The following is a 57,671-nucleotide window of genomic DNA, read 5'->3' as shown; positions in this document are numbered from 1 at the left end:
CCCAGTTCACCGACGGGGGTGGCGAAATCCATCTCGCGGCCTGCCTCATAGAAACGCCACTGCGCCAGCAGGGCTATCAGATCGGCTTCGGTGGTGGTGGTCGGCGGATAGAGGGCATTGTCGCGCAAGGTGCGGTTTAAGAAGGTGATGAACTGGGGAACGTAGAGGACGTGGCGAAAGCGGGCATGGACGTCCACCTGCGCCAGATCGACCCCGCCGATTACCACCTGCCCTTGGGCGGGTGAAAACACCCCGGCCATGATCTGCGCCAGGGTCGATTTACCGGAGCCGTTTGGCCCAACGATCACAGCGAAGGCCCCGGCGGGGATACCGACCGACACGCATTCGATGCCCGCGGTCGTACCCGCGTAGTGAAACGACACCTCCCGCAGTTCGACCGCCGCCGCGCCCAATCGAACGGGCACTACCTCACCCATCTCGACTTCACCGCGACATAAGCTCAAGACATCCCGAATATTCGCTATCGCCCCTGCGGATTGGCTCAGCAAAAACCCGATCCCACTGAGCGGCAAGGCCAGACGCAGGGCATAGGTTTCCAGCATGATGAAGGCCCCCACGCTCAGGCGTCCCGCCCCCACATCGCCCGCTCCGGCCACCAGAAGGCCCACCACACCCAGACCCAGCCATCCGTATTGGACAAGGGCCATCTGAACGAGTGAGCGCATCATCTTTACGTTGGCGACCGCCTTCTGCCCGATGCCGGCCCGAATCCCCCCCACCTCGGATGTCAGGGTGCCGTTGAGGACGATGCGACGGGCATTGCGCAGCACATCGCCCAGCCCTTGCGAAACGGCGCCGGCAGCCAGATTGGCGAGATGGGCGTGCGAGCGATGACGCACCGCGCCCCACCACGACAAGACCGCATATCCGGCCAGCGTGACAAAGAGACCGGCGGCGTAAGAGGCCGGGATCAGGCCGGCGATCACCCACAGACTGGCCAGAATTTGCAGAGCCAGCGGCAGACTGCGCCAGATCAGACCATCGACGACGACCAGCAGACTGAAGGGCAATCGCTCGATCAGGCCGAGGGTGCGACCACTGTCCCCGTCATGGCTGGCCGCTACGCGTGGCAATTCACCGGCCAGCGCGGCGGCGGCCAGATCAGCGCTCAGGGTGTCGATCACCCGTGTCGAATAGAGGAGACGTCCGGTCGAGAGAAGGCTGCCGCCCGCCCAGGCGCCGACGAAGACCAGTGCCAGCCCGAGGGTTACAGGGGATGACACAGGAGGTTGGCTCAGCGCATCAATAAGGGCTTTCAGGGCCAGGGGGCCAATGACGCCCAGAGCCACGGCCACACCTTCAAGGATCAGACCTATGATCAGATCGCGACGCACACCCGGACCCAGGGCATTGAGACGGCGCACCAATGCCCAGACGACACCTAAGTCCGACCGTTCAGCGCAAGAGGGAGGTGTAGCCGCCATCGATCATTTTCCTTGCATAGATCAGGAGCCGGCGCACCTGGGAGTGGAGGTAGTCGGAGCGACCGTTCCACTCCTCGCGGACGCGTTTTTCACCAAAGAGGGCTGCGCCGATCTCCCGATGACTGGCACCGGCGCACATGCCGTCATAGGCCTGAAGGGCGCGTGCCCATTTGACGGTGCCGGTCTCGGGCGGGAACAGGGCCCTGGGAAAACGCCCGAGACGATGCAGGGCGTCGAGCCGGGCCAGGGTTTTCAGCTTTGCGGAAAACGTCCGAAACCCCGTGACGTCGAAGTGCAGGAGTACAGGCCCTTCGGTCAATGTGCCCTGCGTCACATTCAGTTGCACCTGCCCGACCTCGTCGGCGAGGATCAGCCATTCATGGCCGAAGCCATCGCGGAGCAGATCGCGCTTTGCGGAAATCTGAGTCACGTCAAACGCACCGACGGTAGAGCGGGATACCTGTTCGGCCTGAACCTGAACGATGGAGGCGTCGAGATCCGGGGCCCAGAAGAGCCATTCGTGCTGTGGCGTGTCGGGCGCCCGCTCAGCATGAACAAATACCCCATGGCAAAAAGGTCATTCAAATCTCCCCGCAGGAGGGTGTGCGCCCCCTGCCCTTGCGTTGCCCAGTGATCGCCTATCGCCCACGAGGCCGTAGCCTGAAGACCGGGTTTGCGCTGCAGCCACAGCCAGGCCCAGCGGCGCTTGTCATAGGAGAGATACGGCCGGTACGCCGCCGTATCTCTCCAGGCCTCACTCGATGGGGAGAGGCCAGCCACATTTCCGTTTTTCATCGGCACGCTCCCCGCGAGCCTTCTGCTCGCGACACAGATTGCCCCTCGCGGGACAAAGCGCAGATCCCTATTCGGCCTGGCCTTGCGGCTCATCATCCACACTGGGCGGCGGTCTCCCAAAGGTCTCCCGGCGACCGACAAAGGCTTTGAGACAACAGACGAAGGCCTCGTCCAGAAGGTCTGCACAATCGGTCAGACCCGCTTGGCGCATATCGGCTCGCAGACGCCCCAGACTATCGATGCCTCGCGAAATCGCCTGATCGAGGCCGTCTTCGCCCGCGTTCCCACAACGCTCAGGCGACATGGTCTCGAAAGGGTCGAATGTCTGAGATCAGAAGATTGCGCAGGCCTGTGGCCGCATCGGCCTGATCACGCTGCCACGGTCGGATGGGGATGGCGGCCGCCTGTATGCGGGCATGTGCCCCAATGGCGCGGGGCGACCCTAATCGCTCAAGGGTGAGCCCCGCGCGCTCAAACACTGAGCGCAGGATCAGGGTCGGCATCAGCCCGATGATCTGATCGACGCCGTACGCGAGACCAAACTCGACATAGCCGACCGCCAGAGACTGGCAGATAACGCGACGCGTCTCAGCGGGCAGGCGACGGTCAATACAAAAGCGGGTCCCTTCCCACACTCGGGGTGCCGTAAAGATCGACTTGTCCTCGACCAGATCCGGGAAGTGATCGGCGAGCATACAACCGAGCCCGATGGGTGTGAGACGGCTGCATCCGAGGACGGTTCGGCCGTCTTGGGTGAAGACAAGGTAGTGGGCAGCCAGCGAGTCGTATTCATCGAACTCCATGCCGTCGATTGATTTGACTTCGTAGCTCTGGCGATCAATGAACTCGCGATGGCGCAATTGAAACTGGCTGAAAAACAGATCGCTGTGCGTGGATATTTCTTTGTAGGAAATGAGCTTTAGCATCCCCAAACCCTCCTTCTACGGATGGTTAATAGTTATCCACAGCCCTCCACCCGTTACCACTAGGCATATTCCCAGGGTTTCGCAGAAATGACAAAATCGCTCGCTCTTCAGCGCCCACTTCAAAGCTCGATATACCCACCCATCAGCCCCTTCATCGCTGCGGCGGTGCGGTTATTGACGCCGAACTTGCGGAAAATGTTCTGCACATGGAAATCGACCGATCCGGCCTTGATGCTCAGGCGATCAGCGATGATTTCGTTCGACAGGCCGTGGGCCAGGCGGAACAGGACCTCCTGCTCAGTCCGGGTGAGTGAGGCGGCGGCGGGGGAAAGCCTCAGTCCCGGGGGCACCAGGCGCTTATAGACGGCGTAAAAGTGATGGCAGTAGGCCGCAAGGACATCGAGGTTTTCCATCGGTCTGGCCTTTCTGACAGAGGTCGCCAGGGCGATGCCACCCCTCAGGGTCTTCGGGCCGGGGAACGGCACACCAATGCCATTGTATAATCCGCCCGCTTCGGCTTCGCGCAGGAATTGCCTTTGACGACGGGTGAGTTCCGCCTCATGCTCTATATCCGCCCACCGAAAGGGGCGCACGGAACCCACCGCCCATTTGACGACGGGATCGATACGCGCCAGGCCGTTATGGGCATAGTAGTCCTGCCAGACGGTAGGATAGGTGCTGATAAGGCCGAAGCCCTGCGCAGACGCGTCCAGATCCATGTCGCGCATGACGGAGAAATTCACCCGGTCGAAGCCAAGATGCGCCATGGCCTCGATGAAGACCACGAACAAGCGCTCAACGGAGCGGACGCGGCTTGTGTCGTCGATAAACTGCTCAAGGGAATACTGACCGTTTGCATAAAGCATGACCGTCTCCGTAGCCATTGGATGTCCAACGCAACTGTCCGGAGTGGCTTTTTCGGTCTCCCACGCCCCGGCGCACTACCGGCGGTACTGGCACAACGCTACCCGCTTTAATTGAAAATGAGAAGCGGATTCAAAAATAAACGCGAGGATTGCAATCGAGTGAGGATTTCGCGCTACAGATTGTTCGTCTGTGATGGCCAGCTGGCGCCTCTGGTTTAGGTTATTTCGGCCTAGTAAGGGCTTTGGTAAAAACCTACCTTTTACAACATCCTTCTTGCGCTCGGCTACAGACGAGAAGATTACCGCTTGCTACTGGCTGACTGCCTTCGCTTGTTCCTCCGGTGTCGCGACACGATGAGTAGCTGAGCTGGTGATCTGCCACGCCCCATCCTGCTTCGTGCAGACCATCACAAACCTGGTGATGCCCTCACATTGTCCGGTGGCTAACTCGCAAAACCGATGCTTGAACGCGTCAATCATCGTCGATCAGAAAATGACGGAGGGTTGGGTATCTGTTTCGACGGATATTAGGTTCTCGCTTTCTGTCTTTGCGTGATCGCTTGACAATAACTTCGGTATCTATCCAATTCTGCTTGCGATCAATCGGGACCGGTGGGGGCAATGTCCAGATTTACATTCTCTTCGAGCCAGTTGCCTGCCCGTCTATCTCCAGCCGCTCGCGCAAGGGCATGGGCTGAGAGCCTTATGGAGGGTGGATATAATGGCGAGGCGACAGTGCCGGACTGCGATGGTTTTTACGCAGCCACCGAACTGGTGGTGCCACCGCAACAAATGATCAGTCGGGCACGTGCGACAAGCCTGATACTCAAACGTGACATGCGCCACATAGTGGCAGACAACGACGATCGGTTGACCCTCTTCTTTAATATTGGGCAGTCGGATATGCGCACTGCGCAACTTGGGCGCGATATTGTTCTGAAGGCAAACGAAGGCGTATTTTTAACGCAAGATCACCCCCAAATCCTGGATGGCTCACACTCAGGAGAGGTCATAACCCTCATTCTGCCAAAAACACATTTTGAGTCCTGGGCCACACCTGTTCACGATAAAGTGGGCTACAGGCATGACTTCACGTCCCCCGTCTATCGCTTGCTTCTCGGATATAGCCGAATGTTGTCTGATGAAGCCGAGCACTTAGGCGCGGACCAAGTGCAGAGTGTCTCGCGCCATATCTGCGAGCTTACTGCGATGTGGGTGGGCGCCGTTGAAACCCAAATGCGTGACGACGCTCACACGGCGCAATATTTAGCGGTACGGCGCATCGTCCGCCGCCATTTGGCATTGCCCACCCTGACACTGCCACTGACAGCCCGCCTGCTGAATTTGTCTGAGAGACAGGTTCAGCACATACTCCAAATACAGGGCACGCATTTCAGCCGACTTGTGAGTGAAACGCGATGCGAACGGGCGCACTGTCTGCTCCAGGATCCCGCGTGCTTAAGTCTCACGGCTCAGACTATCGCCGCACTTTGCGGCTTTCAGGACTACGTGGTCTTTTTCCGGGCTTATAAGCGCCGCTATGAACAAAGTCCGGGCGATACACGGGCGCTCATTCGCACCAAGCGGATGACATGACTTTGCACGCGTTATTTTGTGCGTTTGACAATGGTCCGATCCCGAGGGGCAGCTAAAGTCAAATCCCATTCCCTCCAGTCGCTTCGGGCGAATTCGGAAGGGTCACGTGGACTACGGTCCACCTTTTTACAACACAGGCTTTGGCCCCAGCCCAAGTCCAGGCGTTCCGATAATGGCTAGCCCGTCAACCGACACATAAAGGGTTCATATGCGCACCATGTTCATAAATGCCGTATTCCTTACGGCTCTTACCGCCGCCCCGGTCAGCGCTGCGCCGGCGGCAGGGACCGGGAAACTGCCTATTATTGACATGCATATGCACGCGATGGCGGCTGACGAGGAAGGCCCGCCCCCATTGGCCATGTGCAGCCCGTTTGAGCAGATGCCACGATGGGATCAAACACAGGATTTTATGTCAAGCTTCATATCCTGGTTCAAACACCCGACCTGCAAAGACCCTGTTTGGTCACCTTTGACCGATGACGAGGTCATGACAAAGTCCATCGACATCATGAAGCGTAATAACATTATCGGCGTCGTGAGTGGGCGTGCGGTGATGGTTGCGAAGTGGCGTAAGCAAGCACCAGAACGTGTGCTCCCAAGCCTTATGCCAAACATGCCCCCGAAAAACAGCCTGACACAGGAGCTTGCCGCCGCCAAAGCGGCCGGTAACATTACGGTCGTCGGCGAGTTGGGTCCGCAATACGACGGTATAGCGCCGAACGATCCAAGACTGGAACCGATATGGGTAGCCGCTGAGGCAAATGACCTTCCGGTCTCAATACACATAGGCCCGGGCCCCATGGGCGTTGCCTATTTGCCGGGCTCTGGTTACCGCGCCAGCCTAAGCAATCCCCTTCTCATGGAAGACGTCCTTGTCAAACACCCGAAGCTACGGGTGAACATCATGCATGCCGGCTTTCCAATGCTGGATGATACCCTGGCTCTTTTATACGCCCACCCTCAAGTCTACGTGGATACGGGCGTGATCGTATACTCGCAACCCAGGCCCGCCTTCTACCGCTATCTACAGGCGCTGATCGATGGTGGCTTCGGCGACCGCGTTATGTTTGGCAGCGATCAGATGGTCTGGCCGGAAACTATCGAGCGAGGAATTGCCGTAATCAATGAGGCCCCTTTCCTCAGCGCCGGACAAAAACGCGACATTCTCTATAACAATGCCGCCCGTTTCCTAAGACTTGATGAGACGACGCGCCAGCGCCACATAAATATGGGGCACGAGCCCTAGAGCGCAATCCGATAAAGTGGAAACCACTTTTCGGAAAAATTGCGCGACAAAACAGAAATTTAGAGCGGGATGATGCTTCCACTTAAAATCATCCCGCTCTAGGCGCGACCGTAACCTAAGCCATGGGTGATTTGTGGTCACGAGCGACCGACGCAAGGCGAAACACACGGATGGCGTAAGAAGCGTCTGGAGACGATGGATAAGTTTCCCCAACCAAACCGTCGGCAGCTCATTCTGAGTTAAAGTCGGGCCACTGCCTCGGCATCTAACAACTGAAAAGTGACCGCGCGCGACGCCCCACTTCCTTAGCGAGGAAACCGGGTGACACAGCGGGACCGGAACAAACAATAATCACATCCTTACGCCTCGCCTCTCACAAAAGCCGTTACAGCAGTTTATCCACTATTGGTCAGCGGCTTTCGTTTGTTCCGCGGCCGTCGCGGCGCGATGGCCATAGCTGAGGACGCTGGTGATTTGCCATGCCCCATCCCGCTTCGCCCAGACCATCACGAACTTGGCTATGCCCTCACATTGACCGGTGGCCATCTCGCAAAACCGATGCTCCCCTTCCTCGATAGCACCATAGTCTTTGATGGGATAGACGTGGAAGCCTTCTGTTATCAGCTCCCGCTTCACCTTGCAGCATATGTATTTGCGAACCCCGTCTACCACGGCGTCGCGGTCAAACGTCGCCCCGCCCGTATCATGATAAAAGGCAACTTTGGGATCAAAATAGGCTGAGAAGGTCTCGAGGTCACAGTGGTTATAGGCGTCGAACACTTTCGCATCGAGCGCGCGGATTTCAGTGGTTAGCGGATCACTGGGCAGATCGGCGGGGGTCGCCAGTAAAGCCGCGGCGATGGCAATTGCAGTCGTCATAATGAGAGTCCTATCCGTTCATTTGACCGCGCAGAAAGTCGATCAGTTTAGGCTGGCTGCGCGTGCGCTCAAGAAGCGGCAGAATAAGGCGCCATCCATTATCGCTATTGGTGAGGATGACAATCCCATCCCCATTGGCCCGATCGATGGTCGCAAAGGTAAATGCACCCGCATCCTTACCCGTATGCAACAGGGTCGTACCGCCGGGAAACCCGAGGAGTTGCCACCCCAGGCCGAAGCCGATCCACGGCGGACAGGTGGCCGCTTTCGCACCGCCACACGTCTGGGGATACAGATCCGCCTGAGACCGGCTGCGTTCCGTGGCAACCGCCGAGGACAGGCCCTTGTCTTGCCATACAGCGATAAGAAAGCGCGCGTAATCGCTGGCGGTGGCGTGGACCAGATCAGCAGCGTTGTAATGGGTGACGGGTTCAACCGGTATGGTCCTGCCCATGTCATCATAAGGCGTGGCGACCGGGCCTGACACCCCCTGTGTAGATACATATCCCGACGAACGCATGTGGGCTGGCATAAAGAGCCAGCGCTGGGCGAGGGATTCGAATGACTGCCCTGTCCGATGCTCAGCATAGCGTGCCGCATACTGGTAGCCTTCGCCCGAATAGCCTGTCGTCGTCCCCGGGTCGTGATCAAAGGCAAGGCCCTTGGCATCGCGCCAGTTCGGTAATCCGGCGCGATGGCTCAACGCCATGCGAACCGTGAGGCTCTTCCGTCGAGGGTCGCTCGCTAAATCGGGATCGCTCCAGTACGCATCCATCGGCTCATCCAGCGAGAGTTTGCCCGCCGATACGAGTCGCAGGATGATCTCTGCGGTCAGGGGCTTGGTCAGCGAAGCCAGATTGTAGCGTGTGGCAACGGTCGCCGCATGGTTAGGTCCCGCCATACCCCAGGCCTCTGCCGCGACCAGGCGACCGTTACGGATCAGCGCAACCGATGCACTCTCCACACGGTGCTCGCGCAACGTCTGGATCATATCCGGTAAAGCGACGCCCGACCCGGCTTTCGCCAGTGAGGCATGTACCAATACGGAGACGGCACCGCAGAGAACCGTTCGTTTTGATAACGCAGCAACATTATCTTTCATACCTTACACCTACGCAGATTCTGGCGTGCTCACAGTACCGATTGAGCCATCCGGCTACATTTGCCGGCAATGAACCGCGGAGACGCCTTGGAGAGGCGAACCGCGATAAGAATTTCAATTGTCCCGTCAAAGACGCGAACAGGCTTTTAAGACGCCAGCTTTAACTTTCCTCATCTAATCCTTTTTGGGGAGCACCCAGGTCAGTTCATTGGTCGGGTCAAAAACGAACCTCAGTTTTCGCATCGTCGGCAACCCGACATTAGCTGTCCCTCCTTTTATGAACCGCACGACAGGACTATCGACCACCACCCCGCCAACACGGACAGGACCATCCGCGACGGCCTCATAAACCGGTTGCGTGCCAGCCGCAGAGGTGGCGATCCCTATTTTACGGAGCTCGCTTTTGAGTTTGATCTGGCTGGCGAGCGAGAGGGGCAACAGGAAAGCGCTGTCATTGCCGGTGTCGAGCGTCGCTTCAACTGAGGCACCGGGAAGGTCCAGTGTCACAACAGGAAGCCTCTCATCTTGTGAGTATGCATGGCCCGGATCTTTGGGTGATAATGGCGAGACGGGATCGACTATTCTCAGTTCTCCATGTGCCAGATCCATTTCGACGAGCTTACCGGGGAAGCTGTTGGGACCGAAAATGCCCACCTCGTCCTCATCCCTGAACTCAAAGACGGTCGCTGGCCCCTCCGCTATGGCATAGCCGCCTAAGGTTACGCCGGAAAGTCGGGTCGTATAACCGGGAACGGGTAAGCCAGTGCTTCCGTCAACCGAGTTTGAGGGGCCAACGTTCGGAACGCCGAGGTAGTCTGCGTAGGACTTGTAAAGCAGATTACCATTTGTTCCGGTGTCAAAGACCACAGGTGCCGGGTGGCCCCCATTGACGCGCATCATCAGCAAGGCCCGCCCGTCCGAGACGTACAACGGTATCCGGGCGGGTGGCGGGGTTGGGGTCGGGGAAGCACCTTGCGCAGAGGCAAAGCTAGACGTTAGGCTGCCCCAGGCCAGACATGAGAGCCAGAGCGCACACTTTAGAGTCGGCACGAACATTGAGATACCTTTCTAAGACACAATAGTCCGATTAGCACCATTACAACTGAATAGGTCAAATGAATATTTTGCAAGAAAGCCTCACCGAACTCGAAGGGGCCATCCTGTCGGAGATCCATCACCGGGCGGCTAGGACGGCCTTCAAGGTACGCATGGCCTTTCAGGACTCGCGGTCGCTGGAGTGGCGGGGGAGCGCCGGTGCTGTATACCCTGCTATCCGTCGCCTGACCGAACGCGGGCTTATTATGTCAGAGCCAACCGGTTCGGGCCGGCGGACCAGTCTTTTGTCTCTGACAGCCCTTGGGATCACGAGATTGGAAAACTGGATCTGTGACCTCCCCCGGGCCTCGAGCGTTGGCCTTGATCCCTTCCGCCTGCGTGCCGGGATGTGGTCCCAACTGACCCGCGCACGCCGGGAGGAAGCCCTCCCCCGATTGCGGCAAACCATAGAGGACGAAATCCAGTCTATGGAAACCTACATGCAAACCCTTGACCCGGTCGAACGCCCCCGAATTGAACTGGCGATCGAGCTGAACCTCACGCGGCTGCGTTGGCTCGATAAACATGAGCACACCGTGCCATGAAGGGCCTTGGGTTAAAGCGAAAGCACCGGCTGTGTTTCAGACCAGTCCTGGGACAGGAGCAAATGACACGGCTTAAATTTCCACTATCCGGTCATCGCTCAGCGCCTTCTTCAACTCACTCAGCAGGACCTCTTTGGTAAATGGCTTTGCCAAAGCACTCACGGCACCCCGGGATATCGCCTTTGCAAGAGTCTCAGGATTTTGAGCATACCCCGTCATGGCGATAATCGGTACATCGGGCCATGTGGCTCCAATGACCTTGATACCCGTGATCCCCCCGACACCCGGCATGATCAGATCGATAAGTATGGCGTCTACGCGTGTAATCTCCAGCCTGACCAGAGCGTCTTCAACAGAAGTGCTCTCGGCCACATAGAACCCCTCCTCTTCGAGATAACTACGATACATAATCCGAGCATAGGCATCGTCATCAATCACTAGAATCCGTTTGGCTGGCCCCTTACGTCGACTAATCCGCTCGGCCTCCTCGCAAATCTGATGCACATCATTGAAGTCAAAAGGTTTTGGGAGAAGGAAATCAACGTGTGAGCGGCGAGCCTTATTTAGCGCCTGGCTTCCCGCCATCGGCATGTCTCGTCTGCCGGCGGTCATGATCGCCATGGGGGCGTCCCTCGCCGCCTTTCGGTATAGGTCGAGGAAGTCAAGGGTATTCTCGTCTCCGATAAATACGTCTAGGACGACAAGGGCATACCGGCGACTGCTTAACTTATGAAGTGCCTCATGACGTGTATGGCTAAAATCCGCCTTAAAACCGTTTCTTTCAAAAAGCCCTGCAATAATAAGTGCTTGTGTTTTCGAGTCCTCGAGAATCAAAACGGTGTTTGGCATATCGACATCACGCTCCGTAACACTATGTAACGGACCGTAGAGCCATTTGGTGAGACGAGGCAAGGCGCAATTGCCGACGGCTGTTTTTGTATTCGGAGGCCAAATGCCGTGAGCGGCGTTCGTACTGCCAAATTGAGATTGTTATTGTCGCACCCATACGGCCTATTCGGATCCAAGGCCCTGCCTGCGGCAGATCAACTTTAAGCAGGCCGCACCTCACCGCTAAAGCGCGCTGAGGATTTTTCATTCCGTCTCATTTTTTTACCTTGTTTTCCCCGGGGATTGGGCTTACGAAAATAAAAGCAAAGTAATTAAATTGTTAAATATGCATTTGTTAAATTTTACAATAATAAAACGAAATATAATTTATTAATTGCAAATATTTTTTTAATACCGCTTAATAAATAATATTAGTTATTTATATTATAACATAATCTATTTTCACAATCCGCATGAATCGATATATGATAAACATTCAATCATCCGCATTTGGTTGAAAATTACGCTAGGGAAAGCCCGTTCAAGCTGTATCTGGAATCATGTGCGGGGCCTTTTTCGAGTGACTTGTGCGGGCAAGTTACCGCGTCGTGCAGGAACCCATATGACTGACTCTGTGAACTCTCAGCGCCTGAACTTTCACGGTCTGGATAGCAATATCCGGGATACGCTACGGGCAAATAAGGCGTTTATTCTCGGCGAGTTGCCTTCGGCCCTTGATGCCTTCTACGATCACGTGGCGCGGTTTGAAGAAACGGCAAAGTTTTTCAAGAACCGGCAACACATGATGCATGCCAAGGCCATGCAGCTCAAGCACTGGGAACTCATAACGAACGGCAAGTTCGGTACCGACTATCTCACTTCTGTCACCAAGATAGGAGAGGTACATAACAAGATAGGGCTAGAACCGCACTGGTATATCGGCGCTTACAATTTTCTTTTGTGCGCAATGATTGAAGCCGTGGCACGTCGTTACGCGCGGCGCCTGCCCGCTTTCCGCCTTCGCTCGCAGCCAACTCAAAATGCGCTGCAATTGCAGAAGGCGCTTGTAAAGGCCGTTATGCTGGACACGGACTACGCTATCTCAGTTTATCTCGATGCCGGCAAACGAGAACGGTCGGAGACTCTGGCCGCGCTGGCAAATACCTTTGAAGCTTCTGTCGGCGGAATCGTTGCCAATGTTAGCGAAAGCGCCTCCGGGCTCAGCGGAACCGCCGCTGAGCTTTCCGAGCGGTCCCAGCAGGTTTTACGGCAATCCGCGTCGGTAAGCAGTGTCTCAGAGCGCGCATCGAACGACGTGCAAACCGTTGCCGCTGCCTCAGAGGAATTGGCTGCCTCTATCGGCGAGATTTCCCGTCAAGTTGGTGACGCGGCGGTCATAGCCTCGCAGGCCATGGCAGAGGCAGCCACTACGGCCACACAAATTGAAACCCTATCGCATGCTGCGGATAGTATCGGCGAGATCGTCGGTATTATCAGCGGGATCGCTAGCCAAACCAATCTTCTCGCGCTCAATGCGACGATTGAAGCCGCGAGAGCTGGCGAGGCTGGAAAGGGTTTCGCGGTCGTTGCGACAGAAGTAAAATCGCTCGCGAACGAAACGGCGCGCGCCACTCAATCGATTGAGCGTCAGATATCAGAGATCCAGACCTCCACATCGCAGTCTGTCGACGCTATCCGAAACATTACGATTGTTATTGATCAGCTCAATCAGGTCGCATCAGCCATTGCCTCCTCTGTGTCCCAGCAACGGGCCGCCACGGACGAAATATCACGCAATATTTTGCTTGTTTCGAATGGTACACAGGAGGTCGCGATGAACATAGGCGTCGTCAATCAGGCCGCAAACAACACCTCTGAGGCTTCGGAATATGTGCTCAGGTCTGCGAACCATCTGGCACAGCAAGCGAGCAAGCTACAGTCCGAGGTTGAGTCTTTCTTAAAACAGGCACGGTCCTCTTGAGTTCAGCAAAGGTCTTTTCGCACATTTTTAAAAATAAAATGGAAAGGAGGCCTTGAATTCGTGATTCTAGGAACCATCTGCGCGCAACTGAAATCAATATATCTAAAAAATCCGACTTTCGGGGAAAGTGTGCTTTGTCCAACATCATCGGCGGCTCAAATAATATTATACCGCAATCGCTCATGTCGCGATATTTCAGCGGAAACATTCTTGTTGAGCAAGTAGAGATGCCTGACGACGATAATGCACTTATTGCGGATGTCGTCAGCTTTGGAAGCTTCGTGCTGGTCGAAGAGCGGTTACCGCCAATGATCTATAGACGATCACGGCGCCTGGCTGAGTCCTCCTCCCTGGATCATTATCTTTTGGTTTTCAGTCATAGCGAGAACGCAACGGTGAAATGCCTGATTGCGGATGGCGTATATAAAGCCTTCGAAACGGTTCCTCATTCGGTGCACCTTCTCTCCCTCTCCCATCCCTATTGGGCAACTTCGACGGGAGGGGCGCGATCCGTGCTGTATATCCGCAGAGATTTTTTCACCGCTTTGAGCGGGTCCCTGGACGGTCTGTTAGGCCAACCGATACGGTCCCCCTACCGAGACCTGCTTTTTGACGTGCTAAAATCACTCGTGGACGCGGCCAGAGGATCTGGCGCAACAGACCTAAAGCACTTCTTCTTTTTAATCAGAGATATATTATCAGCATATGCCGAAGACAATCGACGTGTGGGTGAGAGCAATTTCGTGAGCCCGACTTCTGTGAAGGCCACTATACGTGATTATCTGGTTCAGAATATTTCAGATAATCATCTGAGTTTTGGAACATTGGTTTCAAAATTTAAATTGTCCAAAACAACCCTCTACCGCCTGTTTGAGCCAGAGGGTGGCGTTACTAAATATGTCAATCAATTACGAGGCGTTATGGCGGCGCGCCGAATTCGCGACATGGGCCCCCACACACACCTTCATTTAGAAGCCAAAAAAATAGGGCTTCGCGACTCAAAGCAACTCTTAGAATTCAGCAATAAGTACTGCGACTGCCTTCTTGATAAAGATGCGTCATTTCAACCGGAACCAAAAGAAAAAGCACAAATTTCATTTCAGTTACTGATTAAAAAGTCTCTAGAATTTCCAGTCATTTAATAAAATAATTGGAGATACATTAAGATGATAAGAAAGCACGTGGACGAGATAGTGAAACCGGTTATCGTCGTGAAAGGCGGGAGCACCTCGGCTTCGCCTAGCCGGCATATCAGCCGCAACACGTTGGACGAGCGTACAGATGACGGCGTTCAGTCGGCCGATGCTCTGACTCGACCTTTTCAACTTATAGCCTGGGAGATTGGCGATCTTGTGTTTTGCCGCGGACAAAATCTCGGTCGGTCGTTCCAAAGGCACGTGAGGAGCCACACCACAGATCACTATTACCTCTACATGGTTTTACCCCCGCAGGATGTCCTCGAGTCCCGCCCTGAGGCTGAGACAGAAAGATTGGCACACGAAGCGTTCGGTTCCGTGTCCCTGCACTCCCTGCCGCATCCGATTCCTCACGAAATGACAGGTTCGGATGTCATTATTGTCTATATCCCCCGCCAGCGTTTTGGGGGGATAGCCGGGCAAATGGACGGTCTTGTCAATGGCGAGCTTGCCGCCGCGGGATCTGGCCTGTCGGCTTATCTCGGTATGATCGACCGTATCCTCCCTATACTGACAATGTCAGCCAGTCGTCATTTTGCTACCGCCCTCATCAAGCTGGTTACCCGAGTGGTCGCGGAAAAAGTTGCCCAGGGCTCATTCGCCAGATTCTCTGCCCTCGCGCTTAAACAGCGCGTTTACCAGTTTATAGAGGACAATCTCTCGAATCCCAGTTTAGGGCCGGGCTCCATTGCGAGGCAGATGGGACTATCTCGAGCGGCTCTTTACCGACTGTTTGATGTCGAGGCGGGTGTGTCAGCAACAATTGAAAACCATCGCGTGAAAGCGGCCGTGAGATTGATCCAGGATGGCGGAAAAGACCTCTCCATCGCTGTCGTTGCTACCAGGGTTGGCTACAAGAACGTAACCTCATTTTCGAGGGCCTTTTCCCGAAGAATGGGGATTACGGCATGCACGCTTAAAAAAAGGATCGATGACGAACGCAATCAATCAGATTGATTCAAGGACGCAGATCAGACTGCGCCGCATTTAGGCCGGCAGCTATGCGGCCATAGCCAAGCGTCGAATGACGCTCGTTCGACATAATCGAAGACCTCGACCCGGGCTCGGGTCTGTCAGGAATTTCGGGTGTGGGCGTCCGGTTGTCCTATCGCCATTGGGCCAACAATAAGGCGCTCAAATGAGAAATGTCGGCTTTTATACGCGATGGCGAGATTACGACAGCATTTCACTACTATTACATAAACAACACACTGATACCTTTAATCATTCATGTAGAGTTCAGCGCACGAAACGCATTCTGGGGAGGTCGAAAGGACCTAACCAAAAGGAGCCCCGTTATGAAACGCATCGTATCCGCTTCCATCCTGCTGATGATGGCAACCTCGCTGGCCACCGCCAATATGGCTGTCGCTCAGCCGCAACACAACGACAGCCGTACACAGGCTGCCCGCAAGGACGACCGTAGTGACCGCGATAATCGCGGCTGGCACACGAAGTCCGATTTCCGTAAAGGGGGACACGTCGCCTACATCGACTGGCAGCGTGGTCGCGCAGTCGATTACCGCAAAGTCCGGGGCCTGTCGAAGCCGCCCAAAGGCTACGAATGGCGCAAGGTTGATAACCGCTATGTCTTGGCTTCGGGCGCGACCGGTATCATCACCGCGATTATCCTGAGCCGCTAAGGTCCACCGATCCCAAAACAAGACCGCACTCTTTCAGGGAGCGCCATTTTTGTTGAACTGCTCCCCCGAAAATCGAGGCCATTTAAGACTGGAGTTTTCAGAAAGTAAGTGATGGGGTTGTCTAGATCGGTATGACTTTTGATGGAATCGTAATTCAAGCACCTCCCCTGATTTCAGGGGAGGTGGATTTGACGCCGCTCAGGTGTCAAAGACGGTGGGGTTAACTCCCCCTGCTTTAACCCCACCCGGCGCTGCGCGCCACCCTCCCCTGAAACGAAGTTCGGCGAAGCCAAATCAGGGGAGGCGCTAAAGGGCTAAACCGTTTCCACCTAAAATCATCCCGCTCTAATCGCAAGGCTGAGGTCAAATGCTGATCCGTGGTTGCGTCGTGGGTGTTGAGACCTGAATACATGCCCGTTATTTACACTCAACTGTGTTGTCAGGGCTAGCGAGTCTTTTTACGCGGCCCAAGTTGCTTCTCGATACGGGCACTTGGACACCCGAAGTTAGGTTAACTTTCAAAGTGCGGCCATCGCTTTCCACGCTATGGATAGCTGAATAGGATACCCAATGGCTTCTGTGGGTACGCAGTCCGAGATTGACTGGAACTTGCGACAGAACCATCTTCATGGTGGCTGCCTCAAAATAACTTGAATTGCTAGTATGAACTCTGACGTAGTTACCCTCGGCACTTATGTGCTGAATGGAGGTAAGCAGTATCCTTGAGTTTCCAACCACGACTGTTCTATTTTCATCGCTACTATTTTGCACCGGAGGAACAGACGCTTCATGTTTGGCCGTTTCATCGGTCTCGACGACCTCATCGATCGGTTTTAGTGCCAAAAAATTGTCCCGAGAGCGTATTTCGAGAAGAATTTTCGGGATAATAACAGACCACAAAAAAATGCTTACATGTACAATTATAACAATGTAGAAAACATATATAAATACACTTGATATGCTAAAAATATTTATTGACCTTTTTTGAAAGATCACCAAACAATATGTTGTCAACAGGCTCGCAAAAGCGCCGGTCAGATCAAAAATGATTGACGGAACTCTGCGCAAAATCCTACCGGCGACCGTCCAAGACAGCGCTATAAGCGTCATCCATGCTACAGACAGTCCGACAACGCTGGATAAGAAGTAAATGGCTACCCGCAGCCAAAGGGGCATGCCTTGTGTCCAGGGTTGTTGGTTCATCGCTACGGTTATCAGCGATAGCGCCGAATAGGTAAGAAGTATCCACGGGTGAAGAAATACGGATGTCACTTCCAGCCGTGACAGACTAACGGTCTTGCCGGTGATCAGGACAACGTCAAACCTACTCGACTGATTTGGTGTCTGCATCTCATGGCCAATTCTGAAAAAAGTCGCGATACGACAATTTGTCGAATACCGGAGATATCTCACTCCACAAGGTCATGCAACAAAATGACTTTTCCGGCGCCGCGAGATTCTGCAACAGGCAAGTGTCCACTAAAAAACCTGCGCGTTGGCGGAATTCGCGCCGAACCTATTATTGGGCCAAGTGGAAAACATTGGGTGCCCTTATTATGTCTGTTTATTGAGGTCATTGGATCCCAGCCAAGACATCGACATAACCCGGAGCGCCATAGTACTGGACGCCCGCGTGGACGCGGCCTTAAATCTACGCAGCTGCCATACCTCGCCGGCAAAGGTTCCTTTGTATCGATCCGGGAACCTTTCGAATAAACCATCAACCTCACCTATAAAATAAATAATAAATGAGTAATTACATAATGCTGTCAGCCCGCCCAGTGCGCATTGTATAAATGCCATTCCGCCAGTCGAATAGTTTGCGCGGCTTCGCCTTCATCGAACGACCCAGCGGCCGCATAGATCCTCTCCAACCCCTCAGCGAGAGCCTCTGATCCGATTGCTTCAAAAATGGCTCGGCGCTTCTCATCTGTTAGAAGGGAAACGCTGTATTCTAGGCAGTAGGGATCAACAACTTCGCGCAAGGGATAACGGCCAGGAGGCTCAACCGTCTGGTCGATAATGCAGTCGTCTAAAAGTATGAAGGTCACACGCCTCGCCTCCTCGCTTACTACCGCGTAACTACGCGCGCACCTTGCGCAGAAATCTGTCCACCTCTTCCCGAAGCGCGGTGCTCGTCCCGATTAGGTATGAAGAAGCCGACTGTAGCTCCTTTGCTGAGCCGAAAACCTCCTCGTTTGCGTTCGCGACGTCACCAATTTGGGTGACGACCTCTTGGGTGCCTGCCGCTGATTTTTGAATGTTTGCCGTGATATCACGTGTTGCGGCCCCCTGCTCCTCAACCGCTGCCGCGATTGCAGTGGCGATTCCGTCAAGGCCTCCAATTAGAGCGGATATCCGCTTCATGGCAGTCACTGCGGCCACCGTTGATTCCTGAATGCCATTGACCTGTTCCGAAATCGTGGAGGTCGCGGTTGCGGTCTGATTGGCAAGCTGTTTGACCTCAGACGCCACCACTGCGAAGCCTTTCCCAGCGTCTCCCGCTCTTGCCGCCTCTATGGTCGCATTTAACGCAAGCAAATTGGTTTTAGCGGCAATATTGTTGATAAGAGCCACCACGTCGCCGATTTTTTGTGCCGCAATTGACAGGTCTTCAATTTGAGACGACGTGCGATCGGCGTCCAACTTCGCGTTATTTGTCGCTGTGGATGCATCAGCGGCTTGTCTTGCAATCTCGCCTATAGCACCTGACAATTCCTCGGTAGATATGGCGATTGTGTTCACGCTATGAGATGTATTTTTTGATGTGCCAACAACATCACGAACACGATTTGCGGCCTTACTAGCATGCTCTTCAATCGCATCAGATGACTTGCTAATTTTATCGGCAGACTCCATAACACGATTACTCATAGCGGCCACGGATTGTTCGAAGTCCAGAGCAATCTTGGCAAGCATATCGCGACGGTCACTTTCACCAGCGGCGATGTATACACCTATCGCGAAATTCATATCCATCATCACCGCCCTGGTGATTGCGCTGGATAGAGCCTGCCTCTGCACTGCATTTAACTTATCCCGCTTCCAGGGTAGTGGGTTTGTCTCATTGATACTGCTGATAAGGTTGGTCAAAAGAAAACTGTAACCGCCAATGTACCATTTCGGCTGTAGTCCTATTTTATTGTGAACGTCTCCAATTTTATTCACAGAACTAAAATAGCTATCGTCGAATTTTCCATCAGTTATGATTTCCCAATGTTCAATCTGTTTTTGTTTTGCGTGAGCTATATGGTCATCAGAATTGAAGAAGGATCTGATTTCTGCAAATTTTTTCACATGATCGTAGAATTCATCTAGAACCGTAGGAAGCATGTGCATGATGTAAGATTTGTGCTCTCGAAGAACTTCTCCAACACCTGAGGAGATTTCAAAAAATGCCAGCTCAATAGCAACTGCCCTGGCATCGAATTTTGTTGCCTCACTCATGAAAATTCTCCTGTCGTTTTTTTTCTGTCGGGTTCGACTCACTTTTCAGGAGATTGATCTCAGTAGCTCGCCTTCTAAGCCATCTTAATATTTCAAACTGAACCATAAATTGGCTGAGCGGCACATCGAGCCATTCGTCCTTGACGACCTGAGCGCGAGAACTGACGAGAACGAAGGATTTTCGCTCACTGACCGTTCTCTTTTAGCTGGGGACGGCTCGTCCGGGGTGAATGGGCTGACGTTAATGACCCCTCGCACGACTCTGTGACCATGCGGTTGTGGATGTCTGAGGGCATCCTTCATTCTGACCCTAAAATGGCCATCGGCAGGGACAGTATGGAAAGCCCTCTAAAACCCAAAGTCGCCCCTTCTGCAAAAGCAAGTGAACTCCTGAAAGGGTCGGTTTACAAACCCGCCCTTTCGCCTGCGCCGCGATTCACGCGCCTGACGCCCGCCCAGAAGTCCAGAGGCCTGACACAACTCGTGACCGAACTCAGCGCCCCTAGCCGCGCATGCGGGTATCTTTGTTGAGACGAGACACCCATTTGACGAACGCATCCGCGTCTTCATTCGCGCCATGTCCGCCATCCCAGTACATCGCCGAATTGACTTTCCGCTTATTTGCCGAAAGGGCCGCTGCCAGATTTCCAACAATGGAGAGTGACGTGTCAGAGTCCTTCGTCCCGACGCGTATCCACCAATGCTGAGCTGTAGAAACATTCGGTTTTCCTATGAAAAACATGGGGTTCATTAGGTCAAGCAAAGCCGGGATATCGGCGTCAATCGCCGTTTTCCCGGTGTCATGCGTTTGACTGAACGCCGTGAAATGTCTGGCCTTTGTCTTATCGCGACCAAACAGGTTGTTCTCACCCGAAGACAGGTCAAAGGCGTCGAAGGCGGGTAGCCCTTTTTTGCGCGCGCCGACATGCGACAGGAAATCGGTCCAGCCAAAGCGCGCCTGATTGGCCTTCCAGCGAATATGTGGATTTCTGGTGAGATACGCGGCCCGATCCTCTGACGATAGCTTCGCCAGATATTGTGTGGCGGCAGGCTGAAGATACGTTTTGAGCAGATAGTCTGAATAGTTGGCTGAGGTTAGAGGCCCAAAGCCACCAAGGCCCTTGAGTTTCAGGGAAGACTGGTAGGTCGCAAAACCGTTTTTCAACTGAGCCGACAGGTTCTGATCCACTGTGTTGCCGGTGCTGAGTGGGTTCGCCCCCCAGTTCCACTCATACGCCATATCGGCGTGTTCAAGATCAGCGATCGGACACCACGAACCGACAGCAAAGATCGCATCGCTGGCGTCCGCTGCACCTATGGCCTCCAGATAGGGCGCAAACAATGGGCTGTCGCCTGACGCCCCAAGCAAGGCGGACAAGGCACCGCCGGCGCTTGTACCTGAAGAGACAATTCGATCTGTATCGCCTGGAATACGGCCTTTGTTAAAACGCACGTATTTTACGGCGGCCTTAAGATCCACGATCGCCGCAGGGGCCACCCCGTAATAGGTTCCAGCCGCATCGGTGAGGGTTCGCCCACGAGCACCAGGTTCCACAACAGTCAGCCCGGCGGCCAGCGCCAACTCGGCATTCGAAACGCGCTTGCCTCCGGCGATCATCGCGTTCCCGCCACTTTGAACCTCACCGCCTATCCCGGTCGGAGCAACGCCTTGGGGTGGGGCTTGCATTCCCGTTGGCGGCAGGCCGCGCATGGGCGCGCCGCCAATACCGGTAGCGTCGGCGACGGATGAGGGCATATAGCCGCCCACGGAGTTTGAGAACAAAATGGGTGAGCCCGAACTATCCACGCGTTTGCCATCAATGCTGACCGGAACGCTGATATTTAGGCTCTGATAGGCAACATCGATAGGCTCAGAGACATAGGGAATGGCTTTATAAAAGCGATACGTTACGACCCTCTCGCCTTTGGCTGTAGTGATCGTCTTTTTAAGCTCGGTGAAGTCGTCGGCGTTAAACACCAGACGGGAAGTCTCAGCGCATGCCGCACGTAAAGCCGTGCCACTAAAGATACCTGCAGCAAGCGTAGCCTGCATCAAACGACGACGGTCAATCATTTTGTGTTCCTCTCAGGAAAGCTTCGTTTGGCCTTACAGGCCTCTGGATTTCAGGGCTGCGTCAAGACGCGGGTAGACACGGCGGGCATTGCCTTCGAACACATTGTATTTGTCCTCTGGCGAAATCGCCAAGGCGTCGACGTAGCGCTTTGTGTCATCGAAATAAAAGCCGGTCTGAGGATCGATACCGCGCACAGCACCGACCATTTCCGACCCAAACAGAATGTTTTTTGTGTCAATAACCTCGAACAGCAGGTCAATACCCGGCTGATGGTAAACGCAGGTGTCAAAGTAAACATTCTTCATCACATGTTCGCGCAGCTCGGGCTTTTTCAGCATATCGGCCAATCCGCGATAACGCCCCCAGTGATAGGGTACCGCTCCACCGCCATGAGGGATGATCAGGCGTAAGGTTGGAAAATCCCTGAACAGATCGCCTTCGATGAGTTGCATAAACGCCGTGGTGTCGGCATTGATGTAATAGGCACCCGTGGCATGGAAAGCGGGATTGCATGACCCCGACACGTGGATCATGGCCGGCACATCCAGTTGGACCATCTTTTCGAAAAACGGATACCAGTATCTGTCGGTAAGCGGCGGCGCAGAAAAATGCCCGCCAGACGGGTCTGGATTGAGATTGCAGCCGACAAAGCCCATGGCGACACAGCGTTCTAACTCCCGGATCGAACCTTCCAGTGACACTCCCGGCGACTGCGGTAACTGACAGACCCCGATGAAGTAGTCCGGATAAAGATCGACCACCCGCTTGATCAGGTTGTTGCATTCAACCGTCCAGCGCTGCGACACGCCCTCATCGCCGATATGGTGCGCCATCACCGAGGCACGGGGGGAAAAGATCGTCATGTCTGCGCCGCGTTCCTTCAGCAGGCGCAACTGGTTCTTTTCGATGCTTTCGCAGATTTCGTCGTCGCTGATGACCGGGCCGCTGGGATCGGGCTTCAGAGGATCGCGGATCTTCGCCAATTGCCCGTCTCGGAAAACCTGCAAAGGTGCGGGCGCGGTCGTGTAATGGCCGTGGCAATCGATGATGAGCGGGGTTTCAAGGCTCATTGAGCCGCCTCCTCCTGAGTGAGTTGCGCCCTTATGGCGTCGAGCATTCTGATAAGATCGGCCTCACGCAGGGCTGAGGCAAAAGCGGGCATCTCCGCTTGGCGGTGCGCCGTGGCCCTGGCCATCAGGGCGGAAAGCCCAGCTTGCTCCACGGTCTTTACCGCCTCGAACATTTCTTCGGCACGGCGCGTACCGTGTTCCAGCGTGCGCGAAATCATGTAACGGGCATAACCGGGCCAATCAGGATGTGGGAACAGATTGTTGAGCGAGGCCAGAACCTCGTCCTCAACCCCGTGAAAACGCGCCGCCAGCAAGGACTCCGTGATCAGCGCCTCAAGCCCCTTAATCATCACGCTGCGGCACAGCTTGGTGGCGGAAGCGCGACCCCAGCTATCTGAACAGAATTTCGCGCCCGTAAAGCCCAGCCCCTGTAGGACCGGCAGGACATCACGGGCATGACGGCCACTGAGCAGGATGGGAGCAGCGATGGTCTGAGGGTAGATCGGCGACATCACGGAGGCCTCAATAAACCGTCCGCCTGTGCCTTCTATGGCCAGAGCTGCCTCGAACTTAGTCCCAGGAGCCGCCGAGTTGAGGTCGAGATAGATGGCCCCGCGCTTGAGGCCGCCGGTAAGACTTTGAGCGGCTGAAATGGTCTGAGCCGCTGTCACCGCTGAAATAATCAAGTCAGCTCCGTGCGCCGCCTCAACAGCCGTACGGCACCGGACGATTTCCAATCGTGCCGCGGCCCGTGCGACCGCAGAGCTTGCGTCGGCGAGGTTCAGATCGAAGGTTTTCAAGGTGAGATCGGCGCGTACCTGCAATGCGGCCGCGAGGGCCTGCCCCACCTCACCAAACCCCAGGAAGAGGATGGTTTTCACACTCATGCCGCGTCCTCCGACCATAGGCTTTCCGGTACCAGCACCTCGCCGCGCATCAGGAGGCGCGCGGTACGTAACAGGGCCGATCGGGTAACCTTCAGATCCGCCGCCTCACCGCTCACCGCCATTTCAATGCTGAAAAAGCCGGTCGGATGCTCAATATCGAAGGTCTTCGCACCGGATATGCCTTCGCCACCCGCCACCGACCCCTTAAGTGCCAGCGCCGTCGCGACGCTGACCGCGCCCAGAACACCGATGGCGTCATGCACACGATGAGGGATAAACGTGCGGGTCGAGACGTCGCCGCCCTCACGCGCCGGAGAAATCAGCGTCATTTTCGGCACCGACTTGCTGGTCACATCACCGAGGTTCATCAACGGGCCAGCCTTGAGGCGGATCGCTTCAACGCGCGCACACACTTCGGCGTTGGCCTCTATCTCTTCGGGACTTTCTGAGCCACTCAGGCCGAAATCCGAAGCCTGCATGACCACGACCGGCATGCCGTTGTCGATCAGGGTGACCTTTACACCGTCGATCTCATCCACTGGGTTTCCACTCGGCAAAAGCCGCCCGCAGGACGACCCCGCCACGTCGAGGAAGTTGAGCATGACTGGCGCGTGCGTCCCCGGCACGCCGTCTATGCGCGCCTCACCTGTATAGGTGACGCGCCCACCGGGTGTCTGGACCGTCGCCTCGGCGATGGAGGCTGTATTGACCATGAAGATACGGACCGTCGTCATATCTCCGGTCGCCGGAATCAGCCCGCTTTCGATGGCAAAGGGACCGATCCCCGCAAGGATGTTTCCGCAATTCTGCTGGTCCGCAACAATCGCCTTGTCCGGAAAAACTTGCAAAAACAGATAGTCGATATCGGCGTCGGGACGATCCGACTTTGACACCACGGCTATCTTGCTGGTCAGCGGATGCGCGCCGCCCACGCCATCGATCTGACGCGGATCAGGCGACCCCATGGCGGCCAGCAGGACAGCATTGCGCGTCGCCTCATCGACGGGCAAATCCGTCTTGAGGACATAGAGTCCTTTTGACGTACCACCGCGCATCAGGCTGGCCGGGATGGCACGCTGGCTCATTTCAGATAATCCGCCTGAGACACGTAGATCAGACCCATTTCCGTCAACTTCTGACGCATGTCATAGATGTCGAGACCCAGCTCGCCGTTCTCGAAGCGTTTCCGGCGCGCTTCTTCGGAAGCGGCGCGGGCATCGGCTTTGGCAGCGACTTCAACTGCCTTTTCCTGAGGCACCACACAAACGCCGTCCCGGTCGGCCACGATGACGTCGCCCGGGCGCACATAGGCGTCGGCGCAGACGACCGGTATATTGACATTGCCTAATGTGGCCCGAACGCAACCGCGCGCGAAGATAGCCTTTGACCAGACAGGAAATCCGATCTCCTCAAGAGTTGCGGTGTCGCGCACGCCGGCATTGATAATCAGACCACGCACACCGCGCGCTTTGAGCGAGGTGGCCAGAAGGTCGCCGAAATAGCCATCTTCACTCGGTGAAGTCGGGGTCACGACCAGGACATCACCCGGCTGGCACTGTTCCACGGCGACGTGGATCATCCAGTTATCACCGGGCGCCAACTCCACTGTTACGGCCGGACCGGCAATAGTAACGGGATAGATCGGCCGGATATAGGCCGCCATGAGGCCTTTACGGCCCTGCGCTTCATGCACCGTAGCGACGCCGTGCCGCGCCAGTGTGGCAACGGCGGAAGGATCCGGGCGCTTTATATCAGTAACAACAACAGGCATGTCTTCCTCACAATCTTTTAAGACGTGGATACCGCGGGGCATGCAAAAGCGGAAATCGGAAGGGTGGCGCTGGCTATAGGTTTTTGTTACTCTTGCCTCATTATGATCAAGTTTCGACGTATCAGAGTTGCACTGGCTATCCGTCAAACCGGAAGCGCCGCGGGTGCCGCGGAACGGTTGCATCTGTCGCAGCCCAGCGTTACCGAAGCGATTGGCCGTCTGGAAGCGGAACTAGACACGCCGCTCTTTGAGCGATCCTCAAAAGGCATGCGCCCTACCCCCGAAGGAGAGGTTTTCTGCGCCCGCAGCGCCGAGGCGTTTGAGATTCTCACCGAGACGGCCGGACAGTGTGCGAAAGGGACACAGCTTAGCCCGGTCTGGCCACGCCAGGTAAACGAACTCCATCTCCGAACCGTCATTGCCTTGTCTCGAACCGGCCGCTTTAACCTCGCGGCTCAAAGCCTGAATATGGCAGCAGCCGCGGTTCATCGCGCGGCGCGAGAGATGGAGACACTGAGCGGGCTCAGCTTATGGCGACGCACACCCTACGGTGTCGCCCTGACACCCGTCGGAGAAGCGGTATCGCGGGCCTCGGCGCTCACCCTTCGTGGACTTGAACTCGCGCGCGAAGCCATGATGGAAAAAAAGGGGGTATTTGACGGCCAGTTGCGAATTGGCGTCCTGCCTCTTGCTCGCGCCATCTGGGCGCCCACTGCCATCGCGGATATTATTTCCGCCTATCCTTCTGCACGCATCAAGGTAACCGATGGTTCCTATGCGGAACTGAGGCACGGCCTCATTGATGGAGAGGTTGACATGGTCATCGGCGCCTTAAGACCAGAAAAAGACACCACCGATATCGTTCAGTACCCCTTATTCTCCGACCCCCTATCGATAATCGCCCGATCTGGGCACCCGTTGGCGGGCCGCAGGACCGTCACACCTGAACTCTTGCGGACACTGACATGGGCTCTGCCCCGGCCGGATACGCCCGCCCGACAGATGTTCGACGCTTTTTTCGCGCGTCATAATCTCAGCGCGCCCAGAGAAACCGTGGAATGTGGGTCTTTGGCAGCGCTTCGGGGCCTTCTGAGCCTGACAGATATCGTCACGCCCCTGTCCCCACGGCAGGTGTCTTTCGAACTTGAGGCCGGCTCTCTTGTGGTCATCGGCGCGCCCCTAGATGGAACCGAACGCACGATAGGGATGGCTGAGCGAAAACACTTCCGCCCCACTCAACTATATAACGCCTTCAAGGCGGCTCTGGTCCGCGCTGCCTGAGCGTCGTTCGGTGGCAACCTCTTTCAGGGTTTCGAGAAACGCGGCCTGCAAAGAGCTCGGCAACCAGTCGCGCCGCATAGTGATACCAATGTCTCGTCTGGAACCCGGCAGACGACCGCTCAAGGGTTGCAATAGTCCTGCCGCCTGTTCAATTCGAAACTGGTCGGCGGACATCAGGGCCAGCCAGTCACCGGCAAGAAGGAGGCCTCGGGTTGTCAGTACGGAACTGCACTGGACCGTCTGCGTCGGCCTTGGGGTGTTCTGAAACAAGCGCTCCCAATAAAGGCGCATGGGGGCACCAGGTGCGCCGATTACCCAGGGGTAAGACGACAAGGCATTATCGACGACAGGCTGACCGTCGAGGGGATGCCCTTTACGCCCGACGATATAGAGATCATCCTCAAACAGTGAAACCTGTCGGATATCGGACAGGGCTTCAGTGCTCCTAAGCGCGCCGATGATCACATCAATCTCACCGCCCTGAAGGGCGGAGAGGTGCTCAAGATAGGGTCCCTCCAGAACAACAATCTCCGCCCCGGGAGCCACAGCATAAAAGCGAGACAGGGCTTGCGGCAGCAAGGCGGCCCTGGCCAGAGGCAGGGTACCGATGGTGAGTCGCCCGGAATGGACGGAACTTAACGACGCAATATCATCAAGTCCCGCCCGCAGTTCCGCCAGCGCGAGGCGCACATCCCTCCCGAGACGCTCGCCGGATGCCGTGGGACGAAGGTATTGCCCCACCCTCACAAGCAGCGAAACGCCCAGGACCAGTTCAAGTTCACGCGTGGCCCGATGGATGGCCGGCTGGGACAGCGAAAGCTGCCGCGCCGCCTCACTGAAACTGCCGAAGCGTTCGACAAACAGGAACGCCCGAAGCTGGGTCGATGAAATATGTCGCTGCGGAAACGAAATTGGCGAAAGCCGGCCCACTTTTCGGATGTGGCTACAGCATTCTTCAATGCGAGTTAGGGCTCTGTTGACACGGGGTATGAATAGCTGACCGGCCGAGGTCGGCGTGCACCCCCCACTTTCCCGATTAAACAGACGATGACCTATTTGCAATTCAAGCTTCGCTATGCCTTGCGTCAGCGTGGGTTGCGATAGATTTACAGCCGCCGATGCACGACTTATTGCCCCCAGGCGTGCTACCTCAGCCGCCGCTTCCAGATGTCTAAGATTGAACGTGCTAGGATCAGACATGAACAGTCTATAACATAACTCTATAGCCTGTGCACAAATCCGTTTTGCGTTTTGCACCGTTTCACGTCAGCACTAAGGTAACTTACAAGCCAGCGGGCAATGCATCGCAGGCTATCAGGGATACATCAGGCTCACGCCAGTCACCGAGTGGCGTTGCCAAAGACCACGTGAAAGTTAGTCCTCATGGCTCAGATAATTGGCGCGATCGCCAGCTCGCATACGCCGACGATTGGCTTCGCCCGCGACACCAATAAGCAGGCTGATCCGGCCTGGAAGCCGATCTTTGATGCCTACACCCCTGTTCAGGACTGGTTGGTCAAGCGTAAACCTGATGTGCTGTTTTTTATCTACAACGACCACATCACGTCCTTTTTTTTCGACCACTATTCCGCCTTCTGTCTGGGCGTTGATGACCAGTATCGGGTGGCTGATGAAGGTGGCGGATCGAGGGACCTGCCCGCAGTCAAAGGGCACGCAGGGCTCGCGCGCCATATAGGTCAAAGCCTCATGGCTGATGAATTCGATATGGCCTTTTTCCGCGACAAGCCGCTTGACCACGGGTGCTTTTCGCCCCTTTCAGTACTGATGCCGGACGCCCAGGCCGATTGGCCGGTTCAGATTGTCCCCCTGCAGGTAGGCGTTTTGCAGTTCCCCCTGCCCACCGCGCGCCGTTGCTTCAAGCTGGGGCAGGCCCTGCGCAAGGCAATCGAAAGCTATCCGGAAGACCTTGATGTGGCCATTGTGGCCACGGGCGGCCTGTCGCATCAGGTTCACGGCGAACGGGCGGGGTTTAACAACCCTGAATGGGATGCGCGTTTTATGGAGTTGATCGAAGAAGATCCTGAGCAACTCGCGTCCATGACGCACGCGCAGTATGCGACGCTTGGCGGCCTGGAGGGCGCCGAGGTCATCATGTGGCTGATCATGCGCGGTGCGTTGCCCGACCAGATACGCTGCTTGCACAAAAGCTACTACCTCCCCTCGATGACAGGCATTGCGACAGCGGTCTTCGAACCCGCACACACTGAAAGCGCAAGCCCTGAAGCCCAAAGCGCGCACAGGGGCCATATGGCCCATCAACTCGCGGGCGCGGAAGCCCTAGAAGGCACCTATCCTTACACGCTTGAGCGCAGCGCAACGGGGTATCGCCTCAATAAGTTCCTGCATCAGTTGATTGTGCCTGAGTTTCGCACCCGGTTTCGTCAGGATGAGGAAGCCTGTTTTGAGGCGGCGGGCCTCTCTGCTGATGAGCGCGATCTTCTGCGGCGTCGGGATTGGCGAGGCCTCATACATTACGGGGTAATCTTCTTCCTACTTGAGAAACTGGGCGCGGTCTGCGGCATCTCAAACCTCCACATCTACGCCGCCATGCGCGGTGAAAGCCTCGAAACGTTCCAGAAGACGCGCAATCAGCAGGTCACCTACTCGGTCGCCCCGAAGCTGTAGTCGCAAGCCCCTCATCCCTATTCAATAAATAAACCTCTCGATGTTTCGAAGAGGTAACGGAGACGCTTATGGAAGATCCCCGCTCAATCATTGCGCGTGAACCTATGCATTTTCGCCAGATTTTGGCGATTGGTATCGCCACAGCACTGAACGCCCTTGACGGGTTTGACGTCCTCTCAATCAGCTTCGCCGCCCCTGGTATCGCAAAAGACTGGGGTATTGATCGCGCGGCGTTAGGGCTGGTGCTGTCTATGGAACTGTTTGGCATGGGGATCGGAGCCTTGTCGCTGGGCACCCTCGCCGATCGCCTTGGCCGACGTCCGACGATATTGACCTGCCTTGTGATCATGGGTCTTGGGATGGGGCTTGCATCCATTGCTCAGGACGTCGTGAGCTTGTCGGCGTTTCGTCTGTTTACCGGTCTGGGTATCGGCGGGATGCTGGCCGCAACGAACGCTGTGGTGGCGGAATGCTCAAATGCCCGACGCCGCAATTTGTCCGTAGCCATCATGACGGGGGGATATCCGATCGGAGCCATCCTCGGCGGCATGCTGGCGTCCTGGCTCATGGGAATAACGGGGCGCTGGCAGACGGTTTTTGAGATCGGCGCGGCAATTACCCTTGCCTTCATTCCTATCGTCTTCTGGCTCGTCCCGGAAACTATCGCCTTCCTTTTGCATAAACGGCCAAAGGGTGCGCTTGAGAAGATAAACAAGAGCCTGAAACGCCAGGGGCGGGCGGTTCTGGACGCATTGCCGCCGCGCGAGGCCCAGACGTCAAAGGCGAGCCTCGTGGCGCTGTTCAAACCCAATATGGCTATTGTGACCGTCCTTCTGACTCTCGCCTACTTCGGGCACATGATGACCTTCTATTTTCTCGTAAAATGGATCCCGAAGATTGTCGCGGACTTTGGGTTTGCGCCTTCTTTGGCCGGCAGCGTACTTGTCTGGGCAAACGTCGGTGGCGCCACGGGTGCCTTCACAATGAGCCTGCTCACACAAAAGGTTGGCGTACGTAAACTGGTTGTCGGGGCCATGTTGATGGGGGCTGTTACGGTGGCCATCTTCGGTCAGGGCTTCCACACATTGGCGGCACTGTCTCTCGTGGCTTGCATCGGCGGCTTTTTTACCAATGGGGCAACCGCCGGGCTTTATGCCGTCATCGCGCAATCCTTTCCTGCGTCTTTGCGCGCCGGCGGAACTGGTTTCGTCATAGGCATAGGCCGGGCAGGTGCCGCCCTGGGGCCGGTTCTGGCGGGTCTGCTATTTACACACGGATGGCTTTTACCCGCCGTTGCGATCGCCCTCGCCTCCGGAACGGCTGTCGGCGCCCTGGCGCTAACCCGCGTCCGTTACCGTGAACACAGCGTCGCCTGATTGGAGGCCGTGATGAAAACCCACCTCTTTACAACGGCCTCTGTAGCCGGTTTGAGCCTCTGCACTTTTGCCGCCCAGGCGCAAACGCTCCCGGACACAGCCATCGCCGTCAACACTTCTCCCGCCCGGCTCGCTGCGCCCGCAGAACCGGTTCCAGGCGGCCGAGCCGGCGCTCCAAAAGCCTTTCAAACGCATCGGTGGGCGGAAGACTGGACCGCAGAACCAGAAGACAACGCCCCCTTCACCCAACGCGTCAAACACATAAGACTTGGTCAGAGCGGAGCCTATCTGACTTTGGGGGGCGAGGCGCGCGTTTATTACACTGACTGGACCCATTCATCGCTGGGCTTGCGAAAGGCAGACGCGAACACCCCCACCCAGACCCGCCTTAGGCTATCCGCCGATCTGCACGCGAACCCGTACCTCAGGGCTTATGTCGAGCTTGGGGATAATCGGGAAACCGGTGAAACCGCGGCGACGGTGCCCAATCAGGATAAACTGGACATTTATCAGGCTTTTGTGGATGTAACCCTCCCCCTGTCAGAGTCGCAACGCCTGACCTTGCGTCCAGGACGCTTTGAAATGCCCCTTGGTAATGGAAAGCTTGTGGGTGTGCGCGAAGGGCTGAATATGCGTTACACCTATCAGGGTGCCCAACTGACCTACAGCCTCACGGGGCAGGCCTCTGTCACGCTGTTTGACGTTTACCCCGTGGACATACAAAAAGGTACATTTGATGACGCTGTTAATCGCAACACGCACTTTCGCGGGGGCTATATAAGCCTGCCCAAAGCCGCATACGGATTGAACCTGGACCTCTACGGATACGACGTGAACCGTGCACGCGGCACGCTTTTCGAGGGTACTGGCCCGGACGAGCGAAAAAGTCTGGGGGCGCGCGTGTGGCAGAAATCGTCACAGTGGGACGTTGATGTGGAAATGGTGAGGCAATCCGGCACTTTTATCACCAAATCTGTCGAGGCCTATGCGGTGATGTTTGAAGCCGGATACCGCTGGCCAGATACGAAATACGAACCACGGCTGGGTTTGAGACTGAATGCTTTCAGCGGCGATGACAAATCCGGTGACAATCAGTCGGGAACCTTTGTGGCTCCCGCCCCCCGCTTGCCCCTGATCAGCGAGGCGGGCTTCTTCAACCTGTCCAACCTGATCGATGCCTATCCATCGCTTACCCTAAAGCCTATGAAAGCCCTGACGCTGACCCTTGGTCCAGACTTTTTGTGGCGCCAAAACGCCGCGGATGGAGTTTACATAGGCTCTTCGGGTGCCAGCTTTGCCCCTTATGGCGAAGATCGATTCATCGGAACCGACCTCAACCTTGAAGCCACATGGCAGGTCAACAAAAACCTGCAAATCAAGCTCTATGAAACCCGCTTTATCGCCGGTGACGCCTTCAAGGCATCGGGCGGCAAGAATGGGAACTATTTCGGGCTAATGACAGGATATCGCTTTTGATGGGTGAGGCGCATTCGGGTGCGGCAAGAGAGTCATGTAAGACATGATAAGAGAGCGATAGGGCCCCTACTTCGAAATTAACGTGCGGCTCATGGAGTCTTCGCGATTGCATATCATTCGCATTTTTGATAACGGATCGTGCGTCGGATTGTTTTTGGGTCGAGACTGAGCGCCTTGAGTAATGACGTATTCAATCATTTGTTTAGGTCTTACCATGGTGAGATAGACGCCTACTTTCTCAGAAATACGCGTAATGCGGCCCTGGCTGAAGACCTGACTCAGGAAACCTTCGCACGTTTGGCCGTGATGGGGGCTGCGATCTCCGCTGTCAAACAGAAGCGTCCATACCTTTACCGAATCGCGCGCAACCTTTTGATAGACCACTTACGCCGTAGTGGGCGGTTGTCTGTCGGACAACCGGAATCTATAGCGATGGACTGCGTCCCTGACAGAGCCCCCTCACCCGAGGATCTCGTCAGTGCCTCTGAGCAGTCGAAGTACATGCTCGCGGCCTTAATGCGGTTACCTCAGCGCACGCGACAGGTCTTCGTCCTCACCCGACTGGATGGTCTCAGCTATGGGGAAACGGCGACCGCTTTGAATATCTCCGAAAGCACGGTGCAAAAGCACCTTGCCATGGCCACCGCGCACATGATGCAGCACCTTGAAACCGATCACCGTCGGCGCTGAGACATATATCGTCTGACGTGGATGCACATCTTATAATGCTATCTGATCACATTCATCATGAGGCCGCTGCGTGACCGCCCCCACTCCTCACTGGAACAGGCACATCAAACTCGATTCGGCGCGCGAGGCCGCCGAATGGCTGGTAAAGCTGGAGGAAGGGCCGCTCGATCCTCAGACCGAGGCGCAGTTTGCAGTCTGGCTGTCGGCGGACCCAGCCCACGCCGCGGCCTTGTCCAGAGCGCGTGAGGCCTGGCGGCAGGCGGAGGCACTAAGGCCAGGACGTGAGGCGCTAATGGGGCGTCAGGTCTACGGCGCGCAGGTTTTGGAGCCAGTCCTGTCGGCCATGCGCCAACCGCTGGCCGCCGCCGCTTGCCTGCTTCTTGGCATCAGCGGCATGGCCATTTATGGGTCTGTCACTGCCGCCGATTTGCGTACCGGTCCGGGTGAGGTTCGCACTTTTCGGCTGGCGGATGGCAGTCAGCTGACACTTGATGGCAATAGCGCTGTTGATCTGGCCTTTAACACCGGCACACGTCGGATCGCCCTACGCAAAGGAGCCGCCTATGTGATTGCAGCCCCCCGGCAGGGAGCTGAAACCCGCCCCTTTGTCGTGGTAGCACGCGGAGGAGAGTCTCAGGCACTGGGAACAGAATTTGCTGTTGAATACCTTGATACGGGGGTGCGCGTCACCGTCACCGAACACCTGGTCCGGGTTAGCCACGATCACGGACAGGCCGTTCTCGCCGAGGGGCAATCGGTCATCTATGGCCTTGAGGGCTGGCAGGCGGTGCAAACCGCACCTTCACTGCAGGCGGCAACCTGGCGCGACGGCCGCATGGTCTTCGACCGTGCGCCGCTGAAAGACGTGGTGGCGCAACTCAACCGTTACCGCAGGGATCGCCTCTATATCGCCGGTACCGGTCTGGCCGAACGGCGGGTCAGCGGCGTGTTCGACACCCGCGATCCGCAAAATGCCCTGTCCTCGATCACGACGGGGCTTAAGCTGCGAAGCCTCGACACACCCGCTGGAACGGTCATTTATCCGTAGCCTGCGCGGCTTGCGCTTCCATCTCCGCATATTGCTGCCGGGCGGTGGCGACGAGCACGGCCCGCAGGGCCGGTATGTCGAAATCCGTCGTGTCCGGATGATATAGCGCGTAAGTAATTTTATATCTGGCGTTCAGCCAAAGAAGCGTCGTCTGTACCTGACCGTCATGACGCAATCCCTGTTGATGCGTCAGGAAACGATTGCCGACCGGATCGTTGTACAGCGCGTCATTGTAGATGATGCCCTTACCCTGCCTGTTCCTGTAGTCGCCTTCGACGGTCATGAGATAGGCTTGGCCGCAGTCATATATCGTCGTCACCGTATAGGTCCGTCCGGTGCCGTCGGCATCGGGTCCGACGGCTTTGGATTTTTTCCATAGGCAGGGCGTTTTAGTCTCGATCAGGGCGCGTGACGGCGAGTGGGTCGAATGGACCGTATCGTCGAACAACTGCGTGTGCAACGGGTCTACGGCATCGAACTGAGCCAGCCTTTCCGACAGGGTGGGAAACGAGAAGGGCACGTCGCGGACTTCGCCGTCGCGGAGTCGTTTCCCCGGCCCCGGATCTTTCAGCCATGGCATTTGCGCCCGCTTCTCCGGCGGAATGCGCTCCATCAGTTCCCGCGCGAGGGCCTGCCCCTCGGCTTCGGGACGAAAGGTGATTTCAGCCGCTGCCGAACCGACAAGCCCCAGGCTCACCAGACAAAAGAAAATCCATCGCACCTGATAAATCTCCTTATTTTCAATTCATTATAAATTTTTTAGAAAAGGCGGCACTTATTTTTACCGTATTTCCGACAGGCGACGTCTTATTACCCGAAGCATGCGTCTGAGAATTATTCGCATAAAATCGGATCGGGTAACAATGAAAAAAGCAAGTTTACGACAACTGACCTCTGGCGCGTGTGTGTGGGCGCTGATCGCGGGCGGGATGATGGCCGCACCGGCGCTGGCGCAGACATCGACCGCGATGGAAACGGTGCAGGCCTATAATCTGCCGGCGCAGGATCTCAATCAGGCCCTTTTGCAGTTCGCGCAATCGGCGGGACTTCAGCTTTTTTACGACAACAACCTTGTCAACGGTCGCCGTTCGGGGGCGCTCAAAGGCAATTACACGCCGCGTCAGGCGCTGGCGAAGCTGTTGGCGGGGACGGGTCTGAGCTATAAGCTTACCGGCAATGCGGTCCGCCTCAACCTGATACAGGCGGAGAGCGGCGATACGAATCTCGGCACGATCCGCGTACAGGGTGACGGCGTGACGGGCGATGGCACGAAGGCCGGTGCACCGCTGGCCTACGAGATGGGCGATCCTATCGACAGCGGCACCAGCATCCTGTCGCGTGAGTCGATCGAAGCGCGCCAGAACGGCAATGGCGACGTCAATCAGACGCTGAAAATCCTGCCTCATGTCTATTTCAGCACCAATGAGGGCCGCGCGACAAGCGACGACATTCAGGACCTGCGTCCGTCGGAAGTCTCGATTGCCGGCAGCCAGCCCTATGAGAACTCATTCATTCTCGATGGTGTTGCGGCTAACAGCCGTCTCGACGTTATGTCGAGCGACAGCAGCAATCCGGCCCACTACGATAAAACCTCCGGGGCCAGTGCCGAAACCCTCTGGGTCGATTCCAGTCTGGTCGACGCGGTAACGGTGCGCGACTCCAACGTCTCAGCGCGCTACGGCGGCTTTACCGGCGGCGTGGTGGAAATCGACACACGCGCGCCGCGCAAGGAGTATGGCGCGACTATTTACCGTAGCTGCACCAGCGATGCTCTGGTCAGCTTCAAGATCGATCCGCAAACGCGCGACGCTCTGGGCAGCAATGTCCCGAATGAGCCCGACTACACCAAGTGCCGCACGGGCATGAGCGTCGATCTGCCCGTCAGCGACTATCTGCGTCTTATGGTGGGGGCCAGCCGTCAGGAGGCCGAGCTGACCTATTACAAGAACGCCAATTACGGCAATGCGCCCTTTGGCCTGAAAAGCGAAAGCCGCAATCTGTTGCTCAAGGCTGAGGCCGACTTGCCCAAAGGCATGACCCTGACCACACAGTACAGCTACACCCCCTATACGCAGGAATATTCGCGCGAGAATATGCTGAACGACCTGATCGTCACGCAGGGCGGCGGTAAGAGCGGGCGCATTGAACTGAAAGGCCGCGCCGGTTCGGCCAACTGGAAGCTGACCGCCACCCATGCCGCGTCAAATTCCAGCCGCTCCTCGCCTGGCAATCTGTTTACGTGGCCGGTCACGGTCCTTGGGTCGGGCTACTGCTCATCAACCAACTGCGTCTTCGGCGGTTTCGGCGATATCGCCCAGACGCAGAAGGACACCAATCTGAAAGGCCAGTGGTCGCAACCCCTGTGGGGCGGATCCTTCGACGGCGGTTTCGATTTCGGTTACGTCGCCGCGCACAAGCAGCGGTTCGAGGACAATGCCTCCTATAACACCGCCACGGGCACCAGCGTGGGGGCTCTGGTCGTCTGCAGCGACGGTGACCCCGCCTGTATGACGGGCAAGGGGGTTTTGACCACCAAACTACTCTATCCGGCCTATGACATCACGGTCGATGTCCGCACGCGGGCGGCCTGGGCTGAGTACAGCCGTCGCTTTGGTGATCTGAATCTGCGGGCTGGCCTGCGTTACGACAGCGAAAGCGTGCTTGATAACGACAATTTCGCTCCGCGCTTCTCGGTCAGCTACGACTTCCCGTGGGTAACGGCGACCTTCGGGGCCAACCGTTATTACCATCAGAGCTTCCTCGGTTACGCCATTCAGGGCGCGACCGCACGCACCTTCACCTATCGCCGCACCGTGTCGAAGGTCGGGAGCACCTACAAGGCCGGTGACTGGTATCTCTACAGCGTCTCCAGTGGCACCATCTACGACGGTATCGCCCTGAAGACCCCCTATTCCGACGAACTGACCCTGGCTTTCAGCCGGTCGCTGTGGGGTGGTCAGGGTCGCCTGAAACTCATCTCGCGCGACTATGAAGATCAACTGACCCGTTCGACGACGACTGAAGCGCGTCCCTATACCAAGGCTGACGGCACGACGGGCACCTATAGTGTCTATCTGCCGACCAATGGCGGGGAATCGACCTATCGCGGTGTGTCGCTGGAATGGGGCAAGAGCTTCGGACGCCACACCGTCACCTTCAGCGGCAACTGGGGTGAGACCAAGACCAATATCGACGCCACGAACGCCTATATGGCGGTCAGCGACACCGAGGAGGTGGACGGTGATCTGGTCTACTATCAGGGGCAGGTACGCACCCTGATGGATGTGCTGGCGGAAAATCAGCGACTGGATTTCGCGGCCCCCGGCCTTGCCAATCTCGACTGGAGCGCCCGCTGGCTGGGAAGCCGCCTGCGCACCAACCTCAATGCCCGCTGGCGCGACGCCTTCGATCAGCTTGAAGACACAGGTACCAATATCACGGTCGGCGGCGCCTCCTATGACGTCTATGACATCGTCCATTACGGCGACACCATCGCCTTCAATGGCGGGTTTGATGCGGAACTGGTCCGTCGCGGGCTCAATGTGGTGACCCTTGAGGTCAAGGGCACCAACCTGCTCGACACTCTGCCGAAGATCACCGGCACCACCTCCACCTCGCAGCCCTACCGCTTCGGGCGGTCTTTCTGGGTTGGGATCAAGTATAAGTATTGATGATGAAACCTAAACACCTGCTGATCGCAGGCGTACTGATGGTGTTTGCCGGGACCGGTTTCGACAGTCCCGGCATCGACGTTTTACGCAAAGCCTATCAGGGCGCACCGGAAACCTGGCCGCGCCCGTTGCTGCATGAAGGGGCCGAGTTCGAAGAATTCGGCGCGCTCCCCCCTGTCACCTCACCCGTGCCCAATCCGTCAACGCCGGAAAAGGTTGCGCTGGGGCTTAAGCTGTTCAACGATCCGGTCCTGTCGGGATCGAAGCAAATCGCGTGCGCCTCATGCCATAGTTCGGAACTCGCCTTTGGTGATGGCATCAAAACCTCTTTTGGTCATGATCGCCAACGCGGCCGCCGCAACGCCCCCAGTCTGATAACCGCCGGCTGGCAGAAGACTTTGTTCTGGGATGGCCGGGCGGCAAGTCTTGAAGCGCAGGCCGGAGGGCCGATCGCCGACCATCGCGAGATGTCCGCAAAACCTGGAGACATCGAGAAACGTCTCAATCACGACGCGGGCTATCGCAGCGCGTTTCGAGAAGCCTTTGGTGTCCGAAAGGTCAGCATGGCCGAAGTGGCCATGGCGCTCGCCGCCTATCAGCGGACGCTGAAACCCCGCTCTTCGAAGTGGGACCGCGCCTTGTCCAGCGGGACAAAGGTTCTGTCTGATGAGGAACTGCGCGGACTGGACCTGTTTCGCGGCAAGGCAGGCTGTGCCAACTGTCACAACGGCCCCCTGTTCTCAGATCAGAAGTTTCACAATATCGGTCTCAGCTTCTATGGCCGCAAGCTGGAAGATCTGGGCCGGTACGAGGTGACAAAAAACCCGGCCGATGTCGGAGCCTTCAAGACGCCGTCCCTGCGCAATGTCTCGCGCACCGGCCCCTATATGCACAACGGTATTTTTCCGACGCTGGAAGGCACGGTGAATTTCTATAACGAAGGCGGGGCGCGTCCCAAGCCGAAGGCGGGTGAGGCAAACGATCCGCTCTTCCCGACGACTTCGCCGCTGCTCAAGCCGCTGGGGCTAACGCGCGAGGAAAAGGCCGCCCTGGTCGCCTATCTGAAGACGCTTTAGCATGAAGGCCGTAAGCCCTGGGGGACGCCTGGTGATCTTGCTGCTGAGCGCCGCGCTGCACGCTCTGCCTTTGGCGGGGTTATGGCAGTGGGCGCAGAGCGCGCCGGAAGCGCCACCGGAGCCGGACGCCCTGACTATAGAGATGGTGCGTCTGGCTCCACCGCAGCCGCCAAGCGAGCGTCCGCCTGGCCCGGTTCAGACCGAGGCCACCGCGCGCAAGGCCCCGCCGCGTCAGGTGTTGGAGCGCGTGCCCGACGCATCGGTGGAACCGCTGAGGGTGCCGCCACCCGAAGAGGCCGCGCCGCTCGAAAAGCCCTCAGACGCGCGCCCGGCTCCGGCCACGACAGCACCCGCGTCCAAACCCGCCCCGCCCGCGCCAAAAGCAGTGTCCGCCTCGCCGGACTGGCGCGCGCGTCTTCTGGCGCACATCGAACAGCACAAACGCTATCCGGCCGAAGCCCGCATCCGCCGTCAGCAAGGGGCGGCGGTCGTCTGCTTCACCGTCGATGCGCAGGGCAAGGTGCTGTCGCGGCGGCTGCTACGCAGTTCCGGGGTGCCATCGCTTGATGCCGAGGCCCTGCGGGTCCTGCGCGCGGCCTCGCCCCTGCCCGTTCCCGCCGAAGCCGGTCTGCAGGGGCAGGAGATCGTCGTCGTGCTGGAATTTTTCATTCGTTAAGGCACAAAAAAGCGTCCTCCCCGCAATGGAAGAGGACGCCGACGCAAAAGCTTACAGAGTATCAGAAGCGGTAACGCAGACCGACGCCATAGGTCGCCGGGGCCCCGACCAGACGGGCGGCCCCGTTCAGTTCCGGGAAGTAGACCTCATCGGTGACGTTCTTGCCGAAGGCATAGACCGACCACGACGCCGGCGACGCCAGTTCCACATGGACATTGGTCAGGGTATAGGGCTCCGCCGTATTGTTCGGCAGGGCGTTCAGGCGGTTCGACTCCTCGCCGTGGTGGGCGACGGTCAGGCGCGACGTCAGGTACCAGCCGCCAGTGAAAGCCACCTGATGCTTCAGGCTGAGATTGGCGGTGACGTCCGGCGCGCCCGGCAGGGGATCGCCGACCGTGGCCGCCACGTCGGCGGCGCGGCGCGAGATATATTCGGTGATTTCCGAGTCGAGGAAGGCCGCCGAGAGGTCGAGATCGAGCTTCTGGGTTTGACCGTCGAACAGGCGCACGCCGACCGCCAGATCGACACCCGAGGTTTCCGCCTTACCGACATTGGTGCGGCCATTGGTGTCGTTGGCCAGGCGCGTCGTCGCCTGCAGATTCTTGAACTTATAGGAGAACACATCCAGCGAGGCACGGAAGCGGCCCTTGTACCAGCGCGCACCGGCCTCATAGGCGGTGACGGTTTCCGACTCGAACGGATAGGTTTCCTCAAGCGTCATGATCGAGGTGCCGTCGAACCCGCCGCCGCGATAGCCGGTCGACGCCGAGGCGAAGAGGTTGAAATTGTCGTTGACGAAATACTGCGCTGTCAGACGGCCCGACAGGTTATCGTCCTCGAAATCGCGATCCCAGCTAAAGCCCGACACGGTGGCGAAGGTCGAGTTATAGATCGAGATGCCCCAGGGGTTATGATCGATATTCTGGCCCTTGTAATCGACGGTGTCGCGCGTGAAACGCAGACCGCCCGACAGGCGCAGCTTCTCGGTGACATTGTAGTCGGCCTGACCGAAGACGGCGAAGGAGTTGCGGCGCTGCTTGTGGTTATTATCGTAGACCGAGCGCACGGTGAAGCTGGTCCAGGTCGAGTCGAAATCCGCCGAATCGGTCAGGTAGAAGGCACCGACGATCCAGTCGAACTTGCCGCCATTGTCGTCGCTCAAACGCATTTCCAGCGACGCCTGCGACAGCTTTTCGTCGAAGGCGTACTCATAGCCGGGATAGGGCGAACCGTCGCCATTGCCGCCGTCGGTGCGGTCGGTCGATTGCACGCCGCCGACCACGGTGAAGTTGAGGTTTTCCTTCACGCGGTGCGTCAGCGTACCCGACAGGCCACGGATGTCGTAGGCGTGGGTGAAGTATTTCTGCGAATAGAAGCTGTACGGATCGGCGTTTTCACCGGCGTTGAACTGCGTATTGTCGAGCGCCTTTTCCAGACGGTCGTACTGACGGCTGTCGCCCCGGTCGCGGCTGGCGAAGGCCTTGACTGTCAGATTGGTCTGGGGCGTGAAATCGAACGAGAAGGTGGCGCGCGCCGCGACCATGTCCTTGTCGCCGAAACCTTCGCGCTTGCCCGGATCGGTGACGGCAGGCACCTGAGTCTGCACAATACCGCCTACGGTGGGGCGAAACCCGGCCAGCGTGCCCGCACCCTCGCCGTTCATGAAGCCGCCACCGTTTTCGGCCATCACGGCCAGACGCACGCCGAAATTCTCGCTGACCTTGCCGCCGAAGGCCGTCTCAAAGCGTGTATAATCGAAATTACCGGCACGTACGTCGGCATAACCTTCGAAGGCTTCCGATGGACCGCGCGTAATGGCGTTGATGACGCCGGCGGTCGTATTGCGGCCATAGAGGGTGCCCTGCGGGCCTTTCAGAACCTCGATACGCTCCAGGTCGAACAGAGGCATGCCGACGTACGCGTTCGAGGTCTGATAGATGCCGTCGACGTGCAGGGCGACCGAGGGCGAACCGTTTGGCTTATAGTCATCGGCACCGCCGATGCCGCGGATGCTGAGCAGACCGTAGCCCGTGCCGCCGGTCGAATAGTTGATCGAAACGCCTGGGATTTCGTCGACCAGACCGTCCGCGCCGACGATGCCACGTTCGCGGATATCCGTGCCGTTGATGGCGACGACGGCCGCCGGCACCTTGGCGATGGCTGCCGTACGCTTCAGTGCGGTGACGACGACCACTTCAGGCTCCGCGCCGGCCACGTCCGTCGCACCTAGTGAGAAGGTACGGCCATCGGCGCTGACGCTGCGGATGCCGACCCCTGTGCCGTTAAGTAGCGTCGCCAGCGCTTCACGCGGCGAGAGGGTCCCCGATACGGCCCCCGCGCGCTTACCGCGTACCAGTTCCGGCGTGAACAACACCTGTACGTCGGCGGCGCGTGCGAATTCGATCAGGGCCTGATCCAACGGCTGCCCCTCGATACGAAAAGCCATAGAGGCGGTTTGGGCGTGAACGGGCGCCGCAATAACGGCGATTACCGAAACGGCGGCGCAGCAGGCCATCAGAGTAGTTTTGAATGCGACGCGGGGCATATGCTTATCTCCTTGAACAGACCCCTTTTGAGCGGGCCCGCTTACAGGAACGCGACGCATTTACCAATCCACACCCTGTCGCAAAAATTTCATCCCGCCAATAAGTGGCTCAGCGCGACGTGATGCGCCAGCGGTTCGCGCCATCCGGCTCGACCGATAGGCCCAGCACGCTTTCCAGCGCCTGCGGAAAATCCTCGACGCCGTCATAGCGGAACGAACCCGATAGGCGCAACGTACCCAGCGACGGATCGGCAATGGTGAACTGCTCGACGGAATAGCGGTTGAAATCAGCTACCACCTCGGAAAGGGGCTGATCGCTGAAGACCAGCCGCCCCATGCGCCATTCGGTCGCCACGCGGACATCCACCGCCTGCACGCGCGCGGTCGCCATATCGCCGTCCAGCTTCTGGCCCGACCACAGCTGGCGCGTCCGGCCGCCCTGCGCTGTCACCTTCGCGCCACCGTCGGCAACCAACACCTCAGCCTTGCCCGCATCATGTGTAACCTGCAACTGACAACCCGATCCGCTGATCGTGCAGGCCCCGGCCTTCACTGTCAAAGGCGTCGTCTTGCGCGCGGCACGGACGAAAATCTGGCCGTCCTGCAATTCGATGGTTCGTTTTCCATCGGCAAAGCGGGCGCGGACCCGGCTCAGCGGGGCCAGGGTCAGCTCAGAGCCATCAGACAGCGGCACGGTCAGCCTCTGCCCGACCCCGGTGGCGTATTTCGCCCAGGCGCGCGATGGCGCAAACCCGGCATAGACCACGCCCCCCGTGACGGCGGCGGCCACCCCGCCCCCGGCCCATCGGAGCCAATCGCGGCGGCTATGGGTTCCGGCGGCGGCTTTCAAGGCGCTGGCGCGACGCGCCAGAATCTCGGGCGATTGACCTATCGCGCCCAGTTGCATCCAGCGCATCTGACAGTCGCGGTAGGCCTTTTCATTCAAAGGGTCTTCGGACAGCCACAGCCGGAACGCCGCATCGTCCTCTGGCGAAGCGGGAAGGCCTGAATTCAGGCGGACGAACCATTCGTCGGCTGTTTGAGGTCTATCCATCATGTCCTTTGGAATCAGTCGACGAGCGAATCGATGAGTTTCAGGGCATCCATAGCCCTGACCATGTGTTTTTCAACGGCGCTGACCGAAATACCCAGCTTTTTGCCGATCTCAGCGTAACTCATCTCCTCGAACCGTCGTAGCATGACGATGGCCTGTGCACGTGGTGGCAGAGTGTCAAGCGCTTTGATAAGACGGGCCAACCTTTGACGCGAGACCAGGCTATCCTCTGCCGATGGCGCATCTGTAGCAAGAGATAAGCCAGTTACGTCGTCGTGCCGGTCGGATGCGCGAACAATGTCCCGACGAGCCTTGTCTCGTATGAGATTGGCTGCCGTCTCAAAGACATAGCCATCCACATTTTCAAGCGCAAGCAAATCCTGACGGCGCAGAAGTCGCACAAACAACTCCTGCACCAGTTCCTCCGCGTCTGCAGATGAACCCGTACGACGTGTAAAAAAGCGCATTAACGGGTTGCGCAGACGTCGAACCAAGGTATCAAAATGAGCGACCGTAGGGTTTGTTGTCGCCGGGCATGAGTTGCTCATGACGCCGCCTTAGCAGCGTTTCATGACAATTTTTCTCATTCCTGCGCCCCCTACCCCTTCCCTCGCGTTCTAAATACAGAGTGCGCTATCACGCCCGCTCAGTCCAAGCCAAACGGATGTGATCCCTCTTTGCAAACCAGTTAAGTGGGCTTCGATATCAACAGATGAGAAAGACGCGCTCAATGCAATTGGCTAAAAATAACGCTTTAAAGTAAAAACAACTATCAAATAATAAAACTATAAAATCAGATCAATTTACCCCATATATTTGAGAAGCCCTGGACGAGACATCGACGAGCTTCTCTCGCAGCCAAGAGTGGGCCGGATCGTGTTGCATGCGCTCATGCCATGCCGCAATCTTTGTGAATCCCTCGATTTGGATGGGGGGTTCGCGAATAATTATTCCTTCGGCATGGTGTGTCAGCCTGCGGGGAACAAGGGCAATGGTATTGGTTTCTCTTACAAAATTAACTAGAACCAGAAAATTGGGCAGCGTTGCAATCACGCGACGGGTGCGGTCCAATTGTTCCAGCGCCCTGTCCGTTGCCCCAAAAAACTGAGTGCCATCGTGAGACATAATCGCATGATCAAGCGCACAGAAGGTCTCAATATCAAGATGGTCGGCGTCCGGATGACCGGCGCGAAGAATGCAGACATAGTCCTCATCGAACAATTTTCTTGCCCTGAGGCTTTTTAGCGTCATGGCCGGGGTTACCAGCGCAAGGTCCAAATTCCCCGCAGCCAACTCGTCTGAAAAGTTGGCACCGACAGGTCGAACAGCGACTCGTAGTCCAGGGGCAACCTCCCGAAGCTCTTTGAGAAGGGGAAGGACCATAGCTGTCTGGGCGTAATCTGTTGCCGCTATACGAAAGGTTACCTGCGTGCTCGCAGGGTCGAAGCGATGTGGTTGTACGAGGGCCTCAATTTCAGTTAATAGCCGGCGCAAGGGTTCGGCCAGTTCAAGCGCCCGCGCTGTAGGCAACAGCCCGCGCTGAGCCCTTACAAATAGAGGGTCACCGAAAACGTCTCTGAGCCGTGTCAGCATGCCACTAACCGCAGGCTGGCTGAGACCCAGTCGGTCCGCGGCCCGGGTCGCAGAACCGGTATCAATCAGTGCATCAAGTGCCTTGAGGAGATTAAGGTCGAGCGCATTGATATTAGTCATGCCGATACCTGAAATACATTCTTACAATTCGACTTATGACAGGTTTGCCTTCATCATGCCAGCACACTCTTAGAGCGTGTCCCGAAACAACGTGAAGGATCGCGCCCACCTTGACCTTTAACCCATCACTAGCGGAGATATTCAATGTCCGATATCCTTTGGCCCGCAGGTTTTGTACCCGGCTTCACTGACAATTACGTTTCTAACGAAGTTATCGTGCCTGGCCTGACAAGCGGCGACGTCTGGCCATTTTTAGTTCAGCCGTCGCTGTGGCCCAGTTATTACGACAATGCCTCTGATGTCGAAATCCATGGCGGTAAGGGCCCTGAACTGGCGCTTGGCGACACCTTCTTCTTTCGCACCTTTGGGTTTCCGGTTCCGGCGCGTGTTGTAGAATGTGTGCCGCCCGTAGAGGGGCAAGCCGCTCGTATTGCGTGGCACGGGTGGGCCGGGGATGTAGGCGCGGAAGACCGTCTGGATGTGCACCACGCCTGGCTGATCGAAGATTTGTCATATGGCCGTGTACGGATACTCACCCAGGAAACCCAAAACGGTGCGCCCGCTCGCGAACTCGCGAATGCAAGACCTAATCCCGTGATCAACGGGCATCAGGACTGGCTGAACGGCCTTGTTCAGGCTGCGCGAAACGCGAAGCAATAACGCCGGGGGAGATAAGGTGCGGCGCGTCTGTTGACCCGCCGCATTTACCCTGCTGCGACGAATACGCGGTAGAAAACGCTTGAGGTGGGACTGAAGCGCGCAGGACCCGGCTTTATGTGGTCCACTTACCAGCACATTAGCACGCACCTGCGAACGCGCGATATCACTCAGGTCCAGCCCGACACTTACGAGGGACTTCAGGAGGAGTGATGAAACGTCGCCAGTTTGTAATTACACACGTCCCTGGCAGAATGGCTACGCGAGGCTGAAGTTTCCGTCGACGAGTCTGCGGATGGCTGCATAGGGGGTTTCGCCGCTGAGGCGTGCGGTTCCTGTGATGGACCTGTAGCCTGCATGGATGTCGGCCCCCCATTGGGATCGGAAGCCGTTGGTCACTTTGCGGAAGACGACGGAGGGTCTGATCTCGCGTTCCGAGATATTGTTGGTCTGCGGCACATTTCGATTGGTCATGAAGACGAAGAACTTTGTCCGCCAACCTTTGATCTGCTTTTTCAGATACGCGCCCGCGGGATGGGCCGCCGGTAATGCCAGAAGCTGATCAAGTTTGTCATCGGCCCTGGCGGCGTAAGCGCGTAGTGTGTTGTCTTTCAGATCCGGACGTCGTTTGCCAACCCGGATGCACCATCGCAGATGATCCCGGATCTTTGGAGCGAAGACACTGTCACCACTGTCGATGGCATATTGGATATCGCGCAAAACATGAGCGAGGCAGACCTGGTGGTCTTTCGCCAACTCTTGCTGGCCACCATACCGATCGCTCACCCAAACGTCCGGATAATGACCGGCCATGACGTCCTGCGGGACCGACTTCGCCCGGCTGGGGGCGATTTTATGTAAAACCGCCTTTTCCGAAGAGAAGCTCCATTGCCATTGGGTGACCCCGCTGACGCGCGTGGTGGTTTCGTCGGACGCGACGATGGAGGCGGTGCGCAGCTTGGCCGTGATCGCTTCACAGGCCGTTGCCATCTTGCCTTTGAGGCTTTTGAAAATATTGCCGATACCGCCTTCGGATATCTTCAGGCCGAACAATTCACTCATAATCCGCGAAAGTCGTTCGAAGCTGACGTGATGGGAATGATGCAGATACATGACCAGCGAACGGATGCCCGGGCCGAACGGCGAACCTGTTGGCATGGATTGCGGCGCAGGGGCTCGAAAGCGTTTCCCGCACCGGCAACGACCTCCCATCAACTCGACCCGCGTCACCACGGGCTGGATGGGCGGCAGATCAATATGGTCGTAGCGACAACGGACATGTTGGGAAAGCCCCGAGACATCGGCGTAGCAATGCCGACATTCCGACGCAAAAACCCGCTCCGTTCGGTTCGGTGTCTCGGCCAATCGGCGCGAAACGCCCGGGCGCGACGGCCGCGGCTTCTTCCCGCCGCCACCAGACCGGTTCGGTTTGCCAGGCCCATCGCTCGATGGCGGTTGATGTGAATTTTTCGACGTCTTGCGCGGCTTGCCGCCACGTTGTTCAAGGTCTTTCAGGCGCCTGACCAAATCCTCGATCATCGCCCCTTGCTGGCGCAGAAGTTCGGCCTGTTCCGCAATTAGCGCGTCTTTTTCTTTATCTGAAAGAGGGCGAAGCGGAGGTCGAATCATGCCCCCATGGATTCAGAACTCGACACACCGCGCAAGCCCCATTCCGCCAACCACGTGTGCAGTTACGCCAGTTTACCTTTGAGTTACGCAAAGCCGTATAACCAGAAAACATCTCTGTTAAGGCATAAATATTCCCGACCATAAAATAACATAATTTTTTTAAGTTAGGCAAATGATTGACAATAGAAAAGTCATAGGAAATAAGTTATTCAATATATAATACTATATCAATGTTATAGTTTTCATAATTTTTACACATTTCAATAATGAAATATTTAGTTGCTATAAATCATCAAATGGAAAAATTGGTAGAAGCGCATCACTCTAAACACAAACTGCCTGCTCTCCTGTGCTAAGGCTCCCCACGACTGCTTCTATGGTTATCGGTGAGAAGCAGAGGACTACAGTAATCATATGGGGTGTCTCAGTTATGAAGTACGGCAAGGCAATATTCATGGTCACAACGGCGATTGCCGGTGTGACCACTGTTCAGAGTGCAATGGCGCAGTCCACCGCGACACAAGCCCTGGAAGAAACCAAAGAAATCGTCGTTACGGGAACGCGAAACCGAAATGTCGGCGGTTTGGCGGTTGATCAGAGCGTGACCAAGACGCGGTCCTCCATCACCGAAGAGTTTATCGAAAAGCAGGCCCCCGGCTCCATTCTGGAAGCCATCAATATACTGCCGGGCGTCAACTTCTCGGACCAGACAGCAACGGGATCCGTCGGCGGCGACATCACCCTGCGTGGCTTCGATCAGCAGCGCATCGCCTTTATGCTTGACGGTATGCCGCTCAACGACACGGGCAACTACGCCTATTATCCGACGATGAATCCGGACTCGGAGATCTATTCCAAGGTTGATGTGAACCTTGGCACCACTGATGTCGATAGCCCGACGGCGTCGGCCGGCGGCGGCACCATCACCTATCAGACGCGTCGTCCGTCCAAGGCGTTTGGCGTATCTGCCAAGGCGACCCTTGGGACCAATGACTATTCGCGTCAGTACGTTCAGGTGGACACTGGTGAGTTTGGCCCGTGGGGTACGACGGCCTTTGTGGCGGTTTCGAACCTTAATTCCAACCAGTTCAAAGGCATTGGCACCGAAGACCGCAAGCAGATCAACGGCCGCATCTATCAGTCGCTGGGGGGTAGCGATTTCGCTTCGGTGGCCTTTTATTATAATGAGACCCGCAATAACGCGGTCTATAATAGCTCTTTAGCGACCATCAATGCAGGCAACTGGTCCGAAGCCTATGCCTCGACGATTGGCACTGTGTCCAACTCGATCTCGTCGGGTTCCTCCGGTTATTATGGCTATCGTATCAATCCGACGAACAACGGCAATATCCGCGCCCAGTTCAAGAAGCATCTGACCGACAAACTGGTCTTCACCTTCGACCCCAGCTTCCAGTACACGCTGGCCGACGGCGGCACGCAGGTTTCGACCCTGACGGAGTCAACTGGTGTACTGTCGATGGTCGGCTCCAGCTATGTCTGGAATGAACTGAAGGGCTATGATGCCAACCACGACGGCGTGGTCTCCACAACGGCCTACAAGGTCTTTTCACCCAGCGTGACCGAAACCCGCCGCACGACGGTCAATTCGTCGCTTATCTGGTACATCGACCCCCACAATACGTTGCGGGTGGCCTACACCTACGACCACGGCAATCACCGTCAGACGGGTCGCGTCAGCTTCCTCGAAGGTGGGCAATGGATCGGTGACGTCTTCTCCGAAGACTCGTCACTGTGGGTCTATGGCAAAAACGGCGAAGAAATCCAGAAGCGCAATCGTCAGTCCTACGCCAACCTCAAGCAGTTCGCCATCACCTATGGCGGTTCGTTCTTCGATGACAAGCTGAAGGTCGATCTGGGCGTGCGCGTTCCGGATTTTGAGCGCGAGCTCAACAACTATTGTAACCAGATTTCGTCTTCGACTGCCTACTGCGCGAAAGACCCGGGCACCAAGCTGGTCTATACCGGCACCGTGACGCAGATCACCGCCAAGGCCCCGGCAAGCTGGACCGTATCCTACGACAAGACGCTGCCGAACCTGGGGGTCAGCTATAAGATCGCCGACCATCAGACGATCTATACGAGCTATGCCGAAACCATCTCGGCCCCACGCACGGACTCCCTGTATGACAGGTTGTCGCTCGATCTTCAGCCGGAAATCTCCAAAACTATCGATCTGGGCTACCGCTACTCATCACCGAACGTGTCGGGTGCAATCGCCCTGTGGAAGACCGACTTCGACCATCGCGTCGAAACGGCATGGGATGAGGAGATCGGTGCCTCGGTGGCGACGGATGTGGGTAAGGCCCGTATGAAGGGGATCAATGCCGAAATTGGCTTCACCCCGGTCAAGGGGCTCGATCTCTACGCCTCGTCGTCCTACACCGACACCGAGATGCTGGAAAATGTTTACTACTCCGCCACGGCCTACAATCCGACCAAGGGGAAGAAGCTGGGCAAGGTGCCGTCGGTTATGCACGCGGTCAATCTCAGCTATGAAACCGGCAAGTGGGACTTTAACGTCAACGGCAAATATACCGGCAAGCGCTACGCCTCTCTGGCCAATGGCGATGCGGCACCGGGTTACACGGTCTGGAATGCCAATGTCAGCTATGACCTTGGTCAGGTCGGGCCGGTGAAAGACGCCTATCTTCGCCTGAATGTGAAAAACCTGTTCAACGAGAAGTACATCTCGGCCATTTCGACGGGCAATGTCTTCTACGACTCCGGCAACTACTTCTGGATCGGTGCTCCGATCACCACCATGGTGACCCTCGGCACAAAGTTCTGAGTTTAGGGATTGTGAGCGGGTTTTGGCTCAAAAAAGCAAAACCTGCAATCCGTCGTTAAACCAGATTGGGAAGAGGTCGTTATCTATTCCCCCTCTCCAGGTATCGGCCTCGGCGGGCATCTTCCAAACCGGAGGGTGCCCGCATCTTTTTACACCAATAGAAACAATGCACTACAGAACTTTTGGCGTTTTTTATCCGCGCAAATTGGCGAGGCCCATAGTTCCGCCAAAAGGCCAGACACTGGATGAATTCCGTATCGCCCCCGGCTCAGGCGACAGGGCAGGACAGGTCACCATCCATGGGGGCAAATCGTATTCTTTTATCTGAATAAATATAGTGCTCAGAGACTGGCCTTATCGCAGCCATCAGATGGTGGCGGCGAGTTCCTTCTCGCCGCCTGTGGATCGGTGCAACGACCTTTTTGAGTAATCAATCAAATGTTTTGGCTTCAAACTATTCTGCCAACCAGCCGATCGCATTGATCAGGAAGCGTCGCTGAAGTGGTGCCACCATATCGGGTAATCGGTGGACCAGCACCTTCATCCCGTCCTTGCGCACCGTAAAGGTCGCCGCGCCGTTGTGGCGGTCGTGGTCGCGGCTGTAGGCGGCGATGACCTCGATGCCGTCGGGACCGATCACCGGCCCGTCTATCAACAGACCATTGGACGGCTGGCCCTCGACCTGATGCCAGACGCTGGTGGCCTGATCGACCGGCAGACCGTCGAAGATCGGATGGGCGCGCAGATAGTTCCAGTTACCCATCCACGGCGCGCGCAGATTGCCCACCTGACCGGCATAGGTGAACAGGCCCAGCCCCGACAACTGCATCGCCACCCCTTCGGCCAGACCGTCTTCCGGCACATAGGCCAGCAGTGGCGTCCCCGCCTTTACCGCCGCCAGCACCTCCGCCGGTAGATCGCCCAGAATAAGCTTGGGCTTTTCGCCGGCCTTGGGCTGGGCTTTGAGGCCCGAAGCGATGATGGCATCGTATTTCCCGCCGGCCTTGAAGTCTTCAAGCGTCAGGCCGGGGATAGCCGTCAACTGATCACGGAAGGATTTGGCCACACCCGATACGGCCAGCTTCACCGGCTTTTTCAGCCCTGAGGCAACGTCCACCACCCACAGGTCGCGCACAAAAGACGGGTAGCCTTTCAGCTCAATCTGAACCTTGTTTATGCCCGGCTTCGTCAGTGCAGGCGTCAGCACCTTCTCCGCCAGCAGGTAACGGAACTGATCCTTCACATGCGTCGGCGCGGCATACCGAGCGATTTCGGTCGTCGTCCCGTCCGGCGCGATCAGGCTCAGGTCATTTCGCTCCTGATTTGCACATCGGTATCATTGAGCAGGTAGATGTCGAGTTCGGCCGCTTCACCCGCCGCATAGACCAGACGACGCTGTTTGGCGATCGGCCGGACCGGCAGCAGGCTGTTGCGCAGAAGATCGGGCGGCGATTTGAAGTAGCGCAGATTATCGACAATACCGGAATGGTTTTCGATGGCCGTCGTCTCCCAGCCGGAAATGGCGGCAATATCGACTTCGTTAGGCAAAGACGGACTTATTCCTATGACTGTTTTGGGCCAAAACGGGTCCCCCTCACCTAAAATCTCTACTCTTCTGCACCCAACCGCCGCCCTGCGCTCTGGCCACCCGCGCGTCCTGTCCGGGCCCACCATTGCGGAACTCATCGCCGGGCATACGAGGTACACTAAGCGGCGTGTCGCGTTCACCGATACTGGCCAGCAGCGGCGAGAGATCGAAGATGGAGCGCGCGATCAGGTGCACCACCTCGCCTTCGCGCTGGATGTAGCCGTTGATGGCCACAAACGACGAGCCATAGACGGCGGCCTTGTGGGCGGTAGCGACCTTCTCCCAAACCACCACATTGGCGTCGCGGGTCTCATCCTCCAGCGTCATGAACATCACGCCATTGGCGGAGCCCGGCTTCTGGCGGACGAGCACCATGCCCGCCACGCTGACGTTACGCCCATCTTTTGAGGCCATGGCGTCCGCGCAGGGCATCAGGCCGCGCTGGCGCAACTCTTCGCGCAGGAACGATACCGGATGCGTCCCCAGTGTCAGGCCCAGGTGATTATAGTCCTCGACCACTACGGCCCCGGCCGTCATGGGTTTAAGGCTTACTTGTGGCTCGGGCATTTCATGTGTCCCCCCTGCAATCGCCTCCAGATGATCGAACAGAGGTAACGGATCATCGCGCAGGGCCCGGATAGCAAACAGGGCGTCCCGTCGGTTCAGACCCAGGGCGGGAGAGAAGGCATCGGCCTTGGCCAGTTGTCGCAGCGTAGCCACCGGCGTGCGCGCCCGCTTCCACAGATCAGAGATGGATGTGAAGGGGTAATCCCCGCGATGCAGGATCAGTTTAGCGATGTCCGCGCTCTTGAGCCCTTTGACGAGCCGGAAGCCCAATCTCACGGCGTATCGCCCCGGTCGGTTTGTCTCTTCCAGCGTGCAGTCCCAGTGCGAGGCATTGACGCAAACCGGGCGGACCTCCACGCCGTGTTCCTGAGCGTTGCGCACCAGTTGCGCCGGGGCATAGAAGCCCATGGGCTGCGAGTTCAGGAGCGCGGCACAGAAGACATCCGGGTGATGGCATTTCATCCAGGAGGAGGCATAGGCGATCAGGGCGAAGGAATAGGCGTGCGACTCCGGAAACCCATAGGAGCCAAACCCTTCCAGCTGGCTGAAGATCTGCTCGGCATAGTCTTGCGTGTAGCCGTTTTTGAGCATCCCCTGCACGATCTCGTCATGGAATTTCGAGACGCCGCCGGTGTGTTTGAAGGTGGCCATGGCGCGGCGGACCATGTCGGCACGCCCGGGCGAGAAGCCGGCCGCCTTGATGACGACCGACATGGCCTGCTCCTGAAACAAAGGCACGCCCAGGGTTTTCGAGAGAATGGCCTCCAGTTCTTTTGACGGATAGGTGACTTCCTCTGTGCCCTCACGGCGTCGCAGGTAGGGATGGACCATGCCGCCCTGAATGGGACCGGGCCGGACGATGGCGACCTGCACCACCAGATCATAGAAGGTCCGGGGCTTGGTGCGCGGCAGCATGGCCTGCTGGGCACGGCTTTCAATCTGGAAGACACCGACCGTGTCAGCCTTGCGGATCATGGCATAGGTGCGCGGGTCCTCGGCCGGGATGGTGGCGAGATCAAGCTCTATGCCCTTGACCTCCGCCAGCAGGTCGAGCGAGCGCTTCATGCACGACATCATGCCAAGCCCCAGACAATCGACCTTCATGAAGGCGAGCACATCGATATCGTCCTTGTCCCATTCGATGACCTGTCGGGCCTTCATGCGCGCGGGCTCGATCGGTACCAGTTCATCGAGTCGGTCATGAGTGAGAACAAAGCCACCCGGATGCTGGCTCAAATGCCGCGGCACGTTCATCAGCAACAGGTGCAGGTCGATGGCGAGCTTCAGACGCCGATCATTGAGATTGAGCCCTAAGCCTTCAGCCTCGGCCAGAGTCATGCCGCCCCGGTGCCAGTGGGTCACCTGTTTGGAGATCAGCTTGATCGTGTCTTCGGGATAGCCCATCACTTTGAGGACCGCCCGGATGGCCCCGCGCGTGCGGAACCGCGTGACGACGGCGGTCAGCGCGGCGTGCGAGCGGCCATAGGTCTCATAGACCCATTGCAGCACCTCCTCGCGGCGCTGGTGCTCGAAGTCCACATCAATATCCGGTGGTTCGCCCCGCTCTTCGGAGATGAAGCGCTCGAACAGAAGATCATTGCGGTCGGGATCAACGCTGGTGATCCCTAGCACAAAACAGACGCAGCTATTGGCGGCAGAACCCCGCCCCTGACAGAGGATATCCTGCGAGCGGGCGAAGTTGACGATGGCGTTGACCGTCAGAAAATAGGGCGCGTAGTTGAGCTTCTCAATCAGGGTCAGTTCATGACGCAGCAAGTCGATGACCTTTTGCGGCACCCCTTCCGGGTAGCGCCGCTTCGCCCCTTCCCAGGTCAGCTTTTTAAGAGCGTCGATGGCCGATAGCCCCGGCAACAGCTTCTCTTCCGGGTACTGGTATTTCAGCTCGTCGAGGCTGAAGCGGCACTGTTCGGCGATCTCGGCGCTGCGCCTTAAGGCGCCCTCATAGCCTGGAAACAGCCGATACATTTCCTCCGGCGTCTTCAGATAGCGATCGGCGTAGCAGTGGCGCAGATCACCCATCGTGTCGATGGTGCAGTTGTGCCGGATGCAGGTGACCACATCGTGCAACTGGTCGCGCTCATGGACATGATAGAGGACATCGTTGGTAATGACGGTGGGCACGCGCACCCTGGCCGCCAGGTTCGACAGGTCATGCAGGCGCAGATGGTCCCCCTGCCGGCGGCGCAGCGTCAGCGCCATATGGGCGCGCTCCGCAAAGATGGTTTTGAAGCGCCGCAGACGCTGGGCGCAGACCTCGTCGGCCTCTTCCGGGATGAAAATGCCGATCAGACCTGCGTTGAAGTCCTCGACATCCTGCCAAGTGAGGTCGCACCGGCCCTTCCCGCCCCGTGCCTTGCCCACCGTCAAAAGCCGCGACAGCCGCGCATAGGCCGTCCGGTCGGTGGGATAGACCAGAAGCGACGCCCCATCGGTCAGATCGAGGTGACATCCGACGATCAGGCGTACCCCCGTGGCTTTGGCGGCCACATGGGCGCGCACCATGCCCGCAAGCGTGTTGCGATCGGCGATGGCGAGCGCTTCCAGACCCAGTGCCTGCGCCCGCACGAACAGCTCATCGGGGGATGAACAGCCCTGCAGGAAGGAGAAGTAGGACGCGCACTGAAGCTCGACGTAAGGTGGCGGCATCAGTCGAACTTCCCGTGCAGATACCAGTTGAGAGACCCGGTACCGCTGTGCTCGCCATCCCCGGCCCGGAAGACCCAGAAGCGCTCGCCGGTGGCCGCTTCGAGGATATAGTAGTCGCGCACCTTACCGGTTTCGGCCTCGCTGACCCACCATTCGCCTTTGACCCGTTCCGGACCATCGGCACAGACGACGCTGTAGCGCTGACCGCGCCAGGTAAAGGCGCGGGGTGGATGGTCGGGTAAGGCAGCCAAAGCCTGCACCGGTTCAGGACGATAAAGGCGCGCCGGGCGGCGATAACGGGCATTGCGTGAGGCGCCGACACCTTGCGCCGATGGGGCCATCCGTCGGACCGAGCGCTCCGGGATATCGCTCGCCACCTCCACCGCCCGGTAAAGCCGTCCCTCGCCATAGCGATTGCTGAGCGTGTCCCACAGGTCTTCGACATCCGGGCGCGCGGGCGCGGCAAAGCGCGTGGCGACCTGGGTGAACGACAACGGCTCGACCAGAGGGGCTGACAGGGTCATTTTGTCGATACCGAAGCCCGGCTCAACGGTTTCGATCTTATCGACCAGCAGCTTCGAAAGGCGCTTAACGTCACGCACCGGTTTGGCGGTGCCGATGGAGATCGTCTCGATACGGCTATCGACGCGCACAAAATGCAGATCAAGCCGTCGCGCCCCAAGCCCTGCCTCTTCCAGTTTCAGGCACAGGTCTTGCGTCAGGCGGCGGGTATATTTTTCGAGCGTGTCGGGTGCGCCGATGGGCTCAAAGAAAGCGCGTTCGACCGAAATCAGTTCGGGGACATGGACGGGCTCAATGGGCTCGGCCAGTCGGCCGAACGCCATATCGACACGCCGCCACAGGTCGGGTCCGTAGCGCAGTGCCAGCGGGGCGCGCGGCTTGGCTGCCAGTTCGCCGATGGTGTCGATACCGATAAGGCGCAGCTCCTCGACGGTCTCAGCCGGCAAGCGAAGCGCCGCGACCGGCAGGGGCAAGATCGCCTCGGTGGACTTGCCCTGGGCGATGATCAGCGAGGACTTGCCCGCAAAGCGCACCAAGGCATGGGCCGCACCCCAGCTGTCGGCAACGGCGGCGTAGGCCGTGATATGAAGGGCCTCAAGACGACGTAGCATATCGGAGACCAGAGCGGCCTCTCCGCCATAGAGATGGGCCGCGCCGGTGATATCGAGGATCAGACCGTCCGGCGGATCAGGGGCCACCACAGGCGAATAGAGCCGTAAGGCCCAGACGGCGAGCGTCTCCAGCGCCTCGGCGTCGCGCTCGATCTCGGCATCACGCACCTCAAGCCCGTCGATCAGAACCTGCGCCTTGGCCACCGCCATGCCCGGTCGCACGCCACGCTGATGGGCGAGCGCATCGACCGCCGTGACGAGGCGCCGGCTGCCGACCTTGCCCTGCAGAACCAGTGCTCGCTCAAGCGGCAGCGCGTCGAGGCCCACGGCTCGGCGCAGACGATCCGTCCCCCAGAATGGCAGATAGAGGCTGAGACAGCGGGCCATGACACCCTACACCGCCTGTCGCGCCAGAGGATCGACCCAGTCGGCCCAGGCTTCCAGAAGCGCGGCGCGTTCAGCCGTTAGGACATCCAGCGGCACGGCCTCAGAGGCCGCGCGACGAATGGGCGCGCTGAGGCCTGAAACATGGATGTCATAGATCGGCGGATGACGCCCGACCCCGCCCCAGCCACCGACAGCGACCCTCTTCGTGTAGAGGGGACTGACGGCTGAGATGGCCTGAAGACTGATCAGAAGATGGCGCAGGTCAAACAGGCCCGGCGATACGCCTTCCTTAAGATGATAACGCCGCCAGGCCGCCACAAGTTGTGCATGTGCGTCTCTGAGCGCCGCCCTTTCTTCGTCTGTGCCGTCCTCTGACTGGAACCACAAGGTCTGAGGCAGGCCCTGGATATGGACCTGAAACGCCAGATGGGTGTCTTCATAGAAGCCGTTTTCGCGTACCGGCCCGATAGCGACGAGGGGCGCCAGCGCCACCACCTTCCCCGCACAGGTGACAAGTTCACTCATGCGATATCTGCGTAATCGGCTTGATAGAGATCAACGACGTCAAGGATCTGGGGGGCGCGCGGCAATTGCGGCAGAGGCGAGCCATCGGCGTGATATTTATAGCCGGCCACATCGTAATAGACGCTGCCTTTGGGGCCGATCTTCTGCACACACGCCATATAATCGCGCTCATGACGGGCGACCGTGAGCAGGACCGCCGCCCCATCGAACAGGGCTAATCGGGTATGTTCATCCGGTGTCTCAAACAACTGCATAGTGTCCCTCCTCTTAAGATGCGGCCCGCAAGGTGTTTGGCATTTGGGCGTCCCCGGACAGGCGGATACGCCCCTCCCCGTCACACGCCTCGACCTCGAAATCATGGCACTCGCCGCCGCGGGCCCGGATCAGTTCGAGCATCCAGCGCGCCCGTCCGACGCCGCGCACCGGCAAAGGCGCTGAGTTCAGTTCGGTGACGCGCCAGCGGGTAAAGGCGGCTGTGGGGCGGCCAAAGTCTTTGGCATCAACCTGCCGGCGCCAGCGGCGCACGATCAGGGCCAGCGTCCCTGTGCCCTCGGCCGCCATCAGAAGACGTTGCGAGGCGACGCGGGAGAGGTTGGCGAGTTCGCCCACGACCGCGGTGAGGCCGCCGTGGCGCAGGGCTTCCTCACAAGCGCCCAGCACGGCGGCCTCATCGCCGGCTTCAAAGAAGACGACCTTGTCATCGGTCAGGCCAGAGCGGGCGAGCGCCGGGGCAAACAGATCAGGCTGCGTATAGGCCCAGAGAACACGCCCCCCGGAGCGCGCCGCGATCCCGGCGGCAAAGGCAATGGCGGCGGCCCCATCTACCGCGCCATTGGCGCCACCGGCGATCTCATGCAGGGCCCCAAAGGCCAGCCCGCCTTTGGGAATGCGGGCGTCGATGTCGGGAACGCCGAAGGGCAGAACGGCGCGTCTGGGCGCACCTTGACCGCCGATATGGTCGATCCGGTCTCGCAGTGCGCTGAGGACGGCGGGGTTGGCAGCGGGCATGACATCAAGCATCCTTTCTGAACGCCAAAGACTATGTTCGCTTTTTGTTCTTT

Annotated in this window: 49 protein-coding genes (1 of these 49 running past the window's edge); 18 read left to right on the top strand and 31 right to left on the bottom strand. The window is 57.5% G+C overall.

Translation table 11 applies throughout. The annotated features are described in order from the left end of the window. The 5 genes from ASTEX_RS12020 to ASTEX_RS11995 all read right to left on the bottom strand — a co-directional run. Window positions 1-1,445: the 5' portion of an ATP-binding cassette domain-containing protein gene (locus ASTEX_RS12020; RefSeq protein WP_013479910.1), read on the bottom strand. It extends 316 nt beyond the left edge of the window; only the first 1,445 of its 1,761 coding nucleotides appear in the window; it begins with the start codon at window positions 1,443-1,445; its stop codon lies beyond the left edge, outside the window. Continuing rightward, on the bottom strand, window positions 1,417-1,875 hold the full coding sequence (locus ASTEX_RS20180) for a DUF2285 domain-containing protein (protein WP_013479909.1): 459 nt from the start codon (window positions 1,873-1,875) through the stop codon (window positions 1,417-1,419). Before ASTEX_RS20180 ends, ASTEX_RS12020 begins: the two co-directional genes overlap by 29 nt. 432 nt (window positions 1,876-2,307) lie before the next feature. Further along, window positions 2,308-2,544, bottom strand: coding sequence for a hypothetical protein (locus ASTEX_RS12005; RefSeq protein WP_013479907.1), 237 nt, complete (start codon window positions 2,542-2,544; stop codon window positions 2,308-2,310). Beyond that, a complete protein-coding gene (locus ASTEX_RS12000) occupies window positions 2,534-3,166 on the bottom strand; it encodes an acyl-homoserine-lactone synthase (RefSeq protein WP_013479906.1) in 633 nt (210 codons plus the stop codon). The genes ASTEX_RS12005 and ASTEX_RS12000 overlap by 11 nt, the downstream gene beginning before the upstream one ends. A gap of 119 nt (window positions 3,167-3,285) precedes the next feature. Then, entirely contained in the window at window positions 3,286-4,032 is a 747-nt protein-coding gene (locus ASTEX_RS11995; RefSeq protein ID WP_013479905.1) for a LuxR family transcriptional regulator, read from the bottom strand. Between the two features lie 621 nt (window positions 4,033-4,653). Here ASTEX_RS11995 and ASTEX_RS11990 point away from each other — a divergent pair. Together ASTEX_RS11990 and ASTEX_RS11985 are read left to right on the top strand one after the other, a co-directional pair. Continuing rightward, window positions 4,654-5,628, top strand: a complete 975-nt coding sequence (locus tag ASTEX_RS11990) for an AraC family transcriptional regulator (protein WP_083805615.1) — start codon at window positions 4,654-4,656, stop codon at window positions 5,626-5,628. 208 nt (window positions 5,629-5,836) lie between these two features. Continuing rightward, entirely contained in the window at window positions 5,837-6,877 is a 1,041-nt protein-coding gene (locus ASTEX_RS11985; protein ID WP_013479903.1) for an amidohydrolase family protein, read from the top strand. A 402-nt stretch (window positions 6,878-7,279) separates the two neighbouring features. Here the strand turns inward: ASTEX_RS11985 and ASTEX_RS11980 are convergent, their stop codons facing one another. The 3 genes from ASTEX_RS11980 to ASTEX_RS11970 form a co-directional block, all read right to left on the bottom strand. Then, window positions 7,280-7,756 carry a nuclear transport factor 2 family protein gene (locus ASTEX_RS11980; RefSeq protein WP_013479902.1) on the bottom strand — a complete coding sequence of 159 codons (477 nt, stop codon included), beginning with the start codon at window positions 7,754-7,756 and terminating at the stop codon, window positions 7,280-7,282. Window positions 7,757-7,766: 10 nt separating this feature from the next. Then, window positions 7,767-8,858: a serine hydrolase domain-containing protein gene (locus ASTEX_RS11975; RefSeq protein WP_013479901.1), complete on the bottom strand. Its 1,092-nt coding sequence runs from the start codon at window positions 8,856-8,858 to the stop codon at window positions 7,767-7,769. A gap of 174 nt (window positions 8,859-9,032) precedes the next feature. Further along, window positions 9,033-9,758, bottom strand: coding sequence for a retropepsin-like aspartic protease (locus ASTEX_RS11970; RefSeq protein ID WP_168148148.1), 726 nt, complete (start codon window positions 9,756-9,758; stop codon window positions 9,033-9,035). A gap of 215 nt (window positions 9,759-9,973) precedes the next feature. On the opposite strand from ASTEX_RS11970, the gene ASTEX_RS11965 reads away from it, so the two are divergent. Continuing rightward, entirely contained in the window at window positions 9,974-10,498 is a 525-nt protein-coding gene (locus tag ASTEX_RS11965) for a PadR family transcriptional regulator (RefSeq protein ID WP_013479899.1), read from the top strand. Between the two features lie 72 nt (window positions 10,499-10,570). Here the strand turns inward: ASTEX_RS11965 and ASTEX_RS20530 are convergent, their stop codons facing one another. After that, window positions 10,571-11,347, bottom strand: a complete 777-nt coding sequence (locus ASTEX_RS20530; RefSeq protein WP_013479898.1) for a response regulator — start codon at window positions 11,345-11,347, stop codon at window positions 10,571-10,573. A gap of 601 nt (window positions 11,348-11,948) precedes the next feature. Here ASTEX_RS20530 and ASTEX_RS11955 point away from each other — a divergent pair. From ASTEX_RS11955 to ASTEX_RS11940, 4 genes are all read left to right on the top strand, one after another. Continuing rightward, entirely contained in the window at window positions 11,949-13,307 is a 1,359-nt protein-coding gene (locus tag ASTEX_RS11955; protein ID WP_013479897.1) for a globin-coupled sensor protein, read from the top strand. A 134-nt stretch (window positions 13,308-13,441) separates the two neighbouring features. Further along, entirely contained in the window at window positions 13,442-14,449 is a 1,008-nt protein-coding gene (locus ASTEX_RS11950) for an AraC family transcriptional regulator (protein WP_041659350.1), read from the top strand. Between the two features lie 372 nt (window positions 14,450-14,821). Then, window positions 14,822-15,460, top strand: coding sequence for a helix-turn-helix domain-containing protein (locus tag ASTEX_RS20525; protein ID WP_168148146.1), 639 nt, complete (start codon window positions 14,822-14,824; stop codon window positions 15,458-15,460). A 341-nt stretch (window positions 15,461-15,801) separates the two neighbouring features. After that, window positions 15,802-16,146 (top strand): RcnB family protein, encoded by a 345-nt coding sequence (locus ASTEX_RS11940; protein ID WP_013479894.1) that lies wholly within the window; start codon window positions 15,802-15,804, stop codon window positions 16,144-16,146. A 417-nt stretch (window positions 16,147-16,563) separates the two neighbouring features. Here ASTEX_RS11940 and ASTEX_RS21125 read toward each other — a convergent pair whose 3' ends face one another. The 8 genes from ASTEX_RS21125 to ASTEX_RS11900 all read right to left on the bottom strand — a co-directional run bounded on the left by ASTEX_RS21125 (window position 16,564) and on the right by ASTEX_RS11900 (window position 25,396). Further along, window positions 16,564-17,256, bottom strand: coding sequence for a LytTR family DNA-binding domain-containing protein (locus ASTEX_RS21125; RefSeq protein WP_425359026.1), 693 nt, complete (start codon window positions 17,254-17,256; stop codon window positions 16,564-16,566). A 659-nt stretch (window positions 17,257-17,915) separates the two neighbouring features. Next, window positions 17,916-18,197: a hypothetical protein gene (locus tag ASTEX_RS11930; RefSeq protein WP_013479892.1), complete on the bottom strand. Its 282-nt coding sequence runs from the start codon at window positions 18,195-18,197 to the stop codon at window positions 17,916-17,918. A gap of 31 nt (window positions 18,198-18,228) precedes the next feature. Further along, window positions 18,229-19,593 carry a globin-coupled sensor protein gene (locus ASTEX_RS11925; protein ID WP_013479891.1) on the bottom strand — a complete coding sequence of 455 codons (1,365 nt, stop codon included), beginning with the start codon at window positions 19,591-19,593 and terminating at the stop codon, window positions 18,229-18,231. A gap of 502 nt (window positions 19,594-20,095) precedes the next feature. After that, window positions 20,096-21,667 (bottom strand): subtype B tannase, encoded by a 1,572-nt coding sequence (locus ASTEX_RS11920; RefSeq protein ID WP_013479890.1) that lies wholly within the window; start codon window positions 21,665-21,667, stop codon window positions 20,096-20,098. A 33-nt stretch (window positions 21,668-21,700) separates the two neighbouring features. Further along, window positions 21,701-22,738, bottom strand: coding sequence for an amidohydrolase family protein (locus ASTEX_RS11915; protein ID WP_013479889.1), 1,038 nt, complete (start codon window positions 22,736-22,738; stop codon window positions 21,701-21,703). Then, window positions 22,735-23,625 carry an NAD(P)-dependent oxidoreductase gene (locus ASTEX_RS11910; protein ID WP_013479888.1) on the bottom strand — a complete coding sequence of 297 codons (891 nt, stop codon included), beginning with the start codon at window positions 23,623-23,625 and terminating at the stop codon, window positions 22,735-22,737. The genes ASTEX_RS11915 and ASTEX_RS11910 overlap by 4 nt, the downstream gene beginning before the upstream one ends. Further along, window positions 23,622-24,710 carry a 4-oxalomesaconate tautomerase gene (locus ASTEX_RS11905; RefSeq protein WP_013479887.1) on the bottom strand — a complete coding sequence of 363 codons (1,089 nt, stop codon included), beginning with the start codon at window positions 24,708-24,710 and terminating at the stop codon, window positions 23,622-23,624. Before ASTEX_RS11905 ends, ASTEX_RS11910 begins: the two co-directional genes overlap by 4 nt. Continuing rightward, window positions 24,707-25,396: a 4-carboxy-4-hydroxy-2-oxoadipate aldolase/oxaloacetate decarboxylase gene (locus ASTEX_RS11900; RefSeq protein ID WP_013479886.1), complete on the bottom strand. Its 690-nt coding sequence runs from the start codon at window positions 25,394-25,396 to the stop codon at window positions 24,707-24,709. The genes ASTEX_RS11905 and ASTEX_RS11900 overlap by 4 nt, the downstream gene beginning before the upstream one ends. Before the next feature lie 102 nt (window positions 25,397-25,498). Here ASTEX_RS11900 and ASTEX_RS11895 point away from each other — a divergent pair, with 102 nt between their 5' ends. Further along, a complete protein-coding gene (locus ASTEX_RS11895) occupies window positions 25,499-26,677 on the top strand; it encodes a LysR family transcriptional regulator (protein WP_013479885.1) in 1,179 nt (392 codons plus the stop codon). Here ASTEX_RS11895 and ASTEX_RS11890 read toward each other — a convergent pair. Next, window positions 26,636-27,877, bottom strand: coding sequence for a LysR family transcriptional regulator (locus ASTEX_RS11890; RefSeq protein WP_013479884.1), 1,242 nt, complete (start codon window positions 27,875-27,877; stop codon window positions 26,636-26,638). The two genes, ASTEX_RS11895 and ASTEX_RS11890, sit on opposite strands and share 42 nt — an antisense overlap. A gap of 183 nt (window positions 27,878-28,060) precedes the next feature. On the opposite strand from ASTEX_RS11890, the gene ASTEX_RS11885 reads away from it, so the two are divergent. The 5 genes from ASTEX_RS11885 to ASTEX_RS11865 all read left to right on the top strand — a co-directional run bounded on the left by ASTEX_RS11885 (window position 28,061) and on the right by ASTEX_RS11865 (window position 33,913). Next, window positions 28,061-29,323 (top strand): gallate dioxygenase, encoded by a 1,263-nt coding sequence (locus ASTEX_RS11885; protein WP_013479883.1) that lies wholly within the window; start codon window positions 28,061-28,063, stop codon window positions 29,321-29,323. 68 nt (window positions 29,324-29,391) lie between these two features. Further along, complete coding sequence (locus tag ASTEX_RS11880) at window positions 29,392-30,699, top strand: MFS transporter (protein WP_013479882.1); 1,308 nt, start codon at window positions 29,392-29,394, stop codon at window positions 30,697-30,699. 12 nt (window positions 30,700-30,711) lie between these two features. After that, window positions 30,712-32,175 carry an alginate export family protein gene (locus ASTEX_RS11875; RefSeq protein ID WP_013479881.1) on the top strand — a complete coding sequence of 488 codons (1,464 nt, stop codon included), beginning with the start codon at window positions 30,712-30,714 and terminating at the stop codon, window positions 32,173-32,175. 138 nt (window positions 32,176-32,313) lie between these two features. Next, window positions 32,314-32,865, top strand: a complete 552-nt coding sequence (locus tag ASTEX_RS11870) for an RNA polymerase sigma factor (protein WP_049781716.1) — start codon at window positions 32,314-32,316, stop codon at window positions 32,863-32,865. A gap of 70 nt (window positions 32,866-32,935) precedes the next feature. Then, window positions 32,936-33,913: a FecR family protein gene (locus tag ASTEX_RS11865; RefSeq protein ID WP_013479879.1), complete on the top strand. Its 978-nt coding sequence runs from the start codon at window positions 32,936-32,938 to the stop codon at window positions 33,911-33,913. Here ASTEX_RS11865 and ASTEX_RS11860 read toward each other — a convergent pair. Beyond that, entirely contained in the window at window positions 33,900-34,634 is a 735-nt protein-coding gene (locus tag ASTEX_RS11860) for a hypothetical protein (RefSeq protein WP_013479878.1), read from the bottom strand. The two genes, ASTEX_RS11865 and ASTEX_RS11860, sit on opposite strands and share 14 nt — an antisense overlap. Before the next feature lie 142 nt (window positions 34,635-34,776). On the opposite strand from ASTEX_RS11860, the gene ASTEX_RS11855 reads away from it, so the two are divergent. The 3 genes from ASTEX_RS11855 to ASTEX_RS11845 are packed head-to-tail and all read left to right on the top strand — an operon-like array spanning window position 34,777 to window position 39,336. Beyond that, window positions 34,777-37,584 (top strand): TonB-dependent receptor, encoded by a 2,808-nt coding sequence (locus tag ASTEX_RS11855; protein WP_013479877.1) that lies wholly within the window; start codon window positions 34,777-34,779, stop codon window positions 37,582-37,584. Then, window positions 37,584-38,660 (top strand): cytochrome-c peroxidase, encoded by a 1,077-nt coding sequence (locus tag ASTEX_RS11850; RefSeq protein WP_013479876.1) that lies wholly within the window; start codon window positions 37,584-37,586, stop codon window positions 38,658-38,660. The genes ASTEX_RS11855 and ASTEX_RS11850 overlap by 1 nt, the downstream gene beginning before the upstream one ends. Window positions 38,661-38,691: 31 nt before the next feature. After that, entirely contained in the window at window positions 38,692-39,336 is a 645-nt protein-coding gene (locus tag ASTEX_RS11845; protein ID WP_168148144.1) for an energy transducer TonB family protein, read from the top strand. A gap of 61 nt (window positions 39,337-39,397) precedes the next feature. Here the strand turns inward: ASTEX_RS11845 and ASTEX_RS11840 are convergent, their stop codons facing one another. The 4 genes from ASTEX_RS11840 to ASTEX_RS11825 form a co-directional block, all read right to left on the bottom strand. After that, entirely contained in the window at window positions 39,398-41,881 is a 2,484-nt protein-coding gene (locus ASTEX_RS11840) for a TonB-dependent receptor (protein ID WP_013479874.1), read from the bottom strand. A gap of 109 nt (window positions 41,882-41,990) precedes the next feature. Continuing rightward, window positions 41,991-42,938 (bottom strand): FecR family protein, encoded by a 948-nt coding sequence (locus ASTEX_RS11835; RefSeq protein ID WP_049781714.1) that lies wholly within the window; start codon window positions 42,936-42,938, stop codon window positions 41,991-41,993. A gap of 11 nt (window positions 42,939-42,949) precedes the next feature. Then, a complete protein-coding gene (locus ASTEX_RS11830; protein ID WP_013479872.1) occupies window positions 42,950-43,483 on the bottom strand; it encodes an RNA polymerase sigma factor in 534 nt (177 codons plus the stop codon). A gap of 250 nt (window positions 43,484-43,733) precedes the next feature. Beyond that, on the bottom strand, window positions 43,734-44,648 hold the full coding sequence (locus tag ASTEX_RS11825) for a LysR family transcriptional regulator (protein WP_013479871.1): 915 nt from the start codon (window positions 44,646-44,648) through the stop codon (window positions 43,734-43,736). A 144-nt stretch (window positions 44,649-44,792) separates the two neighbouring features. Here ASTEX_RS11825 and ASTEX_RS11820 point away from each other — a divergent pair, with 144 nt between their 5' ends. Beyond that, window positions 44,793-45,308 carry an SRPBCC domain-containing protein gene (locus tag ASTEX_RS11820; protein WP_013479870.1) on the top strand — a complete coding sequence of 172 codons (516 nt, stop codon included), beginning with the start codon at window positions 44,793-44,795 and terminating at the stop codon, window positions 45,306-45,308. 255 nt (window positions 45,309-45,563) lie between these two features. On the opposite strand, the gene tnpC is transcribed toward ASTEX_RS11820, so the two are convergent. Continuing rightward, window positions 45,564-46,934: an IS66 family transposase gene (tnpC, locus tag ASTEX_RS11815; RefSeq protein WP_013479869.1), complete on the bottom strand. Its 1,371-nt coding sequence runs from the start codon at window positions 46,932-46,934 to the stop codon at window positions 45,564-45,566. 454 nt (window positions 46,935-47,388) lie between these two features. On the opposite strand from tnpC, the gene ASTEX_RS11810 reads away from it, so the two are divergent. Further along, window positions 47,389-49,743 carry a TonB-dependent receptor domain-containing protein gene (locus ASTEX_RS11810; RefSeq protein WP_013479868.1) on the top strand — a complete coding sequence of 785 codons (2,355 nt, stop codon included), beginning with the start codon at window positions 47,389-47,391 and terminating at the stop codon, window positions 49,741-49,743. Window positions 49,744-50,197: 454 nt separating this feature from the next. Here the strand turns inward: ASTEX_RS11810 and ASTEX_RS20520 are convergent, their stop codons facing one another. The 7 genes from ASTEX_RS20520 to ASTEX_RS11775 are packed head-to-tail and all read right to left on the bottom strand — an operon-like array spanning window position 50,198 to window position 57,618. Then, entirely contained in the window at window positions 50,198-50,986 is a 789-nt protein-coding gene (locus ASTEX_RS20520; protein ID WP_013479867.1) for a hypothetical protein, read from the bottom strand. A gap of 59 nt (window positions 50,987-51,045) precedes the next feature. Then, entirely contained in the window at window positions 51,046-51,291 is a 246-nt protein-coding gene (locus ASTEX_RS11800; RefSeq protein WP_041659347.1) for a hypothetical protein, read from the bottom strand. Between the two features lie 46 nt (window positions 51,292-51,337). Beyond that, entirely contained in the window at window positions 51,338-54,568 is a 3,231-nt protein-coding gene (locus ASTEX_RS11795) for an error-prone DNA polymerase (RefSeq protein ID WP_425359025.1), read from the bottom strand. Further along, on the bottom strand, window positions 54,565-56,085 hold the full coding sequence (locus tag ASTEX_RS11790) for a Y-family DNA polymerase (RefSeq protein ID WP_013479865.1): 1,521 nt from the start codon (window positions 56,083-56,085) through the stop codon (window positions 54,565-54,567). Before ASTEX_RS11790 ends, ASTEX_RS11795 begins: the two co-directional genes overlap by 4 nt. 6 nt (window positions 56,086-56,091) lie before the next feature. Further along, window positions 56,092-56,610 carry a hypothetical protein gene (locus ASTEX_RS11785; protein WP_013479864.1) on the bottom strand — a complete coding sequence of 173 codons (519 nt, stop codon included), beginning with the start codon at window positions 56,608-56,610 and terminating at the stop codon, window positions 56,092-56,094. Beyond that, a complete protein-coding gene (locus ASTEX_RS11780) occupies window positions 56,607-56,864 on the bottom strand; it encodes a hypothetical protein (RefSeq protein ID WP_013479863.1) in 258 nt (85 codons plus the stop codon). The genes ASTEX_RS11785 and ASTEX_RS11780 overlap by 4 nt, the downstream gene beginning before the upstream one ends. Window positions 56,865-56,877: 13 nt before the next feature. Continuing rightward, window positions 56,878-57,618, bottom strand: coding sequence for an ImuA family protein (locus ASTEX_RS11775; protein ID WP_013479862.1), 741 nt, complete (start codon window positions 57,616-57,618; stop codon window positions 56,878-56,880). Window positions 57,619-57,671: the final 53 nt, after the last annotated feature.

The organism is Asticcacaulis excentricus CB 48 (genome assembly GCF_000175215.2).
GTDB lineage: Bacteria > Pseudomonadota > Alphaproteobacteria > Caulobacterales > Caulobacteraceae > Asticcacaulis > Asticcacaulis excentricus.
The sequence above is the reverse complement of the archived record's forward strand: the minus strand, read 5'-3'. Positions and strand labels throughout refer to the sequence as shown.

What these genes read in the sequence shown, in the direction of transcription:
- ASTEX_RS11995 (WP_013479905.1), bottom strand. Translation starts at nt 4,032, where the DNA reads ATGCTTTATGCAAACGGTCAGTATTCCCTTGAGCAGTTTATCGACGAC.
- ASTEX_RS11840 (WP_013479874.1), bottom strand. Translation starts at nt 41,881, where the DNA reads ATGCCCCGCGTCGCATTCAAAACTACTCTGATGGCCTGCTGCGCCGCC.
- ASTEX_RS11875 (WP_013479881.1), top strand. Translation starts at nt 30,712, where the DNA reads ATGAAAACCCACCTCTTTACAACGGCCTCTGTAGCCGGTTTGAGCCTC.
- ASTEX_RS11835 (WP_049781714.1), bottom strand. Translation starts at nt 42,938, where the DNA reads ATGATGGATAGACCTCAAACAGCCGACGAATGGTTCGTCCGCCTGAAT.
- ASTEX_RS11975 (WP_013479901.1), bottom strand. Translation starts at nt 8,858, where the DNA reads ATGAAAGATAATGTTGCTGCGTTATCAAAACGAACGGTTCTCTGCGGT.
- ASTEX_RS11985 (WP_013479903.1), top strand. Translation starts at nt 5,837, where the DNA reads ATGCGCACCATGTTCATAAATGCCGTATTCCTTACGGCTCTTACCGCC.
- ASTEX_RS11940 (WP_013479894.1), top strand. Translation starts at nt 15,802, where the DNA reads ATGAAACGCATCGTATCCGCTTCCATCCTGCTGATGATGGCAACCTCG.
- ASTEX_RS11885 (WP_013479883.1), top strand. Translation starts at nt 28,061, where the DNA reads ATGGCTCAGATAATTGGCGCGATCGCCAGCTCGCATACGCCGACGATT.
- ASTEX_RS11895 (WP_013479885.1), top strand. Translation starts at nt 25,499, where the DNA reads ATGATCAAGTTTCGACGTATCAGAGTTGCACTGGCTATCCGTCAAACC.
- ASTEX_RS11990 (WP_083805615.1), top strand. Translation starts at nt 4,654, where the DNA reads ATGTCCAGATTTACATTCTCTTCGAGCCAGTTGCCTGCCCGTCTATCT.
- ASTEX_RS11780 (WP_013479863.1), bottom strand. Translation starts at nt 56,864, where the DNA reads ATGCAGTTGTTTGAGACACCGGATGAACATACCCGATTAGCCCTGTTC.
- ASTEX_RS11775 (WP_013479862.1), bottom strand. Translation starts at nt 57,618, where the DNA reads ATGCCCGCTGCCAACCCCGCCGTCCTCAGCGCACTGCGAGACCGGATC.
- ASTEX_RS11855 (WP_013479877.1), top strand. Translation starts at nt 34,777, where the DNA reads ATGAAAAAAGCAAGTTTACGACAACTGACCTCTGGCGCGTGTGTGTGG.
- ASTEX_RS11825 (WP_013479871.1), bottom strand. Translation starts at nt 44,648, where the DNA reads ATGACTAATATCAATGCGCTCGACCTTAATCTCCTCAAGGCACTTGAT.
- ASTEX_RS21125 (WP_425359026.1), bottom strand. Translation starts at nt 17,256, where the DNA reads ATGACGCTTATAGCGCTGTCTTGGACGGTCGCCGGTAGGATTTTGCGC.
- ASTEX_RS11880 (WP_013479882.1), top strand. Translation starts at nt 29,392, where the DNA reads ATGGAAGATCCCCGCTCAATCATTGCGCGTGAACCTATGCATTTTCGC.
- ASTEX_RS11905 (WP_013479887.1), bottom strand. Translation starts at nt 24,710, where the DNA reads ATGAGCCAGCGTGCCATCCCGGCCAGCCTGATGCGCGGTGGTACGTCA.
- ASTEX_RS11920 (WP_013479890.1), bottom strand. Translation starts at nt 21,667, where the DNA reads ATGATTGACCGTCGTCGTTTGATGCAGGCTACGCTTGCTGCAGGTATC.
- ASTEX_RS11925 (WP_013479891.1), bottom strand. Translation starts at nt 19,593, where the DNA reads ATGAGTGAGGCAACAAAATTCGATGCCAGGGCAGTTGCTATTGAGCTG.
- tnpC (WP_013479869.1), bottom strand. Translation starts at nt 46,934, where the DNA reads ATGATTCGACCTCCGCTTCGCCCTCTTTCAGATAAAGAAAAAGACGCG.
- ASTEX_RS11955 (WP_013479897.1), top strand. Translation starts at nt 11,949, where the DNA reads ATGACTGACTCTGTGAACTCTCAGCGCCTGAACTTTCACGGTCTGGAT.
- ASTEX_RS11900 (WP_013479886.1), bottom strand. Translation starts at nt 25,396, where the DNA reads ATGCCTGTTGTTGTTACTGATATAAAGCGCCCGGATCCTTCCGCCGTT.
- ASTEX_RS12005 (WP_013479907.1), bottom strand. Translation starts at nt 2,544, where the DNA reads ATGTCGCCTGAGCGTTGTGGGAACGCGGGCGAAGACGGCCTCGATCAG.
- ASTEX_RS11890 (WP_013479884.1), bottom strand. Translation starts at nt 27,877, where the DNA reads ATGTCTGATCCTAGCACGTTCAATCTTAGACATCTGGAAGCGGCGGCT.
- ASTEX_RS11785 (WP_013479864.1), bottom strand. Translation starts at nt 56,610, where the DNA reads ATGAGTGAACTTGTCACCTGTGCGGGGAAGGTGGTGGCGCTGGCGCCC.
- ASTEX_RS11980 (WP_013479902.1), bottom strand. Translation starts at nt 7,756, where the DNA reads ATGACGACTGCAATTGCCATCGCCGCGGCTTTACTGGCGACCCCCGCC.
- ASTEX_RS11850 (WP_013479876.1), top strand. Translation starts at nt 37,584, where the DNA reads ATGATGAAACCTAAACACCTGCTGATCGCAGGCGTACTGATGGTGTTT.
- ASTEX_RS12000 (WP_013479906.1), bottom strand. Translation starts at nt 3,166, where the DNA reads ATGCTAAAGCTCATTTCCTACAAAGAAATATCCACGCACAGCGATCTG.
- ASTEX_RS11965 (WP_013479899.1), top strand. Translation starts at nt 9,974, where the DNA reads ATGAATATTTTGCAAGAAAGCCTCACCGAACTCGAAGGGGCCATCCTG.
- ASTEX_RS11830 (WP_013479872.1), bottom strand. Translation starts at nt 43,483, where the DNA reads ATGAGCAACTCATGCCCGGCGACAACAAACCCTACGGTCGCTCATTTT.
- ASTEX_RS11810 (WP_013479868.1), top strand. Translation starts at nt 47,389, where the DNA reads ATGGTCACAACGGCGATTGCCGGTGTGACCACTGTTCAGAGTGCAATG.
- ASTEX_RS11915 (WP_013479889.1), bottom strand. Translation starts at nt 22,738, where the DNA reads ATGAGCCTTGAAACCCCGCTCATCATCGATTGCCACGGCCATTACACG.
- ASTEX_RS11790 (WP_013479865.1), bottom strand. Translation starts at nt 56,085, where the DNA reads ATGGCCCGCTGTCTCAGCCTCTATCTGCCATTCTGGGGGACGGATCGT.
- ASTEX_RS11970 (WP_168148148.1), bottom strand. Translation starts at nt 9,758, where the DNA reads ATGATGCGCGTCAATGGGGGCCACCCGGCACCTGTGGTCTTTGACACC.
- ASTEX_RS11910 (WP_013479888.1), bottom strand. Translation starts at nt 23,625, where the DNA reads ATGAGTGTGAAAACCATCCTCTTCCTGGGGTTTGGTGAGGTGGGGCAG.
- ASTEX_RS11820 (WP_013479870.1), top strand. Translation starts at nt 44,793, where the DNA reads ATGTCCGATATCCTTTGGCCCGCAGGTTTTGTACCCGGCTTCACTGAC.
- ASTEX_RS20530 (WP_013479898.1), bottom strand. Translation starts at nt 11,347, where the DNA reads ATGCCAAACACCGTTTTGATTCTCGAGGACTCGAAAACACAAGCACTT.